At 68.7% G+C, this 57671-nt stretch carries 45 protein-coding genes and 1 rRNA gene (2 of these 46 running past the window's edge); 24 read left to right on the top strand and 22 right to left on the bottom strand.

Translation table 11 applies throughout. From position 1 onward, the window contains the following. A protein-coding gene (locus C1930_RS20020; protein ID WP_108772496.1) for a zinc-binding alcohol dehydrogenase family protein crosses the window boundary here: on the top strand, positions 1-6 show its 3' portion. The gene continues 1002 nt to the left of window position 1, outside the view; the window shows 6 of its 1008 coding nt (coding positions 1003-1008); its start codon lies off the left edge, out of view; it ends in the stop codon at positions 4-6. A gap of 492 nt (positions 7-498) precedes the next feature. Here C1930_RS20020 and C1930_RS20015 read toward each other — a convergent pair whose 3' ends face one another. Further along, positions 499-1101 (bottom strand): glutathione S-transferase N-terminal domain-containing protein, encoded by a 603-nt coding sequence (locus tag C1930_RS20015; RefSeq protein WP_108772495.1) that lies wholly within the window; start codon positions 1099-1101, stop codon positions 499-501. Between the two features lie 44 nt (positions 1102-1145). Between C1930_RS20015 and rmuC the strand changes: the two genes are divergently transcribed. The 3 genes from rmuC to C1930_RS20000 all read left to right on the top strand — a co-directional run bounded on the left by rmuC (position 1146) and on the right by C1930_RS20000 (position 3762). Further along, positions 1146-2690, top strand: a complete 1545-nt coding sequence (gene rmuC, locus C1930_RS20010) for a DNA recombination protein RmuC (protein ID WP_108754660.1) — start codon at positions 1146-1148, stop codon at positions 2688-2690. A 63-nt stretch (positions 2691-2753) separates the two neighbouring features. Continuing rightward, positions 2754-3152, top strand: a complete 399-nt coding sequence (locus C1930_RS20005; RefSeq protein WP_108754659.1) for a hypothetical protein — start codon at positions 2754-2756, stop codon at positions 3150-3152. A 64-nt stretch (positions 3153-3216) separates the two neighbouring features. Next, entirely contained in the window at positions 3217-3762 is a 546-nt protein-coding gene (locus C1930_RS20000; RefSeq protein WP_108772494.1) for a glutathione peroxidase, read from the top strand. Between the two features lie 108 nt (positions 3763-3870). Here the strand turns inward: C1930_RS20000 and C1930_RS19995 are convergent, their stop codons facing one another. The 6 genes from C1930_RS19995 to C1930_RS19970 are packed head-to-tail and all read right to left on the bottom strand — an operon-like array spanning position 3871 to position 7961. Beyond that, positions 3871-4875, bottom strand: a complete 1005-nt coding sequence (locus C1930_RS19995; protein WP_108772493.1) for a VacJ family lipoprotein — start codon at positions 4873-4875, stop codon at positions 3871-3873. 1 nt (position 4876) lies between these two features. After that, complete coding sequence (locus C1930_RS19990) at positions 4877-5188, bottom strand: STAS domain-containing protein (protein ID WP_108751409.1); 312 nt, start codon at positions 5186-5188, stop codon at positions 4877-4879. After that, a complete protein-coding gene (locus C1930_RS19985; RefSeq protein ID WP_108754656.1) occupies positions 5178-5843 on the bottom strand; it encodes an ABC transporter substrate-binding protein in 666 nt (221 codons plus the stop codon). Before C1930_RS19985 ends, C1930_RS19990 begins: the two co-directional genes overlap by 11 nt. Continuing rightward, the gene (gene mlaD / locus C1930_RS19980) at positions 5840-6364 is read right to left on the bottom strand and encodes an outer membrane lipid asymmetry maintenance protein MlaD (RefSeq protein WP_108757579.1); all 525 of its coding nucleotides are present in this window, start codon (positions 6362-6364) and stop codon (positions 5840-5842) included. The genes C1930_RS19985 and mlaD overlap by 4 nt, the downstream gene beginning before the upstream one ends. A 59-nt stretch (positions 6365-6423) precedes the next feature. After that, entirely contained in the window at positions 6424-7173 is a 750-nt protein-coding gene (locus C1930_RS19975; protein ID WP_108751406.1) for an MlaE family lipid ABC transporter permease subunit, read from the bottom strand. Continuing rightward, entirely contained in the window at positions 7173-7961 is a 789-nt protein-coding gene (locus C1930_RS19970; RefSeq protein ID WP_108757826.1) for an ABC transporter ATP-binding protein, read from the bottom strand. The genes C1930_RS19975 and C1930_RS19970 overlap by 1 nt, the downstream gene beginning before the upstream one ends. 194 nt (positions 7962-8155) lie before the next feature. On the opposite strand from C1930_RS19970, the gene recC reads away from it, so the two are divergent. The 3 genes from recC to recD are packed head-to-tail and all read left to right on the top strand — an operon-like array spanning position 8156 to position 16994. Then, positions 8156-11497, top strand: a complete 3342-nt coding sequence (recC, locus tag C1930_RS19965) for an exodeoxyribonuclease V subunit gamma (RefSeq protein ID WP_108757578.1) — start codon at positions 8156-8158, stop codon at positions 11495-11497. After that, positions 11494-15132, top strand: coding sequence for an exodeoxyribonuclease V subunit beta (gene recB / locus C1930_RS19960; protein WP_108772492.1), 3639 nt, complete (start codon positions 11494-11496; stop codon positions 15130-15132). Before recC ends, recB begins: the two co-directional genes overlap by 4 nt. Then, positions 15129-16994, top strand: coding sequence for an exodeoxyribonuclease V subunit alpha (gene recD / locus C1930_RS19955; protein ID WP_108772491.1), 1866 nt, complete (start codon positions 15129-15131; stop codon positions 16992-16994). The genes recB and recD overlap by 4 nt, the downstream gene beginning before the upstream one ends. A gap of 76 nt (positions 16995-17070) precedes the next feature. Here the strand turns inward: recD and C1930_RS19950 are convergent, their stop codons facing one another. From C1930_RS19950 to C1930_RS19925, 6 genes are all read right to left on the bottom strand, one after another. Beyond that, the gene (locus C1930_RS19950; RefSeq protein WP_108772490.1) at positions 17071-17469 is read right to left on the bottom strand and encodes a hypothetical protein; all 399 of its coding nucleotides are present in this window, start codon (positions 17467-17469) and stop codon (positions 17071-17073) included. A 94-nt stretch (positions 17470-17563) separates the two neighbouring features. After that, entirely contained in the window at positions 17564-19603 is a 2040-nt protein-coding gene (locus tag C1930_RS19945; protein ID WP_108772489.1) for an FUSC family protein, read from the bottom strand. Between the two features lie 3 nt (positions 19604-19606). After that, complete coding sequence (locus C1930_RS19940) at positions 19607-21067, bottom strand: efflux transporter outer membrane subunit (RefSeq protein ID WP_108772488.1); 1461 nt, start codon at positions 21065-21067, stop codon at positions 19607-19609. Continuing rightward, positions 21064-21978: an HlyD family secretion protein gene (locus C1930_RS19935; protein ID WP_199912388.1), complete on the bottom strand. Its 915-nt coding sequence runs from the start codon at positions 21976-21978 to the stop codon at positions 21064-21066. The genes C1930_RS19940 and C1930_RS19935 overlap by 4 nt, the downstream gene beginning before the upstream one ends. Further along, entirely contained in the window at positions 21975-22184 is a 210-nt protein-coding gene (locus C1930_RS19930) for a DUF1656 domain-containing protein (RefSeq protein ID WP_108772487.1), read from the bottom strand. Before C1930_RS19930 ends, C1930_RS19935 begins: the two co-directional genes overlap by 4 nt. Positions 22185-22287: 103 nt before the next feature. Further along, positions 22288-22743 (bottom strand): MarR family transcriptional regulator, encoded by a 456-nt coding sequence (locus C1930_RS19925; protein WP_108751397.1) that lies wholly within the window; start codon positions 22741-22743, stop codon positions 22288-22290. Between the two features lie 598 nt (positions 22744-23341). Here C1930_RS19925 and folE point away from each other — a divergent pair. The 4 genes from folE to C1930_RS19900 all read left to right on the top strand — a co-directional run bounded on the left by folE (position 23342) and on the right by C1930_RS19900 (position 29623). Then, positions 23342-23953: a GTP cyclohydrolase I FolE gene (gene folE / locus C1930_RS19915; RefSeq protein ID WP_108751396.1), complete on the top strand. Its 612-nt coding sequence runs from the start codon at positions 23342-23344 to the stop codon at positions 23951-23953. 115 nt (positions 23954-24068) lie between these two features. Continuing rightward, positions 24069-25538, top strand: coding sequence for a DUF3375 domain-containing protein (locus C1930_RS19910; protein ID WP_108757572.1), 1470 nt, complete (start codon positions 24069-24071; stop codon positions 25536-25538). Further along, positions 25525-26226, top strand: coding sequence for a DUF4194 domain-containing protein (locus tag C1930_RS19905; protein ID WP_108757571.1), 702 nt, complete (start codon positions 25525-25527; stop codon positions 26224-26226). Before C1930_RS19910 ends, C1930_RS19905 begins: the two co-directional genes overlap by 14 nt. Before the next feature lie 16 nt (positions 26227-26242). Continuing rightward, entirely contained in the window at positions 26243-29623 is a 3381-nt protein-coding gene (locus C1930_RS19900; protein ID WP_108754644.1) for an SbcC/MukB-like Walker B domain-containing protein, read from the top strand. 88 nt (positions 29624-29711) lie between these two features. On the opposite strand, the gene C1930_RS19895 is transcribed toward C1930_RS19900, so the two are convergent. Beyond that, the gene (locus tag C1930_RS19895) at positions 29712-30491 is read right to left on the bottom strand and encodes a TSUP family transporter (protein ID WP_108772634.1); all 780 of its coding nucleotides are present in this window, start codon (positions 30489-30491) and stop codon (positions 29712-29714) included. An 83-nt stretch (positions 30492-30574) separates the two neighbouring features. Here C1930_RS19895 and C1930_RS19890 point away from each other — a divergent pair, with 83 nt between their 5' ends. Further along, entirely contained in the window at positions 30575-30967 is a 393-nt protein-coding gene (locus C1930_RS19890) for a YchJ family metal-binding protein (RefSeq protein WP_108772633.1), read from the top strand. 3 nt (positions 30968-30970) lie between these two features. On the opposite strand, the gene C1930_RS19885 is transcribed toward C1930_RS19890, so the two are convergent. Beyond that, positions 30971-32251, bottom strand: coding sequence for a GGDEF domain-containing protein (locus C1930_RS19885; protein WP_108772485.1), 1281 nt, complete (start codon positions 32249-32251; stop codon positions 30971-30973). 141 nt (positions 32252-32392) lie between these two features. On the opposite strand from C1930_RS19885, the gene egtB reads away from it, so the two are divergent. The 3 genes from egtB to C1930_RS19870 all read left to right on the top strand — a co-directional run bounded on the left by egtB (position 32393) and on the right by C1930_RS19870 (position 36876). Further along, positions 32393-33664, top strand: a complete 1272-nt coding sequence (egtB, locus tag C1930_RS19880) for an ergothioneine biosynthesis protein EgtB (protein WP_108757569.1) — start codon at positions 32393-32395, stop codon at positions 33662-33664. Continuing rightward, the gene (egtD, locus tag C1930_RS19875; RefSeq protein WP_108757568.1) at positions 33661-34641 is read left to right on the top strand and encodes an L-histidine N(alpha)-methyltransferase; all 981 of its coding nucleotides are present in this window, start codon (positions 33661-33663) and stop codon (positions 34639-34641) included. The genes egtB and egtD overlap by 4 nt, the downstream gene beginning before the upstream one ends. A gap of 78 nt (positions 34642-34719) precedes the next feature. Next, entirely contained in the window at positions 34720-36876 is a 2157-nt protein-coding gene (locus C1930_RS19870; protein WP_108772632.1) for a lytic murein transglycosylase, read from the top strand. A gap of 51 nt (positions 36877-36927) precedes the next feature. Here C1930_RS19870 and C1930_RS19865 read toward each other — a convergent pair whose 3' ends face one another. Next, complete coding sequence (locus tag C1930_RS19865) at positions 36928-38136, bottom strand: benzoate/H(+) symporter BenE family transporter (protein ID WP_108772484.1); 1209 nt, start codon at positions 38134-38136, stop codon at positions 36928-36930. Between the two features lie 540 nt (positions 38137-38676). On the opposite strand from C1930_RS19865, the gene rrf reads away from it, so the two are divergent. Then, positions 38677-38791, top strand: a 5S ribosomal RNA gene (gene rrf / locus C1930_RS19860). Between the two features lie 555 nt (positions 38792-39346). Here rrf and C1930_RS19855 read toward each other — a convergent pair. From C1930_RS19855 to hemH, 3 genes are all read right to left on the bottom strand, one after another. Continuing rightward, on the bottom strand, positions 39347-41449 hold the full coding sequence (locus C1930_RS19855; RefSeq protein WP_108772483.1) for a methyl-accepting chemotaxis protein: 2103 nt from the start codon (positions 41447-41449) through the stop codon (positions 39347-39349). Between the two features lie 286 nt (positions 41450-41735). Continuing rightward, entirely contained in the window at positions 41736-42590 is an 855-nt protein-coding gene (locus tag C1930_RS19850) for an alpha/beta hydrolase (protein ID WP_108772482.1), read from the bottom strand. After that, positions 42587-43549 carry a ferrochelatase gene (gene hemH / locus C1930_RS19845; RefSeq protein ID WP_108772631.1) on the bottom strand — a complete coding sequence of 321 codons (963 nt, stop codon included), beginning with the start codon at positions 43547-43549 and terminating at the stop codon, positions 42587-42589. The genes C1930_RS19850 and hemH overlap by 4 nt, the downstream gene beginning before the upstream one ends. A gap of 162 nt (positions 43550-43711) precedes the next feature. Between hemH and C1930_RS19840 the strand changes: the two genes are divergently transcribed. The 4 genes from C1930_RS19840 to tatC all read left to right on the top strand — a co-directional run bounded on the left by C1930_RS19840 (position 43712) and on the right by tatC (position 46106). Then, positions 43712-44599, top strand: coding sequence for a YSC84-related protein (locus C1930_RS19840; protein ID WP_108757563.1), 888 nt, complete (start codon positions 43712-43714; stop codon positions 44597-44599). A 74-nt stretch (positions 44600-44673) separates the two neighbouring features. Continuing rightward, complete coding sequence (gene tatA / locus C1930_RS19835) at positions 44674-44901, top strand: Sec-independent protein translocase subunit TatA (RefSeq protein WP_108751385.1); 228 nt, start codon at positions 44674-44676, stop codon at positions 44899-44901. Positions 44902-44916: 15 nt separating this feature from the next. Further along, complete coding sequence (gene tatB, locus C1930_RS19830; protein ID WP_108757562.1) at positions 44917-45360, top strand: Sec-independent protein translocase protein TatB; 444 nt, start codon at positions 44917-44919, stop codon at positions 45358-45360. Next, positions 45357-46106, top strand: coding sequence for a twin-arginine translocase subunit TatC (gene tatC / locus C1930_RS19825; protein WP_108751383.1), 750 nt, complete (start codon positions 45357-45359; stop codon positions 46104-46106). Before tatB ends, tatC begins: the two co-directional genes overlap by 4 nt. An 80-nt stretch (positions 46107-46186) precedes the next feature. Here the strand turns inward: tatC and C1930_RS19820 are convergent, their stop codons facing one another. The 3 genes from C1930_RS19820 to C1930_RS19810 are packed head-to-tail and all read right to left on the bottom strand — an operon-like array spanning position 46187 to position 49703. Continuing rightward, the gene (locus C1930_RS19820; RefSeq protein ID WP_108754902.1) at positions 46187-47098 is read right to left on the bottom strand and encodes a BPSS1780 family membrane protein; all 912 of its coding nucleotides are present in this window, start codon (positions 47096-47098) and stop codon (positions 46187-46189) included. Between the two features lie 51 nt (positions 47099-47149). Continuing rightward, complete coding sequence (locus C1930_RS19815; protein WP_108763257.1) at positions 47150-47896, bottom strand: glutamine amidotransferase; 747 nt, start codon at positions 47894-47896, stop codon at positions 47150-47152. Further along, the gene (locus C1930_RS19810) at positions 47868-49703 is read right to left on the bottom strand and encodes a GspE/PulE family protein (protein ID WP_108772481.1); all 1836 of its coding nucleotides are present in this window, start codon (positions 49701-49703) and stop codon (positions 47868-47870) included. Before C1930_RS19810 ends, C1930_RS19815 begins: the two co-directional genes overlap by 29 nt. 83 nt (positions 49704-49786) lie before the next feature. Here C1930_RS19810 and glyQ point away from each other — a divergent pair, with 83 nt between their 5' ends. The 4 genes from glyQ to C1930_RS19790 all read left to right on the top strand — a co-directional run. Continuing rightward, on the top strand, positions 49787-50698 hold the full coding sequence (gene glyQ, locus C1930_RS19805; RefSeq protein WP_049430272.1) for a glycine--tRNA ligase subunit alpha: 912 nt from the start codon (positions 49787-49789) through the stop codon (positions 50696-50698). A 71-nt stretch (positions 50699-50769) separates the two neighbouring features. Next, positions 50770-52845, top strand: a complete 2076-nt coding sequence (gene glyS, locus C1930_RS19800; protein WP_108772480.1) for a glycine--tRNA ligase subunit beta — start codon at positions 50770-50772, stop codon at positions 52843-52845. Positions 52846-53028: 183 nt separating this feature from the next. Beyond that, positions 53029-54825 (top strand): autotransporter assembly complex family protein, encoded by a 1797-nt coding sequence (locus C1930_RS19795; RefSeq protein ID WP_108772479.1) that lies wholly within the window; start codon positions 53029-53031, stop codon positions 54823-54825. Then, a protein-coding gene (locus C1930_RS19790; RefSeq protein WP_108772478.1) for a translocation/assembly module TamB domain-containing protein crosses the window boundary here: on the top strand, positions 54822-57671 show its 5' portion. The gene runs 1020 nt beyond the window's last position; 2850 of the gene's 3870 nt are visible here — the first part of the coding sequence; its start codon is at positions 54822-54824; its stop codon lies beyond the right edge, outside the window. The genes C1930_RS19795 and C1930_RS19790 overlap by 4 nt, the downstream gene beginning before the upstream one ends.

The following is a 57671-nucleotide window of genomic DNA, read 5'->3' as shown; positions in this document are numbered from 1 at the left end:
TGGTGAGGGTTCCGGCCAACGGCTGAGCCCCTCGTGGCGGTGGGTTGGTCGCGGAAAGCGGGTCATGCGCTTGGTCGGGCGGGTTGGGTTCGCGGGACACGCCGCAAGTACGTCCTTGTAGGCTCGTAGGCGCCATCCATGGCGCCTGCGGTCCCGCGAACCCAACCCGCCCGGCCTCTGACAGTTGCCGTGCGCGGTCAGCCACGGAAAAGAAAAAAGAAAATCAAGATCAAGAGCAGAACCGGGGTCAGAGCCCGTTGCGATGCAACGGGATCCGACCCCGTGCCGTTCCGACAGATCGCGGAAGTCTGTCGAAGGCGGGGTGGGTCCGGTTGCGGGGGTATCCGCGCCATGGATGGCGCGGCTAAGCCCCCAGGGATGGGTTTACGGCGTCCCCCGCAACCGGACCCACCCCGCCATCCCACGGAATGCCCGCTGTTGCTGTTGCTTCTTCTGCAGCAGGTGCAGGGCTGCAAGCCCTGCAAAAACACCCACCTCTCAGGCCACGCCGTTGTCGACGTGCTGGGCAAACCCCGGCTGCTGCCGCAGGCGCTCGAACCAGGCGGCGACATTCGCCAGCGCTGGCTTGTCGCCCGGCGTGCAACGCCAGCGCTGGGTCGACAACCCCAGCACGATGTCGGCCAGGGTGAAGGCATCTCCGGCCACGTGGGCATGCTGCGCCAGTTGCGCATCCAGCATCGCCATCAGCCCGTTCCACTGCACCAGGCTGGCCTCCGCCCGCGCATCGTCCGGGTAGTCGGCATGGCCACGCACGCGGGCCATGAACACCGCGCGCCACGCCGTGTTCAGATCGGTGGCCTGCCAATCCATCCACTGTTCCACCCGCGCCCGCGCCTGCGGTTGCATCGGCAGCAGATCATCGCGCCCGGCACGTACGGCCAGGTAGCGGCAGATGCTGTTGGATTCCCACAGCACGAAGTCACCCTCGCGCAGCACCGGCACCTGCACGTTGGGGTTCAGCCCGCGCAGCAGCTCGGCCGCCGGGGCCACGTGGTGCCGCAGCGGCTGGCCCAGCACGGCCGCCAGCCACAGCACCTTGCGCACGTTGATCGAGGTCGGCTTTCCGTACAGTTCCAGCATGGTCAGGCGCAGCGTTTGAGACGGGGCCAGCCTACACTGGTGGCATGCAAACTGAATTCCTCATCGTTGGCAGCCTCCTGCTGGCCATCCTTGTCCTGCAGCTGGTCGCCCTGCTGCGCCGGCCCCCCCATGACCGCCTGGAACAGGCCGTGCGCGAAGAGGCCCGCAGTGGCCGCAGCGAACTGCGTGAGCAGCTCGATGGCTTCGCCCGCGCGCTGACCGATCTCTCGACCCGCACCGACCAGCGCCTGGACCTGCTGCGCGAAGCGCTGGGCGAAGACGCCCGCAAGGCGCGCGCCGAAGCGGCCGACAGTCAGCAGCGCAGCGGCGCGCTGCTCGGCCAGCGCCTGCAGGAGCTGCGCGCGCAGCTGGAGGTGTTCGGCCAGCAACAGGAAGCGCGCATCCATGCCTTCGGCCAGCAGCTGCAGGAACTGACCACGCGCACCGATACCCAGCTGGGCGCGCTGCGCCAGACCCTGGTGGACGATGCGCGCAAGGGCCGCGAAGAAGGTGCGCAGTCGCAGCAGCGGCTGACCGAAAGCCTGGGCCTGCGCCTGCAGGAACTGACCCAGCGCAACGAGCAGCGCATTGCCGAAATGCGCGCCACCCTGGAAGAGCAGCTGCGCGCGCTGCAGACCGACAACGCGCAGAAGCTGGAACAGATGCGGGTGACGGTGGACGAGAAGCTGCAGTCCACCCTAGAAACCCGCCTGGGGCAGTCGTTCAAGCTGGTGTCGGAGCGCCTGGAACAGGTGCAGCGCGGCCTGGGCGAGATGCAGCAGCTGGCCACCGGCGTGGGCGACCTGAAGCGTGTGCTGACCAACGTGAAGACGCGCGGCAGCTGGGGCGAAGTGCAGCTGGAGAACATCCTGGAACAGACGCTGATCCAGGAGCAGTACGCACGCGCAGTGAAGGTGCGTCCGGACAGTGGCGAGATGGTCGATATCGCGGTGCGCCTGCCCGGCCGCGCCGCCGACGATGCACCAGTGTGGCTGCCGATCGATTCCAAGTTCCCGCGCGAGGATTACGAACGCCTGCTGGATGCACAGGAGCAGGGCGACGCCGAACTGGTGCGCGTGCAGGGCGCACAGTTGGAACGGGCGGTGAAGATCCAGGCCAAGTCCATCTGCGAGAAATACATCGTGCCGCCGCACACCACCGATTTCGCGGTGATGTTCCTGCCCACCGAAGGCCTGTACGCCGAAGTGATCCGCCGCCCCGGGCTGGTGGACCTGCTGCAGCGCGACCATCGCGTGGTGGTGGCGGGGCCGACCACGGTCACCGCGCTGCTCAACAGTCTGCAGATGGGCTTCCGCACCCTGGCCATCGAAAAGCGCTCCAGCGAGGTGTGGAGCCTGCTGGGCGCGGTGAAGACCGAGTTCGGCAAGTTCGGTGATGTGCTGGACAACGTGAAGGCCAAGCTGGACCAAGCCAGCAAGCAGATCGACCAGACCGGCGTGCGCACGCGGGCGATCGCGCGCAAGCTGCGCGAGGTGGAATCGCTGCCGGCCGAACAGAGCCGACAGCTGTTGCCCGATGGCCTGGCCGCAGACGAAGCACCCGAAGCCGACGACGCCGGGCAGGGCTGACACACCGTTTGCACCGCGTGGTGCGTATGCTGGCGGCCTCGATTACCGCCAGCAGGTCCGACCATGCGCCTTCGTTTCCTTGCCAGCCTTGTCCTGGGCGTGCTGCTGGCCGCCTGCAGCAGTACGCCGCCGGCGACCGATGCGGCGGCACAGCCGGCCGCGGCCGACACCGCTGAAGCCAGCCAGGCCTACCAGGAAGCGCGCGATGTTGACTGCCGCGCTGCCGGCGGCACCCTGCAGCCGCTGGGCCGCCTGCAGCGCGTGCAGTGCGTGATTCCCTATGCCGATGCGGGCAAGACCTGCAGCGGCAAGCAGGACTGCAGCGGCCAGTGCCTGGCCACCGGCGAAACCGAGGCAGGCGTGGTCGCCACGGGTACCTGCCAGCGCGATGTCAGCCAGAACTTCGGTTGCCGCCAGCGCATCGAAGCGGGCAAGGCACAGGGCACGATCTGCGTGGATTGAGCGCCCGCAGCACGCGCGCGGCGCTATGCTGGCACACCTTTCCCGCCATTGCCGGAGCACCCGCGTGAGCACCCCGATCCAGGACATTTCCCTCACCACCATCGACGGCCAGCCGTCCTCGCTGGCCGACTACAACGGCAAGGTACTGCTGCTGGTGAACGTGGCCTCCAAGTGCGGCCTGACCAAGCAGTACGAAGGCCTGCAGGCGCTGTACGCCGACAAGCAGGCGCAGGGTCTGGAAGTGCTGGGCTTCCCGGCCAACAACTTCCTCGGCCAGGAGCCGGGCAGTGAAGCCGAGATCCAGCAGTTCTGCCAGCTGACCTACAACGTCAGCTTCCCGATGTTCGCCAAGATCAGCGTGGCCGGCGAGGACATCCACCCGCTGTACCAGCAGCTGACCTCCGTCCAGCCGCAGGCCATCGGCGAAGGTCCGCTGCGCGAGCTGCTGACCGGCAAGGACATTCCCACCCTGCCGGCGCCGGCGGTGCTGTGGAACTTCGAGAAGTTCCTGATCGGCCGCGACGGCAAGGTCATCGCCCGCTTCGCACCGGACGTGGCTGCCGATGATGCGCGCCTGCGCGAAGCGGTCGAGGCCGCCCTGGCCGCCTGACCCCGCCGGGGTCGGATCCCTTTCCACCGGAAAGGGCTCTGACCCCAGTGCAGCAGCCAGAAAAAAACCCCGCCAAGGCGGGGTTTTTTCATGCGCCGGTCGCAGCGATCAGTTGCTCCACTGCGGCATCGGCATGGCATCGACCGGAATGGGCGAATTGGCATCGTCGCTGCCACGCTCGCGCTTGCCTCGCAGATCGTTCTCGATCTGGTAGTTGCGGCGCTGCAGCCAGGCATCGCGGGTCAGCGCGTACTCGTCCACCGCGCTGTCGCGGATATCGTCCAGCGCCATCAGCTGTGCGCGGGTGTCCACCAGCTGCAGGCCCTGCAGGCCGATGCGCACCTTGTCTTCCTCGATGGTGCGGATGGGCGACAGCGGAATGTCACCGGCCAGGCCGAACACATCGCGCACGGTGCGCGGGCCGAAGAACGGCAGTTCCACGTAACGCGAACGGCGCCAGCCCCAGGCGCCCAGAGTCTGCCCGAAGTCTTCATTGCGACGCGGGACCATGGCCTTGCTGGCCGGATCGAACAGGCCACCGATACCCAGCGTGCTGTTCATCAGGAAGCGGCCCAGGGTGTCCCAGGCATCACCCGGTCGGCCCTGCAGCAGCTGGTTGGTGATGGTCAGCGGCGAACGCAGGTTGCTGAAGAAGTTGCTGACGCCGGTACGGGCGAAGCGCGGCACCACGTGGGTGTAGGCGGTGGCCAGCGGGCGCGCGACGCCACGATCAACCGCATTGTTGAACGCGTGCACCTTGCGGTTCAGCGGCTCCCACGGGTCGTAGGCCGAGGCATCGGCGGTGGCGGCATTGCTGCCATACAGCGCATCGAAGTCGTCATCGTCGCCGGCCGCGGCGGTGGTGTTGCCAGTGCTGCCCGCCTGGTCGGCCGGCGGCGTGGCTGCGGTCGCGGCGGTCGCGGTCGCGGCGGTCGTACCGTCAGTGGTCGGTGCCACGTCGGTCGCCGGCACGGCATCGCTGGCCACCGGTTCGCTGGCGGCGGCCGGCACCACGGTGTCGGCCACGGGCGCGTCGCTGCGCGCGGGCTTGCCGGCGCACGCGCTCAGCGCGGCGGCAACAAGAAGAAGGGAGATGGCGCGTACGACGTTCATGTCAGCTCGCAGCAGAAGGTGCGGTGAAATCCAGGGTGGGCGACAGCCGGTAGGCCGCGCTCAGTTCGTTGTAGCCGGCCGGGGCGCCGGCGATGGCCAGGGTATGGCCCTGTGCGCGTGCACGTGCGGCCAGTTCGGCCAGCAGCGCCAGACCGGCGCTGTCCACGCGTTCCACGTCGCCCAGTTCCAGCCGTGCCAGCTTGGCCGGCAGCGCCTGCAGCTGCGGCCAGAGGGCAATGACCGCGGCGCGGTCCAACACCCCGCGCAGGCGCAGGGTGTCGCCTTCCAGCAGCGCCAGCGGCTTACTTGCCATTGCCCGCCGGCCCGGCCTGCATGCTGCCGCTGCGCAGTTCGCTGGCCACCTGCTTGATGCCCTTCTGGCGCAGCGGCGCGTCGAACTGGTTACGGAAGGTCTGCACGTAGGAGATGCCTTCGATGTTCACGTCGAAGATCTTCCACTGGCCGCCCACATTGCGCATCCAGTACTCCACCGGGGTGCCCTCGGCACCGGCGCGCACCAGTTCGGTGGCCACGCGCACGCCGCGGTTGCCCGGCAGCGGGCTTTCGCCCTTCAGGCGGAAGCTGGGCTTGCCCTGGATGTTCAGCAGGGTCGAGCCGTAGCGCTGCATCAGGCTGTCGGCCATGGCATCGGCGAACAGCTTGATGTCGGCGTCCGAGGCGCCGCGGGCGTGCGTGCCCAGCACCAGGCGCGCGGCGTAGTCGCGGTCGAAGGTGCGGTTGAGCTCGCTGTCGATGTAGCTGCGCAGGCTGGCCGGGTTGCTGCTGAACTCGCTGCGGCGCTGCTGCAGGGTGTTCAGGATGCGGGTGCTGGCATCAATGACCACCTTGCCGGCCTGGCCCTGCGGCGCGGCCACGGCCGGTGCGGTGGACTGCTGTGCCTGGGCGAGCAGCGGGCTGGCCAGCAGCAGCGAGGAAGCGAGCAGGGCCGGGATCAGTTTCGTCTTCATGGTTGCGGTTCCGTTGCAGGCGCGGGGGCGCTCTCGTTGGATTTCGGGTCGGCGCCGCCACCGGCGCCGCCACTGAACATGTACTTGCCCACCAGCTGGATCAGATCGACCGCCGGCTGGGTGAAGACAATCTCGTCACCGGCCTTGAGCACGTCCGGATCGCCGCCCGGCTGCAGGCCGATGTAGCTTTCGCCCAGCAGGCCGCTGGTGAAGATGCCGGCCGAGGTGTCCGCCGGCAGGTCCTTGATCTTGCTGTCCATGCGCAGGGTCACGATCGACTCGAACTTCACCGGGTCTAGATCGATGGCGGCCACCTGGCCGACGGTTACGCCGCCGATCTTCACCGGTGCCTGCTTGCGCAGCTGGCCGACCTGCGAGAAGCGTGCCTTCAGCTCGTAGCCCTGGCTGCCCCAGCTCCAACGCTGGTTGGTGGAGGCAACGGCCAGCACCATGAGCGAAGCCAGGGCCAGCAGCAGGAATGCGCCGACGGAGAATTCAAGTCTGGGACCGCGGATGGCCATGTGGAATACCTGATCGTCTCTGGGTGGCAGCGCGCCCTGCGCACCGCCGGTGGAAAGGGTTACGTGAACAGCATTGCCGACAGCACGAAGTTGAACATCAGCACCAGCAGCGAGGCGTTCACCACCGCACGGGTGGTCGCCACCGAGGTGCCTTCGATGGTCGGTTCGGCGTGGAAGCCCACATACGAGGCCACCAGCGCGGCGGTACCACCGAAGATGGCCGACTTCAGCATTGCCACGCCGAAGTCGTCCCAGAAGTCCACGCTGTTGCGCAGCGCCGACCAGAACACGCCGTTGTCCAGGCCCAGCACATGCACGGCCTCGAAGTAGCTGGCGCTGATGGCCAGCGAACAGAACACGCCGGTCAGCAACGGCACGGTCAGCACCGCCGCCCAGAAGCGCGGGGCCACGGCCTTGGCCACCGGGTCGATGGCCATCAGTTCCAGCGCCTTGATCTGGTCGGTGGCGCGCATCAGGCCCAGCTCGGCGGCGATGGAACTGCCGGCGCGGCCGATGAACAGCAGCGCGGTCAGCACCGGCGCCAGCTCGCGGTACAGCGACAGGCCCAGCAGGGTGGACAGCGCGTCGGCTGCACCGAAGGTGGTCAGCGTGCGGTAGCCCTGCAGGGTCAGCACCAGGCCGACGAAGGCACCGCCGACGGCGATGATCGGCAGCGAGCGCGCGCCGATCTTGTAGATCTCGCGGGTCAGCTCGGCCAGGAAATCACGGGTGGGCAGCGAACCGCGCAGCACGGTAAGCGAGAACAGACCGGCGCGGCCCAGCGAACGGGTGGCTTGCACGAACGGCATCAGGCGACCCTCGCCCGCGGCGCAGCGTCAAAGGGAATGGGGCCGTCGGGCTGGCCGTGCAGGAACTGCCGCAGCAGCGGGTCCTGGCTGGTCTGCAGCGCTTCGGGGCTGCCCTGGAACACCACCCCGCCATTGGCGATGGCGATGACCTGGTCGCAGATCGGCAGGGTCTCGTGCACGTGGTGGCTGACGATGATGCTGGTCAGCCCCAGGCTATGGTTCAGGCGCTGGATCAGGCTCATGATCACCCCCGAGGCGATCGGGTCCAGCCCGGTCAGCGGCTCGTCGTAGATCATCAGCGGCGGGTCCAGAGCCAGTGCGCGGGCCAGCGCCACGCGCCGCGCCATGCCGCCGGACAGCTCGCGCGGCCAGGCATCGGCGGCGGCCAGCAGGCCCACCGCGTGCAGCTTCATCTGCACCAGCCGGCGCAGCACCGGCGCCGGCAGGCGGGTGTGGGCGCGCAGGGGCAGGGCGACGTTCTCGGCAACGGTCAGGTCGGTCAGCAGGCCATTGCCCTGCAACAGCACGCCCACGCTGCGGCGCATCTCCAGCAGTTCGGCGCTGCCCTGCGGAATGGGCTTGCCGAACAAGGTGACCTGCCCGGACACCGGGCGCAGTTCACCGGTAAGCGCGGCCAGCAGGGTGGACTTGCCGCTGCCGGACGGGCCGAGCACGGCGGTGATGCTGCCCTGCGGAACCTGCAGCGATACATCGCGCAGGATCGTGCGCCCGCTCCGGTCGATGCGGACGTTGGACAACTGCACCAAGCTGGAGGCGGAAGCCGACATGGGCACCATTAACGTTTTTTCGACAGGGCAGAATCGGGCCAGCCGGCTGAACATAAGCGGACTGGACGGTGCAGTATTGTGGCACGCCATGCCACCCGCGCGGCCGGGACAATGCCGCGGTACCCCGGAACAATCCGTACCGGTCCTGCCGGTACACCATTGAATAGCGGCGGTCGTGCGGCACACTGTGCACGATGAGTGACCCCGGCAACGATTTCCGTCTCTACCATTCCAACTCCCTGGATGTGCTGGCCGCGCTGCTGGCGCGCAACGTCCGTGCGCCGGTTCCCGGCCAGCCGCTGCTGGCCCCGGAGGTGGTGCTGATTCCCCAGGTGGCCATGCGCCGCTGGCTGCAGGCCACTCTGGCGGCCGAGTATGGCGTAGCGGCGAACCTGGAGTTCCTCACCCCGGGCGAGTTCGTTGCCCGCGCCCTCAACGCGAACGTGCCCGGTGAAGCCGACGACCTGGACGCGGCCGGGCTGCACTGGAAACTGTACCGCGCCCTGCGCGATCCGTCGCTGTTGGCCCAGCCGGCGATGCGCGCGCTGCAGTCCTACCTGGCCGGTGGCGACACCCTGAAGCCCTGGGCGCTGGCCGGCGAACTGGCCGCGGTCTTCGAGAAGTACCAGGCCTGGCGCCGCGACTGGCTGCTGCGCTGGGATGCTGGCGCCGACCCGGACGATCCGCAGGCGATCCTGTGGCGGGCCATCGCCCATGGCCAGGGCTACCGCGCGCGGCGCATCCAGGACTACCTGGATCGCTACGAAGGCGCGGGCAAGCCGCTGCCGCAGGGCCTGCCGCCGCGCCTGTCGGCCTTCGCCACGTTGAACATCTCGCCAGATGTGCTGCGGGTCATGGCCACCCAGTCGCGCGTGGGCGAGATGCACTTCTATATGCCGACCCCGGTGCAGTCGTACTGGGGCGATCTGCAGACGCTGGCCGAGCGCCTGCGCAGCGGTGCACCGGACCCGTTCGGCGAAGCCGCCGGCGAAAACCGCCTGCTGGAAGCCTGGGGCGCCGCCGGCCGCGACTTCATGGCGGTGCTGGGCAGTTACGAAGTGGTGCACCCGGCCGGCGAGATCGCCGCCTATTCCGACCCGGAAGAAGACACCCGGCCCACGTTGGCCGACGGCGGCCTGGCCGACAGCCTGCTGCACCGCCTGCAGCGCGATCTGTTCCACCGCCGCGCGTTGCCGTCGGGGGAACTGCGCGACGGCCTGCACAGCGATGACCCGAGCCTGCAGGTGCACGCCTGCCACACCCGGCTGCGCGAACTGCAGGTGCTGCACGACCAGCTGCGCGCGCTGCTGCAGGACCCGCGCTTCGATCCCCCGCTGCAGCCGCGCGACATCGCGGTGCTGGCGCCGGACATCGACCCTTACGTGCCGTACCTGGAAGCGGTGTTCGGCGGCCGCAGCGGCGAAGAAGACCACATTCCCTATGCATTGGCCGACAGCAGCCCGCTGGCCGGTGAGCCGCTGGCCGATGTGTTCGTGCACCTGCTGGGCCTGCCGGTATCGCGTTTCGGCCTGAACGAGATCCTGGATCTGCTGGCCAGCGCGCCGTTGGCAGAGGCTGCGGGCCTGGAGGCGGTGGATTTCGACCGCCTGCACGGCTGGCTGCAGCAGGCCGGCGCGCGCTGGGGTATCGACGCCAACCACCGCGGGCAGATGCAGGCGCCGCGCGATGACGCCTATACCTGGCAGTTCGCGCTGGACCGGCTGCTGCTGGGCCACGCCACCGGCAGCGACGTCGATCTGGCCGGTGTGGCGCCCTGGACCGAACTGGAAGGCGGTGCGCTGGACGCGCTGGACCGGCTGCTGCGCCTGTTGCGTGTGCTGGCGGTGTACCAGCGCCGACTGGGTGACACGCTCACCCCGGCACAGTGGCGCCAGCGCCTGCTGGCCCTGCTCGATGCGCTGCTGCCCGAAGCGCCCACCTCACCCAACAGCCAGCGCGCACTGGAGCGACTGCGCAAGCTGCTGAACCAGTTTGCCGACGATGCCACCCGCGCTGGCTTCGAAGAGGGTGTGCCACCGGAGGTGGTGCGTGCGCACTTCGCCGGTGCGCTGTCCGAAGCCGATACCCGCGCGCCGCTGCTGACCGGTGGCATCAGCTTTGGCCGCATGGTGCCAATGCGCCTGCTGCCGTTCCGGGTGATCTGCGTGCTGGGCCTGAACGATGGCGACTTCCCGCGCCGCGACCCGGCTGCCGGCCTGAACCAGCTCACCGCCGAACTGGATACGCCGCGCCGTCGCCCGGGTGACCGTTCCACCCGCGAGGATGACCGCTTCCTGTTCCTGCAGTTGTTCGCCGCCGCCCAGGACGTGTTCTATCTGAGCTACCTGGGGGCGGACCCGCGCGATGGCAGCGTGCGTGAACCTTCGGTGCTGGTCAGTGAACTGATCGACGCCGCGGCCGCCTACCACCAGGACCCCGCCACGGCCACGCGTGACTTCACCGTGCGCCACGCGCTGCAGCCGTTCTCGCCGGCCGCGTTCGGCGAAGGCGATGGGCGCCGCTTCAGTTACCGCCGGCAGTGGTACCCGGCGGCCGGGCGCCTGTCCGGCCAGCGCAGTGGACTGCCCGCGTGGTTCGACGCGCCGCTGCCACCGCCGCTGGACGATGCGGTGGAAGCGGAGGTGGCACTGGATGCGCTGCGCCGCTTCCTGTGCGACCCGGCCGGACAGTTCCTGGCCCAGGCACTGGGCCTGCGCCTGGCCGACGAGGTCGAGGAGGTGGATGACCTGGAACCGCTGGTGCTGTCCTCGCGCGGGCCGGACAAGCGCAGCGTGCAAGCCGCCGTCGTGCGCGCCACCCTCAGCGGCGATGCCGAGCCGCTGTACCCGCGCCTGCGCGCGCGTGGCCTGCTGCCGTCCGGTGCGCTGGGTGAACGCCAGTTCGACGCCGAACAGCTCAAGACCCGCCCCTATGCCAGCGCGATGCTGGGCTGGATGCGTGGGCAGCCGCTGGAAAGCCGCCGCTACGACGTGGATATCGACGGCGTGCGCCTGCATGGCCGGGTGGCCGACCGCCATCCCGAGGGACTGGTGCGCCTGCGTGCCGGCACGCTCAACGGCAATGCGGTCATCCGCCAGGGGCTGGATTGGCTGCTGGCCAATGCCGCCGGCGATGCGCTGCCGCTGGTGCAGTTCCACGATGGCGGCGACGCCGGCCCCGGCCCGCACCTGCTGCCTGCGCTGAGCGTGTCCTCGGCGCGCGCCGCCCTGCGTGCGCTGCTGCAGCTGCGCCAGCGCGGCCTGCGCGAGCCGCTGCGCTTCGCCCCGTACACCGGCTGGGTGCTGTTCACCGCGCCCGTGGAAAAACAGCGCAGCGAAGGCTGGAAGCAATGGCACGGCAGCGACCGCAGTTGGGGCGAAGCGAACAGTGATGCCTGGCAACTGCTGTTGCGGGGTGCCGATCCCTTTGCCGATGACGACAGCTATGCCGATCTGCTGCGCAACAGCCAGATCGTGTTCGGTGCGGTACGTGACGGGCGCGGTCCCGCTGGCACCGGCAAGGAGGCCGACGCATGAATACACCCGTTGATCCCTACCTGCTGCTGCCGCTGCACGGTATCGGCCTGATCGAGGCCAGCGCCGGCACCGGCAAGACCTTCACCCTGGCCACCCTGTTCACCCGCCTGGTGGTGGAACAGCGCCTGCGCATCGGCCAGATCCTGGCGGTGACCTTCACCGATGCGGCCACCCAGGAACTGCGCAAGCGCATCCGCGAGCGCCTGGCGTTGGCCGCGCGGCTGGTGGACCTGCCGCCGGCCGCCGACGAGGCCCCCGACGCGCTGCTGACCCGGCAGGTGCTGCAGCGGCATCTTGATGGCGGCAGCGAAAGTGCGGCCGCCCTGCAACGCCGCCTGCAGGTCGCCGCCGACGAGATCGACCTGGCCTCGATCTTCACCATCCATGGCTTCTGCACGCGCGTACTGCGCGAATACGCACTGGAAAGCGGGCATACCTTCGATCCGCCGGAACTGCTGGCCAGCGACCGCGAACTGCTGGAGGAACTGGCCGCGGACCTGTGGCGCGTGCACGCCAACGACCCGGCCACGCTGGAACCGCTGACCTGGCTGTGGTCACACCCCGATGCGCTGGCCTCGGACCTGCGTGCGCTGCTGGCCTCGCCACCGCTGTACCCGCGCCCGCAGGCGGTGGCGGTGGACGACCCGCGCCCGGCGCTGCAGAGCGCGGCGGCAGAACTGTCGCTTGCCGTGCGCGAGCATGGCGAACAGTTCTTCCTGGAACTGTGCGAAGCGGTCGACAACAAGTGGATCAACGGCGTGTCCTACAAGCTGGGCTGGCTGCACCCGCTGGGCCGGCAGCTGCTGGCCTGGGGCGAGCGCGGCGATGCGACTGAACTGCTGTCCAGCGAGCGTCTGCCGGCCCTGCTGCCCGATGCGCTGGCGGCCAAGACCAACAAGAAGTTCGTCGATCGCACGCCGTCCTCGCCGTTGCAGGCACCACTGCAGCGCTACGTGGCGCTGCTGGACCAGCGGGAGCAATGGCTACGCGGCACCGCGCTGAACTTCCTGCATGCCCTGCGCGAGGAGGCCGCCCAGCGCCTGGCCGCACTCAAGCGCACGCGCCGGGTACAGACCTACGACGACCTGATCGACGGCGTGGCCCAGGCGCTGGAGGGGCCGCAGCGGCTGGACCTGGTGCGCAAGCTGCGCCAGCAGTACCGCATTGCCCTGGTCGATGAATTCCAGGACACCGACGATCGCCAGTGGGGCATCTTCCACACGGTGTTCGGTGATTCGGCCGAGGTGCACACCCTGGGCCTGGCACCGGCGCTGTTCCTGATCGGCGACCCGAAGCAGGCCATCTACGGTTTCCGCGGCGGTGACATCCACACCTACCTGAAGGCCAAGCAGGCCGCGCAGCCGGCGCCGCCGTTGGACCAGAACTTCCGTTCGCGGCCGTCGGTGCTGCGCGCGCTGCAGGCGCTGTATGACAACGGTGGCGACGAGGCCTTCCTGGAGGCGGGTATCGGCTTTGAGCCGGTGCGCCCCGGTGGCGTGCGCAGCGATGACGATTACCTGCGTGATGGTGCAGCGGCACCGGCACTGACCCTGCGCGTGCTGCGCAGTGACGGCGACAAGGCGCTGGGCGCCGACGCCTCGCGCGCGGCAGCGACCCAGGCCTGCGTGGCCGCCATCCACCAGACCCTGGTCGACGCCCGCGCCGGCGCGGCGGTGCTGCGTGGCCGGCCGGTGCAGCCCGGTGATATCGCCGTGCTGGTGCGTTCGCACCGCGAGGCAACGCTGGTGCAGCGCGCGCTGGCCGCGGTGGGCATTCCCGCCGTGGCCGCCGGCAAGCAGAGCCTGTTCGCCACCCGCGAGGCCCGCGATCTACGCGCGTTGCTGCTGGCCTTGCTGCAGCCGGCCGACGAAGGGCGGCTGCGCGCCGCGCTGGCGACCGTGCTGCTGGGCCAGCCCGCCAGCGCGATCGCCAGCATGGAGCGCGAAGGGGACCTGCAGCGTGGCTTCCAGACCCAGCTGCTGCATTGGCGCGAGCGTTGGCAACGCGGCGGCCCCTTCGCCGTGGTGGCCGATGTCTGTGCCGCGCAGGGCGAACGCCTGCTGGCCCTGATCGATGGCGAGCGCCGGCTGACCAACTACCTGCAGCTGGGCGAACTGCTGCAGGAAGCCTCGGCGCAGGCACTGGGCATGCATGGCCTGCTGGACTGGCTGCAGGGGCAGATGGTCCATGCCGACCAGAACGACGAACAGCAGCTGCTGCGCCTGGAATCGGATGCGCGGCGGGTGCAGATCATCACCCTGCACAAGAGCAAGGGCCTGGAATACCCGCTGGTGTACCTGCCGTTCGTTGGCATCGACGGCGGCGCGTCCAACAACGCAGCGCACTGCACCGTGCACGTGGACGGCCAGCGCCAGCTGCACTGGAAGCTGGACAAGGACGAGGCCTGGGAGGCCGCCAGCGGCCAGCGCGAACGCGAACAGCGTGCCGAGGACGCCCGCCTGCTGTACGTGGGCCTGACCCGCGCCGAGCACGCGCTGTGGATCGCCATCGGCGACCTTGCCGGGTTGGGCAAGACCCGCCTGGCGCCGCTGCTGGGCGATCTGCAGACCCTGCGCACGCATGCCGACGTCTGCATCGACGACAGCGCGCCGGTGCTGCGCCTGCCGCAGTTGCCGACCGAACAGGAAGGCGACCTGCCGGCCGTGCGCAGCCTGACCCGGCGCGTACCGCACGACTGGTGGGTGTACAGCTTCACCCAGCTCGCGCACGCCGACGCCGGCAACGATGTCGAAGCGGCCGCCACCGAACTGCCGGCACCGGCCGCCGATGAACCCGCCGGCGCCGAGCTGCCACTGGAACCGGCCTTGCCCGAAGCGGCCGCCGCCGATGCAGAGCCGCCGGACCCGCGCTTCATGGGCAGTCGTTTCGGCAACGTGCTGCATGAGGCGCTGGAAAACGTCGACTTCGCTGCGTGGGGTAGCTGGACGCCCGAGCAGCCCGCGCCCGAAGGGCAGGCCGCGCTGCTGCGCAAGGCCCTGCACGATGAAGGCTATGCCGACCAGGATCTGGACGATGGCGTGGCCGTGCTGGTGCCGCTGGTGGGCCACACGCTCACCGTTGGCCTTCCCGAGGGCGGTGCCCTGCACAGCCTGGGCGAGGGCGAGCGCCGCGCAGAAATCGAGTTCCACTTCGCCATCGAACCGACCAGTGTGCCGGCGCTGCTGCAGCTGCTGCACGCCCATGGCATTGCCAGCGCCCGCCGTGGCTTCGGCCTGCGCCGCCGGCTGGAAGGGCTGATGACCGGCAAGATCGACCTGACCTATGTGCGCGATGGGCGCTGGTACGTGCTCGACTACAAATCCAACCGCTTGCCGGGCTACAGCCCGGACCTGCTGCAGATCGCCATGCGCCACAGCGAATATGACCTGCAGGCGCTGATCTACACCGTGGCCCTGCACCGCTGGCTGCGCTTCCGCCTGGGCCGCGCCTACGACTACGCGCGTGACATGGGCGGCATCCGCTATCTGTTCTGCCGCGGCCTGGACGGCAATGGCAACGGGGTCCATGTCGACCGCTTCGCACCCGAGCTGGTGGATGGGTTGGACGCGCTGTTTGCCGGTGGCGACGCTGCCCATGCCGCACTGGCCGCGCGTGCGATCGGAGCCAGCGCATGAGCACCAGCCTGCTGAAACAGCTGTACGTGGGCCGCCACCTGCGCACGCTCGACCATGCCCTGGCCACCAGCCTGCTGCGGTTGCGCGACGATACGCCCGATGCAGTGGCGGTGGCTGCCGCGCTGGCCTCGCTGGCGGTATCGCAGGGCCATGCCGGTTTCGATCCGGCGCAGCCCGGTCGCCTGATCGAGGGTGTGACCGCGTGGCCGCCGCCGCCGCAGTGGCTGGCCCAGCTGCGGGCCTCGCCCTGGGTGGCACAGCCCGATGACCCGGACGCCGCTGCCGATGAGGCACCGCTGGTGCTGGAAAACGGCCTGGTGTACCTGCGCCGCTACCGCGAATACGAGCGGCAGCTGGCCGCCGGGCTGCAGCGCATCGGCCGGCACCCGCTGCCGGCGCCGGACATGGCCGCGCTGGCGCCCTTGTTCGCGCGTCTGTTCCCCGCCGCCGCCACGCAGGAAGACCACCAGGCACGTGCGGCCGGGGTGACCCTGCGCCACCCGCTGGCGCTGGTCACCGGCGGCCCCGGTACCGGCAAGACCACCACCATCGCCCGCCTGTTGCTGCTGCTGGCCGCGCAGGCCCTGCAGGCGGGGCAACCGGCACCGCAGGTGGCCCTGGCCGCACCCACCGGGCGTGCCGCCGAGCGCATGGCCGAGAGCCTGCGTCTGGCCGTGCAGCGGCTGCAGGAAGCAGGGCTGGACCCGGCGCTGTGTGCGGCATTGCCGAGCACCGGCACGACCCTGCATCGCCTGCTCGGCGTCATTCCCGATTCGCCGCGCTTCCGCCACCACGCCGACAATCCACTGCCGGTGGATGTGGTGGTGGTGGACGAAGCATCGATGATCGATCTGCCACTGATGGCCAAGCTGGTCGATGCCATTGCCAGCGGTACGAGGTTGATCCTGCTGGGCGATCCGGACCAGTTGCCGTCGGTGGAAGCCGGCGATGTGCTCAGCGCGATCCTGCGTGCCAGTGGCGATGGCAGCGGCACCCGTGCCGACGACGCGCAGGCCCTGCACGGTTTGCTGGCCGCGCCCACCCTGCAGCCGCAGGCACCGCCACGCGCCTTCGCTGGCCGCCGCGTGCAGTTGCAGCGTGGCTATCGGCAGAGTGATGCGCTGCAGCTGGCACCGCTGGCCCAGGCCGTGCGCGACGGTGACAGCGGCGCCGCCCTGGCCCTGCTGCGCGACGGCGGCCTGTCCGGGGTCAGCTTCCACGAACACGATGCCGATCCGCTGCGCGGCCGGCGCGACCACCTGCTCGCGCACTGGCGCGCGCTGGCCGAGGCCGACGACCCCGGCCGCGCGCTGCAGCAGGCCGGCCGCCTGCGCGTGCTCACCGCACTGCGCGAAGGCCCGCAGGGCGCGCGCGGTCTCAACAGCCGCATTGAGCAGCTGCTGGCCGGCAACACGCCCGGTTACTTCCAGGGCCGTCTGCTGCTGATCACCGAAAACAGCTATCGGCACCGGCTGTTCAACGGTGATATCGGCATCTGCCTGCGCGACCCGCAGGGTGCGATGGCCGCCTGGTTCCCCGGCGACACGCTCGACCAGCCCCGCGCCTTCCATCCGGCCGCACTGCCCGCGCACGAAAGCGCCTTCGCGATGACCGTGCACAAGGCACAGGGTTCGGAATTCGATGAGGTCTGGCTGCAGTTGCCGCGGCAGGACAGCCGCGTGCTGTCGCGCGAACTGGTCTACACCGGCCTGACCCGCGCCCGCCAGCGCCTGCACCTGGCCGGCAGCGAAGACGTGCTGGTGGCGGCGCTGAAGCGCCACGCCAGCCGCCTGGGCGGCCTGGCCTGGCGGCTGGGCGCAGAAGCGGGGTCGGATCCCGTTCCCGACGGGAACGGGCTCTGACCCCATCGCGCCGAAGACGTTGACGTTGACGTCGCTGTTGATTCGGCAGGTGCAGGGCGCCGCCCTGCCGCCACGTTCATTCCGCGATCAACACCAGGCCATCGGGGAAGACGATCGCGGCTTCATCGGCGCTGAGATCGAAGAAGCCCACGCCGTGCTGTTCGGCCAGGTCCTGCACGCGGCCATGCGCGCGCTCGGCCACCGAGTAGGCGAAGGCACCGTAGATCACCTGGCGGCCGATGCTGTAATCGGTCACTTCGGCGCGTTCGTCATCATCGTTGCTCAGCGGACCATTCATCGGCGGGAACTCCCGCGCCATGTCCGCAAACCAGGCCTGCAGCGCCGGGCTGCTGACCGCCGGGTCGTCGTACTCGTGGTTCTCGCCCCATTGCACCTGCTTCTCGAACCAGGCGATGAAGGCCGCCGCCTCGCGTGGCGCCGCGCTGGCCTCGAAGACCATCATGTCGTAACTCATTGAACCGTCCTGTTGCAGCGCCGGGGTCGGATCCCTCTCCGCAGGAGAGGGCTCTGACCCCATCGCAGGGTCTGTGGCTGCACAGGGTATCGCGCTACGGCTGTCCGGCCGCACTGATCGCCACGCCCGGTGCCAGCGCCTTGGCTTCGGGGAACAATGCAAAGCGCACGCCGATCAGGCCCATCAGCGCTTCATCGCGCGCCTTGCAGGCGGCCACGTTGCCCACGCGCCCCAGCGAGGCATCCAACCGTTCGCGCAGCGCTTCGCTGGCGGCGATCGGTCGACGTGCCGCCACCTGGCGGCGGTAGTGCGCGGCCAGTTCTTCCAGGATGTGTTCCACTGCTTCGCGGCTGCGCTCCGGCAGTTCCAGCCGGGCCCGGCGCAGCTGCAGGATGTTCAGACCGATGCGCGCCTCGTTGAGCATGTCCACCGACGCAATATCGCTGCCTTCCGGCGTTGCTGCCAGGCGCGGCGCCAGCAGGCCCAGCAGATCCAGCATGCGCGCGGCGAAGCGCTGGCGATCCTGCTGGCCGCGCCCTTCGGCGGCCTCGGCCAGCGTGGTCCAGCCTTGCCGTACCAGCCGGCGCGCGGTCCATTCGGCACCCACCGAACGGAACAGGCGGGTCATCACCACGGCAAAGCCAATACCGATGAACATCGCAATGGACGAGTTGAGGAAGCTCTGGATGTTGGCGCTGTAGGTGTTCTGCAGGCTCAGCAGCGCGGCCAGGTTCACCGTCAGCGGCAGCGCGAACAGCGCGCTCTTGGGGTGGTGCAGCAGCAGGCCCAGCGGCAGGAACGCCACCGCCAGCACCAGCGCCAGCAGGCCGAAGTCATGCACGGCCGGGAATACGCCGAACAGATACACGCCGGCCACCAGCGATGCGACGATGGCCCAGACCAGGAACGAGACCATGCTCGGCGCCGGATCATCCTGTGCGGCGAAGAAGGCCGCCGTCACCGCCGCCATCATCGCGCCGTTGCCACCGCCCTCCCAGCCCAGGCCAATCCACAGCACGCAGTAGCTCATCAGGGCCACGCCGGCGCTGAGCGCGGAGAACAGCGCCATGCCGTAGTCCACGTGCTTGTCGGTGGCCACGCGCTCGGTGCGGATGCGGTAGTGCGCGCGGTCCAGCGGTGCGGTGCCGTGGTCGATGGCGTGCTGCAGGGTGCGGCAGTCCTGCCACAGGTCCACCAGCTCCTCCAGGCGCAGCAGCAGGCTGGCCAGCTGCAGGTGCTGCAGGTCGCGGTCCACCTGCGGCTTCAGGGCGCTGATGCGGGCGTGCAGGCGCGCGTAGTCGCTGGCGCTGGCAGGGGTGTCGATCCACGCGCGGATATCGTCCACCAGTTCCGGCAGGCCCTGCGGCAGTACCTGGCCGTGGCTGCGCAACGCGCTCAAGCGGTCGGCAATGGACGACAGCACCGGCAGCAACAGCAGCATGCGCTCACGCAGCCGTTCCATCGAAACGGCGGAGCCGGCATGGCGTGGATCGTCGCGGCGCAGGAACTCGATCAGGGCCTCGAACTGCACCAGATCGGCGGCCAGCCGGTTGCGCGGCGCATGCGCGCGGCCGCGCTCCAGGATCTGCCGGCACCACTGCGCGGCGTCCTCCATCCAGTTGTTGATGCGCCCGCGCAGCATCGGCCGCACCGAGGCGGGGAACAGCAGCGAAGCGAACAACACCGCCACCACCGTGCCGAGGATGATCTCCTCACTGCGCGCCACCACCGTGTCGAAGATCGTTTCCGGTGAGGTGACGGCCGGGAAGCCGATGAAGGCGGTGGTGTAGCCGGCCAGCAGGAACGCATAGCCGCGTGGGCCGCGGTTGAGCAGGGCCAGGAACAGGCAGGCGGCCAGCCAGATCGACATGGCCGCGCTCAGCACCATCGGCGTTTCCACCAGCGCCGGCAGTACCAGCAGGGTGGCCAGGCCGGCCACCAGGGTGCCAACAATGCGGTACACGCCCTTGGCCCGGGTCGGGCCCAGCAGCGGCTGGCTGACGATGTACACCGTGCCCATCGCCCAGTACGGGCGGGACAGGTTGCCGGCCATGGCGATGTACAGCGCCGCGATCGCGGCCAGGTAGGTCTTGATCGAAAACAGCCACGCCTGGCGGTCGGTCAGTCCGTCCATCGCTTACTTCGCCGGGGCCTGTGCGGTGGCGGGGGCAACCGTGGTCTGCCAGCCGCCGCCCAGCACCAGGAACAGATGGATCTGGTCGCGCGACACCTGCGCTTCGGCGGCGGCCAGGGTGGCATCGCTGGTGGCCAGGCTGCGGTCGGCATCCAGGCTGGACAGGTACGGCGTGCGCCCACCCTGGTACAGCCGGCGGTTCTGCTCGGCGGCCAGCGCGGCCTGCTGTTGCGCTTCGCGCAGTGACTGCAGGCGGCGCAGGTCCTGTGCATAGCGGTCCAGTGCGGTCTGGGTCTCGCGCAGGGCCTGCAGCACCGCATGGTCGAACTCGGCCAGGGCGGCATCGGCACCGGCTTCGGCGGCGTGGATGCGCGCATGCGTACCCGAAGACGGCAGCGTCCAGGAGATCAGCGGGCCGATCGACCACTGCTGGGTCATCGGCGTGCCGAAGTCCTCCAGCAGGCCGGCCGCGCCCAGCGAGGCGCCCAGGCGGATGTCCGGGTACAGCTCGGCCGTGGCCACGCCGATACGCGCGGTGGCCGAGGCCAGCTTGCGTTCGGCCTGGCGGATATCGGGGCGGCGCTGCAGCAGGGCGCGGCCATCACCCACCGGCAGCGGCTGCGCCAGGCGTGGCGCATCGGCGCAGTCGATCACCCCGGCAGGCAGCTGGCCAGGGGTCTGGCCCAGCAGGGCGGCCAGCGAATAGGCCGCGGCCGATCGCTGTGCGCGCAACGGCGGCAGCGCGGCCTCCAGCAGGGCGACCTGAGCGTTGGCGCGGGCCAGCTCCGGCGGCGTGCCACGGCCGGCATTGATCAGCCGCTGGGTGACCGAACGGCTGCGCTGCTGCAGCTGCAGTGAATGCTCGGCCACGTGCAGTTCGTGGTTGGCGTGGCAGATTTCCAGGTAGCTGTCGGCCACTTCGGCCACCACGCTCACCTGGGCCAGGTCGCGCGCGGCGGCCACCGATTGTTCGTCGGCGTGTGCCGCCTCGGCACCGCGCTTGAGCTTGCCGAACAGATCGAACTGGTAGCTGACGGCGAACTTGCCGTCGGCCAGGTTGATCACCGGCAGTTCGTGTTCCTGCAGGAACGACTCGGCTGACAACTGTGCGCGGCTGATGCCGGCCTCGGCTTCGTACTCGAAGCCACCGGCATCCATCGCCTGCTCGTACACGGCGGCGGCACGGCGCAGGTGCGCATCGGCCGCCTTCAGCTCGACGTTGTCACGCAGCGCCTGGGTGATCAGCCCGTCCAGCACCGGGTCGTTGTACAGCGACCACCAGCGGTCGGGCAGCGCCTGGTTGGCGGCCACGTCCGGGTTCTGGGTGTCGATGAAGACCGCATTGGCCTGCGGGCGCTTGAACGCCGAGCCTTCCGGCAGGGCGTAATCCGGGCCCACGGTCTTGCAGGCCGCCAGGCTGGCCAGGGCGACGATAAGGCCGAGACGGGGCAGGGTGGTGTTCACAGGCCCGCCTGTGTCGGCGTGGCGCCGGCCTTGTCTGCGTGCTTGCTGTGGGTGTCGACGGTCACCGTTGCGGTACGGCCGGAGATCAGCTGCACGCCTTCGGGGACCTCGTCGATGGCGATGCGCACCGGGATGCGCTGCGCCAGCCGCACCCAGTCGAAGGCCGGGGTCACGTTCGGCAGCAGGCTGCTGCCGTTGCTGCGGTAGCGGTCTTCGATGCCGGCGGCGATGCTTTCCACGTGGCCGGTCAGCGCGATGTCCTCGCCCATCAGGCGGATGTCCACGCGCTGGCCCGGGGCCACGCCACGCAGGCGGGTTTCCTCGAAGTAGCCATCGATGCGGAACGAGCCGGTATCCAGCAGCGCCAGCACCGGCTTGCCGGCCACCACATAGTCGCCCACGCGCATGGTGCGGTCGTTCACCCGGCCATCGGCCGGCGCGCGCACTTCGGTGCGGGCCAGGTTCAACTCGGCCAGATCCACGGCGGCCTGTGCGGTGGCCAATGCGGCCTGCGCGGCCTGCAGCTTGGCCCGGCGCACTTCGGCGTCCTCGGCGGCCACCAGGTCCTGCAGGCTGCGGTCGCGGCCGATCTCGCGGCGCAGCTGGGCCACCGAGGCCTGGCGTTCGGCCAGGCTGGCGCGGGCCTGTTCCAGGGCGATGCGGTAGCGCGCGCGGTCGACCACGAACAGCAGATCGCCCTTCTTCACGGCTTGGTTGTCGGCCACGTCCACGGCCTCCACCAGCCCAGAGACATCCGGCGCCACCTGCACCACGTCGGCACCGACGTGGGCATCGCGGGTCCACGGCTCATCCATGTAATAGACCCAGAGCTGGCGCAGCACCAGCAGGGCAACGATCACGGCGGCACCGGTGAGCAGCACCGGCAGGGTCTTTTTCACGATCTTGTTCACGATTGCATCCAAAGCAGAAGGTGGAACAGCGCACCCAGCACGATGCCGTACAGGGCCAGGTTGAACAGTGGCGGGTGCCAGACATGGCGATAGGCGCCGGCACGCTGCAGCAGCGCGTGCAGGCCGCTGTTGACCAGGTAGGCCAGCAGCATCAGCCCGAGCAGGGTCGGGACGAACACTCCGTGGAGACTGAATTCACCGGGCATCGGTAGGGGGGGCGGTAGTAGGGAAGGGGGAGGAGCAACAACAACAACGCGACAACGCCGCTGGCGCGTCCACGGCAGCGGCGCACGCAGGGGCAGTGCGGGCTTACGTGATGCGGTCGGCGGCCTCGCCCAGCAGGCGCCATGCCTTCAGCACGGCGTGCAGTTCATCCATGGTCAGTTCGCCGAACACGTCCTGGCGCAGGCCGATCAACTGTTCTTCCAGCTCGCGCACCAGGGTCTGGCCTTCATCGGTCAGCCACAGCAGGTTGGCGCGGCGGTCGCTGGCATCGCTTTCGCGACGGACCAGATCGCTGGCGCACAGCTTGTCCAGCAGGCGCACCAGCGAGGGACCTTCCATGCCCAGTTGCTGGGCCAGCGCCACCTGGCGGATGCCACCGCCGGAGCGGCCGATCATCAGCAGGGGCATGGTGCAGGCGGTGGAGATGCCGTAGCTGCCCAACCGGCTGTCAGCCAGGCGCTGCCACTGCCGCCCTGCGTACAGCAGGCCGGAGCTGAGCTGCATCTGCAGCCGGGTGCGCTCGTCGAGGGGTCGGTCCATAAGAGATAGATAGGATACTACTAATTTCATTCCTATCAATAGGTTTTGCTGAATGGGTCGGTGTGTTGAGGAAAGCGTTGCGCCTGCCTTGCGTCGGGTGGGGCAGCGGGGGCCGGACGGTGCAGGACACGCCGCAAGTACGTCCCTGTAGGCTCGGCCGCGGCATCCATGCCGCGGACGGTCCTGCCCCGCCCGGCCCCCGCTGCCCTCCCATCACCCCGCGAGCGCGGTGGGTTGGCTCTTTAAAGGCAAAAGCAGAAGCAGTGCGGACCAACGGTCCGCACCCACCACAGCAGCGGCGCGCGGTGCGTCCGAAGCCATGAACCCCAGCTTTTGACCCCGCTTTCGGGCGGTCCGGCCGCGTCCGCAGGAAACCGTCAGGGAGCTGCGGGGGAGGGCAGGCAGGACCGCAGGCGCCATGGATGGCGCCTACGAGCCTACAGGGACGTACTTGCGGCGTGTCCTGCCTGCCCTCCCCCGTAACTCCAGACCGATAACAAGAAGGCGCAGCAAGAACCCCCCGATGAACCCGACCCACAGGACGACCCACCCCCCGGTCGGGTACGATGCTCGCCCCCCGTTCGGGACGCTGTACGCAATGAGCAAGAACAACGAAAAGGCCGCCCCGCAGGGCGATGTGACCCAGGACCAGGCCGAGGATGCGGTGCGCACCCTGCTGCGCTGGGCCGGCGAGGACCCGTCCCGTGAAGGCCTGCTGGATACCCCGCGCCGCGTGGCCGAGGCCTATGGCGACTGGTTCAGCGGCTACCGCGACGACCCGCGTGCGTACATGGAACGCACCTTCGAGGAAGTGGCCGGCTACGACGAACTGATCGTGCTGCGCGACATCGAATACGAAAGCCACTGCGAACACCACATGGCGCCGATCATCGGCCGCGTGCACGTCGGCTACCTGCCGGCCGGCAAGGTGGTGGGCATCAGCAAGCTGGCCCGCGTGGTCGAAGCCTACGCCCGTCGCTTCCAGGTGCAGGAAAAGATGACCGCGCAGATCGCCCAGTGCATCCAGGACGTGCTGCAGCCGATCGGCGTGGGCGTGGTCGTCGAAGGCGCCCATGAATGCATGACCACCCGCGGCATCCACAAGCGTGGCGTCAGCATGGTCACCTCCAAGATGCTGGGCAGCTTCCGCGACGACGCGCGTACCCGCGCCGAGTTCCTGCGCTTCATCGAAGTGGGCACCAAGCGCTGAGCCGCTTGCCTGCGCCCCGCCGGCCCGCCGTGGCCGGCCGCGCCCGCGCGGCCGCATTGCATGCGGCCGCCTGCGGCTGCCTTCCGCACCCCGCCAACCTGATCACTGTCGCTGCATGAAGCACCGCGAACGCATCTCCCGTTACCGCACCCTGCGCGAACAGCCGCAGTGGAAGCTGCTGGCTGCCGACCATGCTCCGGAAATCATCGGCCTGTTGCAGGGCCTGCTGATGGACGGCGAGCGCACGCTGCCCTCGGCGGTGCTGCACGAACGCCTGCAGCGCGCCCTGGACCAGCTCAACAGCGATGAACTGTCGCGCGACCTGCCGCGTACCGCGCAGGCCTACATCGCGCACTGGCTCGCCCAGGGCTGGCTGGAGCGCCGCCTGCCCGACGGCGCCGACCAGGAACAGTACGAACTGTCCACCCCCGCGCTGCAGGCCATCCGTTTCGCCGACAGCCTGGAACAGGCCCGCGTGGCCGCCACCGAAAGCCGTCTGGCGCTGGTGATCGAACAGCTCTCGCAGCTGGCCGCACAGACCGAATCGGACCCGGACGCGCGCCTGTCCGCGCTGCGCGACGAGCGCGACCGCATCGATGCGGAAATCGCCCGCGTCAGCGCTGGCCGGGTGATTGCCCTGGACGGCAAGCGCGCGCTGGAACGCACCCGTCAGATCATCGGCCTGGCCGACGAGCTGACCGAAGACTTCCGCCGCGTGCGTGATGACTTCGAGCAGCTCAACCGCGATTTCCGCGAGCGCATCATCGACGACGAAGGCGAGCGCGGCGACGTGCTGTCGCAGCTGTTCGAAGGCGTGGACGTGATCGGCGAGAGCGATGCCGGCCGCAGCTTCCAGGCGTTCTGGCGGCTGCTCAACGATGCCGAACAGAGCGCCCAGCTCGATGCCGCGCTGGAAGCGGTGCTGGCGCGTGGCTTTGCCCGCCGCCTGGACCGCAACGAACGCAACTTCCTGCGCAGCTTCACCAGCACCATGCTCGAGCGTGGCGGCCAGGTGCACGACGTACTGCAGAACTTCGCGCGCAGCCTGCGCGGTTTCGTGCAGAGCCGTGGCTACCTGGAACAGCGCCGCTTGAACCAGCTGCTGAAGCAGGCCCAGTCCGAAGCGCTGGCGCTGCGCGACGAATTCCCGGCCCAGCGCGGGATCGGTCGCGACCTGCAGCTGACCACCAGCCGCCTGCGTTCGTGGTCGCAGTGGAAGCTGCACGATCCGCGCAGCGCGCAGGTCGATGGCAACGTTGAATACAACGATGCGGCCAGCATCAGCCTGGAAAGCGTGGGCGACCTGGTGGCCTCGTCGGAAATCGATTTCCGCACCCTGCGCCGTGACCTGCACGATCTGCTGGACGCGCAGCCGCGCCTGAGCATTGCCCAGGCACTTTCGCAGCGCGAAGCCCCGCAGGGCCTGGGCAGTGTCATCGGCTACCTGTCGCTGGGCACGCGTTTTGGCAACGTGGTGGCTGGCGAGCAGGAGCTTGCGCAATGGCGCGGCGGCGACGGCCAGGTACGCCGCGCACGTATTCCGCTGGTTTGGTTCACCCAGGAGAGACGCCATGAGCTGGCATGAAGACCCCATCGAAGCAGCGGCGGACGACCTGGTCGAAGACGCCTACGAAGCCGAACCGGCACCGGCGGCCTCGCAGCCGCGCCGCGGCAACGATGTCTATTACATGGGCGACACCGGTCGCCTGCCGCTGGATGCGCGCCGCGCGCTGTGCCAGCTGCTGATCGGCCCCAGCATCGACCAGCTGCGCCACGCCAAGCTGTGGCCGGCGCTGATCCGCAGCGAAGCCGGCATCCGCTCGGCGCTGGCCGATCTGTTCCTGGAACTGGTGCTGGACCGCGACAGCGGCGTGGCGTTCACCCGCCAGGCCGACACCGAAGACGTGGATGCGCCGGTGCTGCTGCGTACCTCGCCGCTGACCTTCATCGACTCGGTGCTGCTGCTGTTCCTGCGCCAGCAGTTGGCCGAGGCAGACGCGCGTGGCAACCGTGCCGTGGTCGCCGATGCCGAGATGGCCGAAGCACTGGCCATCTATGAAAAGAACCTGTCCACCGACCGCGCCGGCTTCAACCGCCGCGTGGCGTCGGCCGTGCAGAAGATGAAGGACAACCACATCCTGACCCGCCTGAGCGGCCAGGAAGACCGCCACGAAGTCTCGCCGGCGCTGAAGCTGCTGTTCTCCGCCGAAGACGTGTCCCAGCTTTCGGCGGTCTACCGCCAGCTGCGCGAAACCCCGGCCGCCGAGGCCTGAGAGACCCGACCACCGCATGGCCATTTCCAAGCACACTCCCGCCCTGTTCAACGACGGCCTGCCCGACCCGCGCCTGCAGCAGTTCCGCATGCGCCGCCTGCAGGTGCACAACTGGGGCACCTTCAACGGCCTGACCGAAGTGCCGATCGCCGAGCGTGGCTTCCTGTTCGTCGGCCGCTCCGGCTCGGGCAAGTCCACCCTGCTCGATGCGATGTCTGCGCTGCTTACGCCGCCGGCCATCGTCGACTTCAACGCCGCCGCCCGCGAAGCCGAGCGCAGTGGCCGCGACCGCAACCTGGTGTCGTATGTGCGCGGCGCCTGGGCCGACCAGCAGGACAGTGGCACCGGCGAAATCGCCACCCAGTACCTGCGCAAGGGCGCCACCTGGACCGCCCTGGTGCTGGAGTACCGCGCCGGTGACGGCCGCGTGGTCAGCCTGGTGCGCCTGCTGTGGATCTCCGGCAACGGCACCTCGGCCGGCGATGTGCGCAAGCACTACATGATCGCCGAGCGTCCGTTCGACATCGCCAAGGACCTGGGCGGCTTCGACCTGGACCTGCGCAAGCTGAAGCAGAAGCTGGCCGACGTCCACCATTTCGACACGTTCTCTGGCTATGCAGAGCGCTTCCGCGACCTGCTGGGCATCGACAACGAGATGGCGCTGCGCCTGCTGCACAAGACCCAGTCTGCCAAGAACCTGGGCGACCTGAACGTCTTCCTGCGCGACTTCATGCTCGATACGCCGCGCACCTTCGATGCGGCCGAGCGCCTGGTCAGCGATTTCGCCGAACTGGATGGCGCGCACCAGGCCGTGGTGACCGCGCGTCGCCAGGTGGAAACTCTGCTGCCGGCGCGCGCCCACTACAACGACCTGAAGGAAATGTCGCGCCAGCGCGGCGACGACGAAGCCCTCAAGCTGGGCATCGACAGTTTCCGCGAAAGCCGCCGCCAGCTGCTGATCGAAGCGCGCCTGCGCGAGATGGACGTGCGCGACCGCGGCCTGCTGGGCGAGGAATCGCAGCGGCGTGCCGCGCTGGACAACCACACCGAGCGCCTGGCCGAACTGGAACTGCAGCGCCGCCAGCAGGGCGGCGAACGCATCGAGGAACTGGAACGCGAGCAGGGCCGCGCCGAAGCCGAGCGCGACCGTCGCCTGGCCAAGTACAACCAGGCCCGCGAGGCCGCGCAGAAGCTGCAGGCCGAACTGCCCGACGATGCACACGGCTTTGCCGAGCTGGTCGCGCAGGCGCAGACCGAACTGCAGGACCGCCAGCGTGCCTCCAGCGCCCTGGACGATGCGATCAGCGACCGCCTGGGCGGCAAGCGCGATGACGAGCGCCGCTTCAGCGAAGTGCGTGGCGAGCTGGAGGCGATGCAGCGCACGCCTTCCAACATTCCCGCGCCCATGCAGAAGCTGCGCGCGCGCCTGGCCGAAGAGACCGGCATTTCCGAAGCGGCACTGCCGTTCGTCGGCGAGCTGATCCAGGTACGTTCGGACGAACAGGCCTGGCAGGGTGCCATCGAGCGTGTGCTGGGCGGCTTCGCGCTGTCGCTGCTGGTCGATGACAAGCACTACAACGACGTGGCCGAGTGGGTGAACCGCACCCACCTGGGCATGCGTTTCACCTACTACCGCGTGCGCCGCAACGATGAGGCCTTTGCCCGTGAGCCGTCGGGCCGTTCGCTGCTGCACAAGCTGGAACTGCGCGACCACGTGTTCGAAAGCTGGCTGCGCCGCGAGCTGGGCAAGCGCTTCGACTACGAATGCGTGGATGCCAAGCAGCTGCGCAACGTCGATCGCGGCATCACCCGCGAAGGCCAGGTCAAGCACCCGGGCGACCGTTTCGAGAAGGATGACCGCAGCGCAGTCGGTGACCGCCGCCGCTGGATCCTGGGCTTCAACAACCACGACAAGGTCGGTGCGTTCGAGAAGGAAGCGCAGGAACTGGCCAAGCGCATCGCTGGCTGCGAGACCGACATCGCGCGCCTGCGTGGCCAGCGTGACCGTGACAACGAACGCCGCCTGGCCTGCCATGAACTGGTGGGCATCAGCTGGAACGAGATCGACATCGCCGCCCCGCAGCAGCGCGTGGCCGATATCGAAGCCAGCCTGCGCGACCTGCGCGAAGGCAATGCCGACTTGGCCCGCCTTGCGCAGCAGATCGATGCGGTACGCGCCGATATCGAACAGGCCCGCCGCACCTACGAAGACACCCGCGTGGAGCGTGGCCAGCTGGTGCGCGAACGCGACCGCCTGGACCGTGCACGGCAGCAGAGCCGTGCGCTGGTGCTGCCGGCGCTGGCCCAGGAGCAGGAAGCCGGGCTGGCCGAGCGCCTGCAGGAGCAGGGCCCGCTCAGCCTGGAAACTCTGGAAGCGCACATGCGCCAGGTCAGCAACGCGCTGAACGAGCAGTTGTCGTCCTCGCAACAGGACGTCAACCGCGTCGAAAACCTGCTGCTGGGCTGCTTCCGCCGCTTCATCCAACAGTGGCCGGAAGAATCGGGCGACTTCACCGTCTCGGTGGCGTCGGCCGATGATTTCCTGGCCCGTCTGGAACGCCTGGAGCGCGACGGCCTGCCGCAGCACGAAGAGCGCTTCTTCGACCTGCTGCAGAACCAGAGCAAGAACAACCTGCTGGCCCTGCAGCGCCACAGCGCCGAGGCCCGCAAGTCGATCGGCCAGCGCCTGGACGAAGTGAACGCCAGCCTGGAACAGGTGCCGTTCAACCGCGGCACCCTGTTGACCATCGAGCTGAGCGATCGCCGTCTGCCGGAAGTGGGCGAGTTCCACCAGCAGCTGCGTGAAGTCCTGTCGCAGCAGCAGACCGAACAGCGCGAAGTGGCCGAATCGCAGTTCACCGTGCTGCGCCAGCTGGTGAACCGGCTGGGTTCGCAGGAAGGCGAGGACAAGCGCTGGCGCGAACTGGTGCTGGACGTGCGCATGCACGTGGAGTTCATCGGCGTGGAACTGGATGCCGAAACGCGCCAGCAGGTGGAAATCTACCGCAGCGGCGCCGGCAAATCCGGCGGCCAGCGGCAGAAGCTGGCCACCACCTGCCTGGCCGCAGCGCTGCGCTACCAGTTGGGCGGCGCCGACAGCCAGCTGCCCAGCTATGCCGCCGTGGTGCTCGACGAAGCCTTCGACAAGGCCGACAACGAGTTCACCGCGTTGGCCATGAACATCTTCGACAACTTCGGTTTCCAGATGGTGGTGGCCACCCCGCTGAAATCGGTGATGACGCTGGAGCCGTTCATTGGCGGCGCCTGCTTCGTCGAAATCAGCGGCCGCCACGATTCAGGCGTGCTGCTGATCGAGTACGACGAAGAAGGCAAGCGCCTGAAGCTGCCCGAGCGCAGCCGCCAGCAGGCCAGCGAGCCGGAAGAAGCCGACGCCTGATGGGTACGCCGGGCCACGCCCGGCGGCTCTCTACCGCAGAAACAGCGTGCCAACCAAGGTTGGCACCTACCGGGTCATGGCGTCGCGCTCACGCGCCGCGGAACGTGTCCCACGCCATCCGCGCGATCAACACCACCACCAGGCCCACGAACAGCTTGCGGATGAAGGGCGTGCCGCCCTTCAATGCCAGCCGCGTGCCCACCACCGAACCGATGATGTTCGCCGCCGCCATCGGCAGCGCGAACAGCCACAGGATGTTGCCGGTGGGAATGAAGAACGAGATCGCGGCCACGTTGGTGGCCAGGTTCACCACCTTCGATGCGGCCGAGGCGCGCAGGAAGTCCAGGCCGAAGAAGCGAACGAACAGGAAGATCAGGAAGCTGCCCGTGCCCGGCCCGAAGAAGCCGTCGTAGAAGCCGATGGCCGCGCCGATCGCCAGCGCGATCACCAGCTCGCGGCGGCCGATCTCCTGCGGCCGGTGCAGGGCGCCGAAGTCCTTCTTCCACAGCGTGTAGCCCAGCATCGCCACCAGCAGTACCAGCACCAGCGGGCGCACCGCGTCCTTGGGCAACAGGCTGACCGCCGTGGCACCGGCAAAGGAAAACACGAAGGCCGTGGCGGCCGCGAACAGCACCGGCTTCCACGGGAAACGCACGTTGCGCGCATAGCGCCACGCGGCCGCACCGGTGCCGAACATCGAGCTGAACTTGTTGGTGCCAAACAGCATGGCCGGTGTCTGCTGCGGCAGCACCGTGAACAGGCCGGGCAGCTGCACCAGGCCGCCGCCGCCCACGGCCGCATCGACCAGGCCGGCAATGAAGGCGATCAGCACCAGCCACCACAGTTCGGGGGGAATCAGCTCCAGCACGGCCATCAACCACAGCAGCAGGGCGCGACAGCATACGCCCATTGCCGATGGAAGCCCGCGGCGGCCCGCGCGACAATACCGGCATGAAACCCAGCCCTGCCGAAACCTGCCCCTGCGGCCTGGCCGCGCCCTACGCCGCGTGCTGCGGCCGCTACCATGCCGGTGAAGCGGCGCCCGATGCCGAGCGCCTGATGCGGTCGCGCTACAGCGCCTACGTACGCCAGCAGGCCGAGTACCTGCGCCAGACCTGGCACCCCGATACCCGTCCGGCCGAACTGTCGCTGGACGATGCGCCCGGCCAGCGTACCCATTGGCTGGGCCTGACCGTGCACGAACACACCGTCACCGGCGCCGACACCGCCGAGGTCCGCTTCACCGCCCGCTACCGCATCGGCGGCGGCAGCGCGATGAAAATGACCGAGCACAGCCGTTTCCAGCGCATCGACGGCCGCTGGTACTACCTCGACGCGGTCTGAGGCTCAGCCCGCGCGGACGGCCAGCACGCGCTGGCCGCCATGCGCGCAGACCCGGTTGCGGCCTTCTTCCTTGGCGGCATACAGGGCCTGGTCGGCTGCCTTCACCACGCCGGCCGGGCGCGGGTCCACCCGGCTGTCGGCCAGGCCGATGCTCACCGTTACCTGCACCACGGCGCCGGCGCCACCACGGCCGCGCTGCTGCTGCCCGGCGGTGTCGTCACGGCTGCGGGTGCGGCGGTCGCGCAACTGCATGCGGCTGTCCTGGATGCTCTGTCGCAGTGCTTCCACCGCTTCGACACAGGCCTGGGCGGGCCGGTCCAGGAACACCACCGCGAATTCCTCGCCGCCGTAGCGGAAGGCCCGGCCGCCATCGCCCACCCGGGCCAGCCGCGAAGCCACCAGCTTCAGCACGTCATCGCCGGTGTCGTGGCCATGGGTGTCGTTGAACTTCTTGAAGTGGTCCACATCGACCATGGCGATGCTGTAGGTGCCGGCCGCGCGCCGCAGCGTTTCGTTGAAGGCACGGCGCCCGGGCAACCCGGTCAGCTCATCGCGGAACGCCATGTGGAAGGATTCCTGCAGCGTTGCGCCCAGCAACAGCAGCAATGCCGCCACGCTCAGCGCCGGCAGCAGTGCCGGTTGCAGGTAGATGCGCGGCAGCATCCACCACAGGCACAGCAGCGCCAGCAGCATGGCCGTGTGCAGTGGCCGCGGCCGCCGCCACGCCTGCCAGCCCAGCGCCAGCGTGGCCAGCAGGAACAGCAGCGCCGGCAGCTGCGCCAGCGCGTTCCAATCGCGCGGCACCCATTCGAAATGGCGGTTGGACAGCAGGTCGTGCATGCCCTGCGGCTGTTGCGCGGCCAGCAGGATGAAGATGGCCAGCACGGTGCCGCTGGCGATCGCGCGCAGCAGCAGGTCCTGGCGGCGTCGCCCGCGCTCGGGCCACAGCGCGTGGGTGGCGAACAGCAGCGGCAGCCAGGCAGAAATGGCGTGGAAGCGCAGCGGTGTCAGCGCACTCACACGACCCTGCCGCAGGTAGTGCGCCACATCGGGGTGCAGCACGCTGAATACCGCCGCCGCCACCAGCAACAGGCACAGGGTGCGCACCTGGTTGTACATCAGCGCCAGTCCGGCGCCCAGGCAGGCCAGCAACCACGGCAGCACGCGCTGCCCGGCACGGGCCACGTCCTCGTTGCCCAAAGTGGCCCACAGCACCAGCGCAACCAGCAGGGCGGGCAGCACGAACAGGTAATGCGCAGGCTGGCGGAGCGGATGATCGGACAAGCGTGGTTCCCGCGCGGTCACGAAGCGGCCGCGGCAAAGCCGTTAGCGGCGTTGCCGCGCGCTTCTTGAATACGCAGCCTGTGAAAGCGGTGCTGGTACGCCATGACGTGGCGCTCACCCACGACGGTCGAAGCTGGCCCCATGCACAGCGCACCTGCCGCCGTCGCTGCCGCGCAGCGTGACCTTGCCCGCCAGTTCGCCCGTATCCGCGGGAGAAGCCTGCAGCTGGCCGCGCCGCTCAGCGCCGAAGACGCAATGCTGCAGAGCATGGACGATGCAAGCCCCAGCAAATGGCACCTGGCCCACACCACCTGGTTCTTCGAACGTTTCGTGCTGGCCAGCCTGCCGGGCCATGCGTGCTGGGATCCCGCCTGGGACTTCCTGTTCAACAGTTACTACAAGTCCCTGGGGCCGGCCCATGCGCGCCCCCGTCGCGGCCTGTTGTCACGGCCCTCGCTGCAGCAGGTCCGGGACTATCGCCAGCACGTGGACGAACAGGTGCTGGCACGCCTGCTCGATGGCGATCTCGGCGAGCACGCCCTGCAGCACCTGCAGCTGGGCCTGCAGCACGAACAGCAGCACCAGGAACTGCTGCTGACCGACATCAAGCACGCGTTCTGGTGCAATCCACTGCAGCCGCCCTACGATGCGTCGCTGGCGGCCGTGGCCAGCGTGCAGACGGCACAGGCCTGGATCGCACGCGAGGAAAGCATCGTGGGCATCGGCGCAGCGCCCTGGCCACGGCAGGCCGCGTTTGCCTACGACAACGAATCGCCGCCGCATCGGGTGCTGCTGCCCGCCCATGCGCTGGCCGACCGTCCCGTCAGCAACGCCGAATACCGCGCCTTCATCGAGGCCGGCGGCTATCGCGAGCCGCAGTTGTGGCTGAGCGAAGGCTGGGCGCTGTGCGAAAGCGAGGGCTGGCAGCACCCGCTGTACTGGCACGACGATCTGCAGCAGGAGTACACGCTTGGCGGCTGGCGCGCGCTCGACCCGCATGCACCGGTCTGCCATCTCAGCTATTACGAAGCCGATGCCTGTGCCCGCTGGCATGGCGCACGCCTGCCCACCGAATTCGAATGGGAAGCTGCGGCGGCGTCGCAGCCAGCGGTCGGTCACTTCGCCGACGATGACCGCCTGCATCCGTACGCGGGGCAGGGCAGCGGCCTGCGCCAGCTGTTCGGCGATGTGTGGGAATGGACCAGCAGCGCCTACGGCGCCTATCCCGGCTTCCGTCCCTTCGCCGGAAACCTGGGCGAATACAACGGCAAGTTCATGTGCGGGCAGTGGGTACTGCGCGGCGGCAGCTGCGCCACCCCGCGCGGCCATGTGCGTGCCAGCTACCGCAACTTCTTCATGCCACCGGCGCGTTGGCAGTTTTCCGGCCTGCGCCTAGCCAAGGATCTTCCATGAGTACCGTACAGGACGCGCTGCAGGCGCTGACCGATCTCACCCCCGGCCGCCAGCAGCTGCTTGCCGATGCCGTGGCCGGCCTCTCGCGGGCGCAGCGACAGCTGCCGTCCAAGTACTTCTACGATGCGCACGGCTCGCGTCTGTTCGAACGCATCACCCACACCCCCGAGTACTACCCCACGCGCACCGAACTGGCGCTGCTGGACCAGGTGCTGCCCGACATCGCGCGGCGGGTGGGCCCGCACGCGCACGTGGTCGAACTGGGCAGTGGCAGTGGCCGCAAGACCGCACGCCTGCTGGATGCACTGCACCAGCCGGTGGCCTATACCCCCATCGAGATCTCGCGCGCAGCCCTGCTGTCCAGCATCGAGCTGCTCGCCCCGGCATTGCCGCACGTGGAAATGTTGCCGGTCTGCGCCGATTTCACCCGCCCGGTGCAGGTGCCGCTGCCGACCTGCCCGGCGGCGCGGCGGCTGGTGTTCTTCCCCGGCTCGACCCTGGGCAACTTTGCCGGCGATGATGCGATCGCCCTGCTGCGTGCCATGCGCCAGACCATGGGCGCGGACGGCCTGGCACTGATCGGCATCGATCTGCACAAGGACCCGGCATTGATCGAAGCCGCCTACAACGACGCCGACGGCATCACCGCCGCCTTCACCCTGAACCTGCTGACCCGCCTGAACCGCGAAGTCGGCAGTGACTTCGATCTGCAGGGTTTCCGCCACCAGGCGCGCTACAGCACCGCCCGCCTGCGCATCGAGACCGATCTGGTCAGCCAGTGCGAGCAGGACGTGCATCTGGATGGCCGCACGTTCCACTTCCAGGCAGGTGAACCCATCCGGGTCGAGTACAGCCACAAGTACACCGATGCCAGTTTCGACCACCTGCTGCAGCAGGCCGGCCTGGAGGCCGTTGCCCACTGGAATGCATCCGACCCGGCGTACGGCCTGCGCCTGCTGCGCGCCAGCGCCCAGTGACGGCAGCGCCGGGCGCTGTCCGCCGGCGGCGCGTTACCATGGCCAAGTAACGGCAACACGGAGGACGCCATGCCCTTGATGACCACGCTCGGCCTGGCCGCCGCCCTGGCCACACCTGCGCCGCTGCCCGCTGCGCCCGCCACCGATCCGGCGTTTGCCGCCTGCATGCAGCAGCTGCAGGTCAGCGCGGGCCGCCAGGGCATCGCCGCCGACCGCTTCAGCGCGCTCACCGCGGGCCTGCAGCCCGACCCCAGCGTGCTGCCACTGCTGGACGCGCAACCGGAATTCACCACGCCCATCTGGGATTACCTGGCGGCCCTGGTCGATCGCCAGCGGGTGGACGACGGCCGCGCGCGCCTGCAGCAGCACCGTGATCTGCTGCAGAAGATTTCGGCGCAGTACGGGGTGGATGCCGCCACGATCGTCGCGGTCTGGGGCGTGGAAAGTGACTACGGCCGCGTGTTCGGCAAGCGGCCCCTGCTGCAGTCGCTGGCCACGCTGTCCTGTGCGGGCCGCCGCCAGCCGTTCTTCCGTGGTGAACTGCTGGCGCTGCTCAAGCTGATCGACCAGGGCGATCTGCAGGCCCAGGGCCTGACCGGTTCATGGGCAGGCGCCTTCGGCCACACCCAGTTCATGCCCAGTACCTATGCGCGCATCGCCGTGGATGGCGATGGCGACGGTCGCCGCGATCTGGTCGGCAGTATCCCCGATGCGCTGGCGTCCACCGCAAACTATCTGCAGCGCGCAGGCTGGCGCACCGGCGAACCGTGGGGCATCGAGGTCCGCGTCCCCGAGGGCTTCAAGGCCACGCAGGCCGGTCGCACCCAGCGCCGGCCGCTGGCGGACTGGCGCGCGGCAGGCGTCACCGCACTGGATGGCAGCGCACTGGCCCCGGCAGGCCTGCCCGCCGATGCGCGTGCGGCCCTGCTGCTGCCAGCCGGGGTGAAAGGGCCGGCGCTGCTGGTGTTCCGCAACTACGATGCGATCTACAGCTACAACGCGGCCGAGAGCTACGCGCTGGCCATCGCCACCCTGGCCGATCGCCTGCGTGGCGGGGCCGGTCTGGTCACGGCTTGGCCCACCGATGATCCCGGCCTGGGCCGCGATGAACGTCGCCAGCTGCAGACCCTGTTGTTGGCACGCGGGCACGACATCGGCAGCGCCGATGGCATGATCGGTACCGCCAGCCGCCGCGCCATCCAGAGCGAACAGCGCCGGCTGGGCTGGGCCACCGCCGATGGCCGCGCCGGGCAACGTATCCTGCGTGCCCTGCAGGCCGAGCCGCGCACCCCCACGGTGCCCAGCCGCTTCAGTCTTCCCGCCAACTACAGCGCCGCGCAGTCGCCGGCCCTACGGAGTCGTTCCAGCGTGCAACAGATACAGGGTGTCAGCAGTGGCCAGTTCCAGGGACTCGATGCCTGGCTGGTGGAAACCCCCTTCGCGACGGCGGCCATCAGCGTGTTCGGTGGTCAGCTGCTGTCGTTCATACCGAAGGGCCAGACCGACGTGATGTGGCTGTCGCCGCAGCGTGCGGCGCTGCCCACGCCCATCCGTGGCGGCAGCCCGGTCTGCTGGCCGTACTTCGGGCGGCAAGGGCAGGGCAACGACGTGCCCGCGCATGGTTTCGTGCGCACCCTGCCATGGGAACTGCAGCAGGCGCGCCGGCTGGACGATGGCAGCATCGAACTGACCCTGGTGCCGCCGGCGCTGCAGGACCTGGGCCTGCGGCTGTCCATGAGCGTGCGGGTGGGGCGCGAGCTGCGCCAGCAACTGGTTACCGAGAACACCGGAAGCACGCCGGTCAGCTTCACCCAGGCACTGCACAACTACTTCCGCGTGGGCGATGCCACCCGCGTGGAGGCCGATGGCGTGGACGGCGCGGATTACCAGGACAAGTTCGAGAACTATGCCCAGACCCGCCGCCAGCAAGGGCCCTGGTCGCTGCGTGACCCGCGCGACCCCGGCCGTAGCGATCGCATCTACAGCCCGGCCGGCGGGCGTTACGTGCTGCGTGACCCGGTGCTGAAGCGCCGCATCCAGCTGCAGACCGAGGGCAGCCGCTCGCTGGTGGCGTGGAATCCCGGTGCCGAAGCGGCCGCGAAGATGGCCGACGTGGGAGAGGGCTGGCGCGAGTATGTGTGCCTGGAAGCGGCCAACGCCGGCCCCGACGTGGTGACCGTGGCGCCCAAGGGCCGCCACGTACTGGTGCAGACGGTGTCGGTGTCGCCGCTGTAAGCGCCGTCCCCGAGGTCCGTTGCCGGGCGGTCCGGCAACGGCCGATCCCGTTCAAGGGGTGCGGCGCGGCCGCAGCACCAGCAGACACAGCGCACCGGCCACCAGCCCCCAGAACGCCGAACCAATGCCGGCCAGGGTGACGCCCGAGGCGGTGACCAGGAAGGTGACCAGCGCGGCTTCGCGGTCGCGCTCCACCGCCAGCGCACTGGCCAGGCTGTTGCCGATGGTGCCGAACAGGGCGATGCCGGCCACGCAGGCCACCAGCTCGCGCGGGAAGGCGGCAAACAGGGCGGCCACCGTCGCGCCGAACAGCCCGATGACGATGTAGAACGCACCGGCGGCCATGGCCGCGGTATAGCGCCGGGCCGGGTTCTCGTGCGCATCGCGGCCCATGCAGATGGCCGCGGTGATGGCAGCCAGGTTCAGTGCATAGGCACCGAAGGGGGCCAGCAGCGTGTTGACCACCCCGATCCAGCCGATCAGCGGGGACACCGGTGCCTGGTAGCCCGAGGCGCGCATCACCGCCACCCCGGGAATGTTCTGCGATGCCATGGTGACCATGAACAGGGGCAGGGCGATGCCGGCCACCGCCGACCAGGACAGGGAAGGCGTGACCCACTGCGGGGTGGCCAACTGCAGGTGTACCGCCTGCGCATGCAGCAGGCCACGACTGGCAGCCAGCGCGATGCCCACCAGCAGCGTGGCGATCACTGCATAGCGCGGGAACAGCCGGCGCCCGGCCAGCCATGTGGCGAACATGGCCAGGGACAGCACCACCTGGGTGTTCATCGCCACGAACACATCCAACCCGAAGCGCAGCAGCACGCCGGCCAGCATGCCGGCGGCCAGCGCCATCGGCACCCGCTGCATCAACCGGGCGAACACACCGGAGAAGCCCGCCACCATGCCCAGCACGGCGGCCAGCAGGAAGGCGCCGGTGGCTTCAGAGAGCGAAGCCCCACCTGCACCCACCACCAGCATCGCTGCACCGGGGGTCGACCATGCGGTCACCACGGGCACCCGGTAGCGCAGCGACAGGCCGATGCAGGTCACGCCCATGCCCAGACCCAGTGCCCACATCCACGAGGCGATCTGCGCCTGGTCGGCACCGACCGCCTGCGCGGCCTGGAACACGATCACCGCAGAGCTGGCAAATCCCACCAGCACCGTAATGAAGCCTGCCACCACGGCAGGGAAGGAGAGATCGCGCCACCAGGGCGAGTGCGGCGATGCAGCCGGTGCGGTGTGTTCGGTATCCATCCCTGCATACATAGCGCCAGTAGCGCGGTGTGCGCAACGCGAGCGCACGGCTGTCATCAGGATGAAAGAAAAGGGTTGACGAATCCTGCAGGATCTCTAGAATTCGCTCCCCTGCTGCAGCGCGCCACTTCTTCGGAAACGGCACGCGACCAGCAACGCCACCACCGCCGGACGAGATGATCGAACGAAGGTGTTGACGGACTGAAAAAGTCCGGCATAATAGGCGGCTCGCAACGACGAAAGGCCCTCGGGTCCAACGACGAAGCGGCATCGGCAACAACGTCCACTCCGGTGAGGCGGCCTTGAAAAAAGGTGTTGACGAAGCGGAAAAGCCGGCTATAATGGGCGGCTCGCTACGAAGGAAACTTCGCAGCACACGGGAACGGCGCTGAGGCCACTTCCCAAGATCTTTGAAAGTATGCGCAGGTATCTTGTGAAGGCGCCTGCAGGAAGGATGATTGTCCATCTTGCAGACGTTTGATCAAGCAACTATTAATTGTTTTAAAGCAAGCGATACGTTGCCAGCATCAATAAAGCCTCCCTGGTGAAATTAGCGCTGTGGAACCACCCGATCCCATCCCGAACTCGGAAGTGAAACGCAGCTGCGCCGATGGTAGTGTGGCTCAAGCCATGCGAGAGTAGGTCATCGCCAGGGTTTATACCCAAAAACCCCGCTGCTGACGCAGCGGGGTTTTTTCTTTGCGCGAAACCAAGCGCCCGGTAGATCCACGCCACGCGTGGATGGAAAGACCTGCCAACCAAGGTTGGCGCCTACCGTAGAGTCGAGCTTGCTCGACTGATCGTGGATGGGTAGCACCGGGCCATGCCCGGCGGATAGACGTGCCAACCAAGGTTGGCACCCACCAGAGCTGACCCCGGTAGATCCACGCCATGCGTGGATGGAAAGCAGTGCCAACCAAGGTTGGCACCCACCAGAGCTGACCCCGGTAGATCCACGCCATGCGTGGATGGAAAGCAGTGCCAACCAAGGTTGGCACCCACCAGAGCTGATCTCGGTAGATCCACGCCATGCGTGGATGGAAAGCATTGCCAACCAAGGTTGGCATCCACCAGAGCTGACCCCGGTAGATCCACGCCATGCGTGGATGGAAAGCAGTGCCAACCAAGGTTGGCACCCACCAGAACAGAGCGAGTGCCAACCAAGGTTGGCACCTACCAGGGGCGCGCGGGGCGCGCCCCCGGCCTTGCCTCAGTCAATCAACGCCGGTTCGCGATCGCGGTGGAACACCGCCACGGCGGCGCTCAACGCGCCGGCCTGGGCCTGCAGTTCCCGGGCCGCCGCCGTAGCCTCTTCCACCAGCGCGGCGTTCTGCTGCGTGGCCTGGTCCATCTGCACCACCGTCTGGTTGATCTGCTCGATGCCGCTGGACTGCTCCTGCGATGCACCGGAGATCTCCTGCATCAACTGGCTGACATCCTGCACGCCACTGACAATGCCCTGCATGCGCCGCCCGGCGTCGGCAACCAGTTGCGCGCCTTCGCCCACCTCGCGGCCGGCTTCATCGATCAATGCCTTGATCTCGTGGGCGGCCGAGGCCGAGCGCTGGGCCAGCACGCGGACCTCGCTGGCGACAACGGCGAAGCCACGCCCCTGCTCGCCGGCGCGTGCGGCCTCCACGGCCGCGTTCAAGGCCAGGATGTTGGTCTGGAAGGCAATGCCGTCGATCACCCCGGTAATGTCGCCGATCCGCCGCGAAGCCGCTTCGATCGCCTGCATCGTGTCGACCACGCGTTGCATGGCGCGGTCCCCTTCGCTGGCAACGCCCTGGGTGGACGAGGCCAGTTCGCTGGCCTGCCGCGCGTGGCTGGCGTTCTGTCGCACCGTGGCGGTGAGTTCTTCCATGGACGCCGCCGTTTCCTGCAGATGCGCCGCCTGCCGCTCGCTGCGCTCGGACAGTGCGCCGTTGCCGGCGGCAATCTCGCTGGCCGCGCTGCTGATGGCCGCGGCGCACTGCTGGATGTGGCCGACCATGGAGGAAAGCTGCTGCGCGGTTGCGTTGGCGTCACGGGCGATGGCGGCAAACGCGCCCTGGTAGTCGCCCTGCATGCGCCGGTCCAGATCACCCTGGGCCAGCGCCGCCAGCATCTGCCGCACCTCTTCCACCGTGCTGCCGACGGTTTCCAGCAACTGGTTGATGCCACCGGTCAGCCCGTCCAGGAAGCTGGCGCCTTCGGCAGGGCGCAGGCGCTGGTCGAGATCGCCGGCGGCCGCGGCGCTGACGATGTCGGCCACCGCGTTCTCAAGCAGCAGCTCATGGGTGCGGTCGTGCCATTCCACCGCGAAGCCCAGGCGCGTGCCCTGCGCATCGAAGACGGGGGTGACGACCTGGGCGAAGTGCACGGGTCCGATGCGGACCTTGCCGTTGTGCGCCACCTGCAGGCCATCGAGGATGGCGCGGATGCGATCGGGGTTGGCATGGAAGCGGTGGATGCTGGTGCCTACCAGTCGTTCGGCGTCGAAATCCGGGAAGGCTTCGCGCAGCGTGGCCTGCTGGTTGCGCAGCAGGGCCACCACCGAGCGGTTCACGTAGCGGATCACGTGATCGTTGTCGGCGATCATCATCGACGTGCGCGAGGCGTCCAGCGCCTGGCGGATCTGCGCGTTCTCGGCGTGCAGGGCCGTGTCGCGGCTGCGCTGCGCCTGCACGTGGCGCGCGGTATCGGCCAGCGCATGGGCCAGGGTGCCGGGCAGGTAGTCCTGCGTGTTGGCATGCGCGGCAAGGTCGGCGCCGGTGGCGATATCACGCGCCAGCGCGGCCAGGCGGCGTGGACCGTGCCCCAGTGCCTCGGTCTGCTGGCGCAGGCGCTGTGCGGCCTGGCCCATCATTACGGCCGCTGCGGCGACCAGCACGGCCTGCGGCAGTGCCGGCAACCATGCACCTGCCTGCAGGGCAGGCACCATCGCGCAAAGCGCGCCCGCCACGCCGGCCGACCACAGCGGGCCACGGTCGCGGTAGGCCAACAGGCACGCCAGCAGCACGCACTGCGGCAACGCCGGGGCCACACTGATGGACGCACATACGGCAGCGACCTGCAGCGACAACAGCACCGCCAGCCCGTTGCGCGCGACCGGTTGGCCCGCAAAGCGCGTGGCCAGCAGCAGCGACGGCAGCCACGCCGCCGCGATGATCGCCGCCAGCAGCGGTGAACCGCGCCACGCCAGGGCCACACCGGTCACCGCCAGGGCGGCACTGAGCAGCAGCAGGCGATGATCGGCGCGGCGCGCCAGCGCGTGCAGATACGGGGGGCGGGCAGGTTTCTGCGCGCGCGGGGGTGGGGGTACGGCAGACATCGGCAACTCCTGGTTCAACGAACAGCAACGGCCCGGCCGAGCGGCACGCGTACATGCGTGGTCACGGCAGGGCAGGAAAGGGGGAGGTGGCGCCTCGGATGGCGCGGAACAGGAACACCGTGGCCACATCCTGTGGATGACGGTGCAGCAGTGCAGACATGCGTGCTTCCTTGCAGAACCGGACAGGCCGCCGGCCCGGGTGGGCAGGCGGAGTGCGGGCGAGAAGGCCCGCAACTGTTCTATCGGCTGCCGCTACGCGCAGTGAAGCGCAACGGCATGCACCGGGTCAGCCGGCGTTGGGCTCGCCGAGGAAGGCGTTGATGACCGCGGCGATCTGCGCGGGGTGTTCCATGTGCAGGTGATGGTTGCCGGCGAACACGGCCAGGCGCCCGTCGCGCAGGTGCTGCAGGCGCTCGCTGCGCATCGGCTCGGGGTAGTACGACTGCGCCGGCGTGGCGTAGATCACCTGGGTGGGGCAGGCAATGGCCTGCAGCAGGTTGTCGATCTGCCCTTCGCTGAGACGGATGGCGGTGGGCAGCATCAGGCGCGGATCGCTGCACCAGCGATAACCGCCTTCCACGGCTTCCACGCCACGCTCCACCAGCAGGCGCGCGCAGCCCTCGCTGAGCTGGTTGGCCATCATGCGTGCGCGCACCGGTGCGGCCAGGTCGGCGAACACCCGCAACTGCTTGCGCGCCAGCGCACGGCTGGCCCGCACATGGTCGCGCAGGCGTTCGGCGGTTTCTTCTTCTGGTCCGCGTAGTCCGCCCAAGGCCTCGATGGCCACCAAGCGCTGCACGCGTTCGCTCACGGCTGCGGTCAGGCTGGCGATGCCGGCACCCATGGAGTGGCCGATCAGGGTGAACCGATCCCAGCCCAGCGCATCGGCCACGTCCAGCACATGAGTGATGGCGGCCGGGGTGGTGTAGGGCGCGCCGGGCGGCAGGTGTGCACTGTGGCCGTGACCTGGCAGATCGATGGCCACCAGATCCAGCTGCTGCAGGTGTGCGGCCAGCGGGACGAAGCTGGCCGCATTGTCCAGCCAGCCATGCAGGGCCAGCACGCGGGGGCCGGGGCCTGCCTGGCGCAGGCCGGCCACGCGCGCGCCGGCCACGCTCAGTTCAAACGGCTGCAGACTCATGCCAGCGCAGCCGTGGCCAGCCGGGCCAAGGCGCGGGCGTGGTCGACGCTGGCGTTCAGGCAGGGGATGTAGCGCATCTGCGCGCCGCGCTCGGCCAGGGTTTCGGTGAAGCCCATCGCCACCTCTTCCAGGGTTTCCAGGCAATCGGTGGCGAAGCCCGGGCAGACCACATCGATCGTCTTCACCCCGGCCTCGGCCAGCTCCCACAGGCGCGGTTCGGCGTAGGGCTGCAGCCAGCGTTCGCGGCCGAAGCGCGACTGGTAGCCCAGCTGCCATTCGTCCGCGCCCAGGCCCAGGGCGGCGGCAATGGCGGCGGCGCTGGCTTCGCAGCGCTGCGGATACGGGTCGCCGGCGTCGGCCAGGCGCTGCGGAATGCCGTGGAAGGAAAACATCAGCGTCTGCCCGCGGCCATGCGTGTCCCAGTAGGCGCGGATGGACGCGGCGACCGCGGCCACCCACTGCGGGTCGATGGCGTAGTCCTGCACCAGGCTGATGTGCACGCCGGGGTTGCGGCGCTGCCAGTCGGTCACCCGGTCTTCCACCGAGGCGGTGGTGGTGGTCGAGTACTGCGGATACAGCGGCAGCACCGCGATGCGGCGCACGCCCTCGCTGACCAGCCGGTCCAGTTCGCGGGCCAGCGCCGGCTCACCGTAGCGCATGGCATGGCGCACGCGCAGCTGCGGCAGCTCGGCCTGCATGGCCTGCGCCAGCTGGCGGGTGTAGACCATCAGCGGGGAGCCCTCGGGCAGCCACACCTGGGCGTACTTGGCGGCCGAACGGCTGCTGCGCAGCGGCAGGATGAGCCCGCGCAGCAGCGGCTGCCACAGCAGCGCCGGAATGGAGACCACGCGGGGGTCGGACAGGAATTCAGCCAGGTAACGGCGTACGGCGGGGGCCGTCGGCGTCTCGGGCGTGCCTAGGTTGACCGCCAGCACGGCGGTATCGGGTGCGTCGAGCATGGGCACCATTGTCGCCGATCCGATGTGCTGCCGGCATCGCTTCTGCGCATCGTGCCGATTGCGACTGCCGATCACGGCGCGCGCTCATTGGCGATTCATCGCAACACTACTAATTTCAGTCACTTGCTATATCTTCCTATGGACTGACTTCTGGAGCCTGCCATGCGTCGCCCGATCCAAGCCCTGCTGATCGCCGCCAGCCTGCTTTCCAGCCAGGCCATGGCCGGACCGCAGGAAGACCAGCGCGCCCGCAACGCGGTGCGTGTGCTGGCTGAAATCCAGGAAATCCCCGAGCAGGGAATTCCGGACAAACTGCTGGACGAAGGCCGCGCGGTCATCGTCATTCCCGACACGATCAAGGCTGGTCTGGTCATCGGTGGCCGCCGCGGCCACGGCCTGATGTCGGTGCGCATGCCCAACGGTGCCTGGTCGAACCCGGTATTCATCAAGCTGACCGGCGGCAGCATCGGCTTCCAGGCCGGTGTGCAGTCGTCCGACGTGGTGCTGGTGTTCCGCAATGACCGCAGCCTGGACAATCTGGTCAACGGCAAGTTCACCCTGGGCGCCGACGCCGGCGTGGCTGCGGGCCCGGTGGGGCGCAACGCTGCCGCCGCCACCGACGGCCAGCTGAAGGCGGAAATCTGGTCGTGGTCGCGCGCGCGTGGCCTGTTCGCCGGCGTGGCCCTGGATGGTGCGGTGCTGCAGATCGACGATGCCGCCAACCTGGATGCCTACGGCAGCAACACCACCCCGCGCATGATCTTCGAAGGCCGTGCCGTGGGCGCGCCGTCGATGGACGTGGTGGCCTTCCGCGACCGTCTGGAAGAGGCGACCTACGCCGCGCGCAACAACCGCAACGGCAATGGCGCCACTGCCAGCGCACCGCCGCCGCCGCCGCAGGGCAGCCAGCCTGCGCCTGTTCAGGCGCCGCCGGCCGAGGCGACCACCGCGCCGCTGCAGAACGTGCCGCAGAACCCGCCGCCGCAGCAGCAGGGCTTCCAGCCGGTGGGCGACGGTGAAATCCGCACCGAGACGCTGGGCGGCAACTGACTTTCGTCACGCGCGCCGGCTTACGGCCGGTGCGCTATGCTCGACAGCCTGATCACTAACGTAACGAGCGACTTATGGGCAGTTTCAGCATCTGGCATTGGTTGGTCGTGCTGGCCATCGTACTGCTGGTGTTCGGCACCAAGCGCCTGACCAGCGGCGCCAAGGATCTCGGCTCGGCGGTGAAGGAATTCAAGAAGGGCATGCGTGACGAGGACAAGCCCGCCGCGCAGCTGGGCGACGAATCGCGCAGCCAGGACGCCTCGCGCACCGCGCAGGACGAGCACGACCGCACCCCGCGTTGATCCGGAGCGGTCACGGTGTTTGATATTGGCTTCAGCGAACTGCTGGTGATTGCCGTGGTCGCCCTGGTGGTGCTCGGTCCCGAGCGCCTGCCCAAGGCGGCCCGCTTCGCCGGCCTGTGGGTGCGCCGTGCGCGCAATCAGTGGGATTCGGTGAAGCAGGAGCTGGAACGCGAACTGCACGCCGAGGAGATCAAGCGGCAGATGCAGGACGTGCGGCAGAGCATGCAGGACACCGAAAGCCAGTTGCGCGCCAGTGGTGAAGCGGTGCGCCGCGAAGCCACGCAGGCGCAGCAGCACGGCGACGCGCTGGCCGACGAAGTGCGGGCGCCGACACCGGCCGCGGCGCAGACCCCGCCGCATCTGTTGGATACGCCGGCACCCCCGGCAACCCGGGCCGATGCCACGCCCGCGACAGATGCCGCCTCGACGCCGGCCACACCGCCGGAGCGCCAGCCATGAGCGACCAGGACTTCGGCGAAAGCTCGCTGGTCGAGCATCTGGTTGAACTGCGCGCGCGCCTGGTGCGTGCGCTGCTGGGCCTGGGCGTGGTGCTGCTGGGCTTGTTGCCGTTCACCCAGAAGCTGTACACCGCGCTGGCGCATCCGCTGGTATCGCAGCTGCCGAACGGGCAGACGATGATCGCCACCAATCCGGCCGGTGCGTTCTTCGCGCCGTTGAAGCTGACCTTCTTCGTGGCCCTGTTCGTGGCCGTGCCCTGGCTGCTGTACCAGCTGTGGGCGTTCGTGGCGCCGGGCCTGTATGCCCGCGAAAAGCGCCTGGCGGTGCCGCTGCTGGTGTCGTCGGTGCTGCTGTTCTACACCGGCTGCGCGTTCGCCTACTTCCTGGTGCTGCCGGCGGTGTTCCACTTCCTGACCACCTTCAGCCCGGAAGTGATCGCGCTCACCCCCGATGCGAATGCCTACCTGGATTTCGTGCTGGCGATCTTCTTCGCCTTCGGCGGCAGCTTCGAACTGCCGGTGGCGATGGTGATCCTGGTGCTGCTGGGCTGGGTGACGCCGCAGCAGTTCAAGGAAGGCCGCGGCTACGCGATCGTCGGCATCTTCGTGGTGGCCGCCGTGCTGACCCCGCCGGACGTGGTGTCACAGCTGATGCTGGCCATTCCCATGTGCCTGCTGTACGAACTGGGCATCCACGCCGCACGCTGGCTGGTGCCGTCGTCGGTGGCGAAGAAACCCGCCGCCTGATGCGGGAACGCCGGGCATTGCCCGGCGTTGTTCATTGATCCGCTTCATCCACGCATGGCGTGCATCTACTGCGGTGCAGGTCAGGCGTGGAAGACGTCGTTGGCCGGCGGCGTGGCCGGGATCGGCGGTACCGCGCGGCTGCCACGGTGAACGAACATCTGCTTCCAGGCCGCGTACACCGCGCCTACGTACAGCGGCATCAGCACGGTGGTCAGCACCAGCTGGGCGATGAACGCAGCCGCCAACGGGCCGCCGATCAGCATGGCCAGCTGGATGACGATGACGAAGGCGATGTAGCCGCAGAACAGTGCGATCACGCCCAGCAGCGCGAACACCACCATCGCCCCCAGGTTTTCCACGCAGCCCTGCAGGCTCAGGCGCAGCGCGTGCATGCCGCTCTGCTTGTCGAACACCACCAGCGCCGGCTGGGTGAACATGGCCAGGGTCAGGCCGATGGCGGTGATGAACACCAGCAGCAGCCACAGCGCGATGCGCTTGGCCGGCAGGTTGGCCACCAGGGCGGCGGCATCGTCGGGGCTGATCTGCTGCCCGCTCTGGCCGATCTCTTCCATCCGCTTCATGACCTCGCTGAAGGCGGCAAAGCCCTCGCGGCCGATCATCAGGTACAGCAGCACGCCCAGCAGCAGCACCGCCAGCACCTGGATGGCCAGCGGCACCAGCAGGTGGCTGACACGGTGGTCGCGGATCGGCTGCAGCAGGTGCGTGGCCAGGCCCGGGCGGCCTTCGTCGATCTCGCCCACGGCATACAGCATGCCGCCGAACATGATGGGCGAGATGGCCAGGGTCATCAGCTGCACCGCCAGCCCCGCCGCGCCCGGAATGAGCGTGGACAGCAGGGTGACCACCCAGCTGACCAGCATCCAGGTCAGGCCGATCCGGGCCAGCTGCAACGGCGCACGCCGGTACAGGGAGAACGTATCCAGCAACCACTGGGCGCCCGCCGAAGCCGGCAGCTTGCGAATCTCTTTCATGGACATCCGGGAAGGACAGTAAGGGGGCCGGGCCGGGGCCCGTGCCGCCGATTATCCCTGTTTTGCCACCGGCTGGGCTGAAGACAGCCGGGCCTGGCGCACGAAACGGCGCAGCAGCTGGCGTGCCAGCGGTGCCGCGCTGACCGCCCGTTCCACGCTGCGTGCGCAGCCGCCGTGGCGGCCGATGCAGTCGGCGCGGGCGCGCACGTAGCCACGCATGTGGTGGGTGGCGAATTCGGGATGGAACTGCACGCCCCAGGCCTGCCGGCCCCAGCGGAAGGCATGGCAGCCGTCCAGCGGCGAGCGCGCCAGCACGGCGGCGCCTTCCGGCGCACGCAGCACGGTCTGCAGGTGGGTGGCGTGGGCGGCGAAATGGCGCGGCAGCCCACTGAACAACGGGTCCTCGGCGGCGGCCGGGTCCAGTTCCAGTTCGATCGTGCCCGACTCGCGCCCGGCCGGGTTGTAGGCCACTTCCCCGCCCAGCGCATGGGCCAGCAGCTGGTGGCCGTAGCAGATGCCGAACACCGGCACGCCATCATGGGCGGCCGCACGCAGCCAGGCCGCGCTGCGCTCGCTCCATTCGGCGCGGTCGGTCACGTAGGCGGCCGAACCACTGACCAGCACGCCGGCGAAGCCACGGGCATCGGGCAGGGCGGCACCGTGTTCGACATCGACCACCACGGTCTGCCGTTCGTCCAGGCCGGCGGCCACGCGGATCCAGTGCGGAAAGCGCCCGTAACGGCGCAGGGTCGGCACCGGGCGGCCGGTTTCAAGGATCAGGAAGGGCGCTGGATTCATCCGGGGGCGGCAGGACTGACAGGACTTCCTCGATTGTAGTCAGCCCCTGCGCCACCTTTTCAAGCCCGGCCTGGCGCAGGGTTCGCAATCCTTCAGCACGCGCGGCCCGGCTGAAACCGGCCAGATCCATGTCCGCGCGGATCAGCCCGCGCAGCCGCGAACCCAATGGCAGCAACTCATACAGCCCGATGCGGCCGAGGAAACCGGTGCGCCGGCACTCCAGGCAACCGACCGGCCGACAGGGCGTGGCGGCATCTGGATATGCTGCATGGCTATCAGCCAGCACCGCCCAATCGGCCGGTCCCAGCGTGTGCGGCTGCTTGCAGTGCGGGCACAGCGTGCGTACCAGGCGCTGGGCCAGGATGCCGTTCACGGTGGAGGCCAGCAGGTAGTGCGGCACGCCGATGTCGAGCAGCCGGGTGATGGCCGAGGGCGCATCGTTGGTGTGCAGGGTGGACAGCACCAGATGGCCGGTGAGCGAGGCCTGCACCGCCATCTGCGCGGTTTCCAGGTCGCGGATCTCGCCGATCATGATGATGTCCGGGTCCTGCCGCAGCAGGGTGCGCACGCCCGCGGCGAAATCCAGGTCGATGTTGGTCTGCACCTGCATCTGGTTGAACTCGGCGGCGATCATCTCGATCGGGTCTTCCACCGTGCAGACGTTCACGTCGGGCGTGGCCAGCCGCTTCAGGGTGGAATACAGGGTGGTGGTCTTGCCCGAACCGGTCGGCCCGGTGACCAGCACGATGCCGTGCGGGCGCTCCACCAGCGCGTTCCAGCCGGCCGCTTCCTGCGGGCTGAAGCCGAGCTGGTCGATGCTCTTGAAGGCCGCATCGGGGTCGAAGATGCGCATCACGCACTTCTCGCCGAAGGCGGTGGGCATGGTCGACAGGCGCATTTCGACTTCGCGCCCGCCCGGCGATCGGGTCTTGATGCGGCCGTCCTGCGGGCGCCGGCGCTCGGCCAGGTCCATGCGCCCCAGCACCTTGATGCGGCTGACCACGGCGGTCATCACCGCCGGTGGCACCTCGAACACCTTGTGCAGCACGCCGTCGATGCGGAAGCGCATGCGCCCCATCTCGCGGCGCGGTTCCAGGTGGATGTCCGAGGCACGTTGTTCGTAGGCGTACTGCAGCAGCCAATCGACAATGTGCACGATGTGCTGGTCGTCGGCGTTGACGTCGCCGGTGCGGCCCAGCTCCACCAGCTGTTCGAAGCTGGGCAGGGTGGCGTTGGCTTCGCCGCGCACGTCGCCGCGGGCCCCGCGCACCGAGCGGGTCACGCCGAAGAACTCCATGGTGTAGCGGTGCAGGTCCAGCGGGTTGACCACCGCCAGTTCGATCTGGCGCCGGGTCAGGTGCTGCAGGTCGCGGCGCCATTCCTGCGCCAGCGGTTCGCTGGTGGCCACCAGCACCCGCTCGCTGTCCACCGCCAGTGGCAGGAAGCGATGGCGGCGCGCATAGGCGTGCGAGGCCACCGCGGTCACGCTGGCCACGTCCACCCGGGTCGGGTCGATGCGCAGGTAGCGGCAGCCGCTACGCTGGGCCAGCCACTCGGTCAGTCGTTCCAGGCTCAGTTCACCGCCGCTGCTGGCTGCCAGTTTCAGGTTGGACAGCAGCACCAGCGGATGCACTTCGCTGGCATTGCGCGCGCCCTGTGCGGAAAAGCGCACGCGCTCGCGGTCCTGTGGCGCGACCAGGCCATCGGCCAGCACGGCGGCGGCCACCTGCTCGAACTGCAGCCGCCCTGGCGGCAGCGGTACCGCGGCCGAATCACCCGAACTCCCCACCGGCAGCCGGTGATCCATCTGCCTGCTCCTCCCGGGTACGGAATGCCCCGCAGGTCGGCCGTTATACTAGCGCACCCCTCAGCCGGCCAAGAATCGTCCGCATGTCCGCGACCCCGACCGTACCGATCACCTTCCAGGGCCTGATCCAGACCCTGAACCAGTTCTGGGCCCAGCAGGGCTGCGTGCTCATCCAGCCGCTCGACCTGGAGGTGGGCGCCGGTACGTTCCACCCGGCCACCTTCCTGCGTGCGATCGGCCCGGAAGGCTGGAACGCGGCCTACGTGCAGCCCTCGCGCCGCCCCACCGACGGCCGCTACGGCGAGAACCCCAACCGCCTGCAGCGCTACTACCAGTACCAGGTGGCGATGAAGCCGGCACCGGACAACATCCAGCAGCTGTACCTGGATTCGCTGAAGGCGCTGGGCATCGACCCGCTGGTGCACGACCTGCGCTTCGTGGAAGACAACTGGGAATCGCCGACCCTGGGGGCCTGGGGCCTGGGCTGGGAAGTCTGGCTCAACGGCATGGAGGTGACCCAGTTCACTTACTTCCAGCAGGCCGGTGGCCTGGAATGCCGCCCGGTGCTGGGCGAGATCACCTACGGTCTCGAGCGCCTGTGCATGTACCTGCAGAACTGCGACAACGTCTACGACCTGGTCTGGACCTACGGCCCGGACGGCCAGCCGGTGACCTACGGCGACGTCTACCACCAGAACGAGGTGGAGCAGAGCACCTACAACTTCGAATACGCCGACGTGGAAGAACTGTTCCACCGCTTCGATGCGTGCGAGCGCGAGGCGCAGAAGCTGGTGGAAGTGAACCTGCCGCTGCCGGCCTACGAGCAGGTGATGAAGGCCAGCCACACCTTCAACCTGCTGGATGCGCGCCGCGCGATCAGCGTGACCGAACGCCAGCGCTACATCCTGCGCGTGCGCGCGCTGGCCCAGGCGGTGGCCAAGGCCTACTACGAGCAGCGCGAGAAGCTGGGCTTCCCGGGCGCGAAGAAGGCCTGAGGGCCGCGCTTTCCACTACTTCCGGGCGCCGGACGCGTTGCGCGCTGCGCCCCCACCACAGGATTGAAACGATGAGCCAACTGTCCCCCCTGCTGATCGAACTGGGCACCGAAGAGCTGCCCGTGAAGGCGCTGCCGGGCCTGGCCCAGGCCTTCTTCGATGGCGTTGTCGATGGCCTGCGCAAGCGCGGTGTCGAACTGGAGCTGGGCGATGCACGCCCGTTGTCCACCCCGCGCCGCCTGGCCGTGCTGCTGCCCGGCGTGGGCCTGGAACAGCCGGAACAGCGCAGTGAAGTGCTGGGCCCGTACCTGAACATCGCGCTGGATGCCGAAGGTCAGCCGACCAAGGCCCTGCAGGGCTTCGCGGCCAAGGCCGGTATCGACTGGACCGCGCTGGAAAAGACCACCGACAACAAGGGCGAACGCTTCGTGCACCGCGCCGTGAGCCCGGGCGCACGCACTGCCGCGCTGCTGCCGGAGGTGCTGCGCGAGGCGATTGCGGCCATGCCCATTCCCAAGCCGATGCGCTGGGGTGACCACGAGTGGGGCTTCGCCCGCCCGGCACACTGGCTGGTGCTGCTGCACGGCACCGATGTGGTCGAAGCCGAACTGTTCGGCCTGAAGGCCGACCGCATGAGCCGCGGCCATCGCTTCCACCACGACAAGACCGTGTGGCTGAGCCAGCCGCAGGATTACGTGGAATCGCTGCGCGCGGCCAAGGTGCTGGTCGACCCGAGCGAGCGCCGCGAGCGCATCGTGGCCGAGGTCGAGACCGCTGCGGGTACTGCCGGCGGCAGTGCACGCATCACCGAGGACAACCTGGAGCAGGTGGTGAACCTGGTCGAGTGGCCGTCGGCCGTGCTGTGCAGCTTCGAGCGCGCGTTCCTGGCGGTGCCGCAGGAAGCGCTGATCGAGACCATGGAGATCAACCAGAAGTTCTTCCCGGTGCTGGATGACAGCGGCAAGCTGACCGAGAAATTCATCGGCATCGCCAACATCGAATCGAAGGACGTGGCCGAAGTGGCCAAGGGCTACGAGCGCGTGATCCGCCCGCGTTTCGCCGATGCCAAGTTCTTCCTCGACGAAGACCTGAAGCAGGGCCTGGAAGCGATGGGCGAGGGCCTGAAGACGGTGACCTACCAGGCCAAGCTGGGCAGCGTGGCCGACAAGGTGGCACGCGTGGTGGCCCTGGCCGAGGTGATTGCGCCGCAGGTGGGCGCCGAGGCGCTGCTGGCCAAGCGCGCCGCGCAGCTGGCCAAGAACGATCTGCAGTCGCGCATGGTCAATGAATTCCCGGAACTGCAGGGCATCGCCGGCCGCCACTACGCCGTGGCCGGTGGCGAATCACCGGAGGTGGCGCTGGCCATCGACGAGGCCTACCAGCCGCGCTTCGGTGGCGATGACATCGCGCTGTCGCCGCTGGGCAAGGTGCTGGCCATTGCCGAGCGCGTGGATACCCTGGCCGGTGGTTTCGCCGCGGGCCTGAAGCCGACCGGCAACAAGGACCCGTTCGCCCTGCGCCGCAACGCGCTGGGCCTGGCCCGCACCATCATCGAAAGCGGTTTCGAGCTGGACCTGCGCGCGCTGCTGGCCAGCGCCAACGCAGGCCTGGCCGCGCGCAACGTGCAGGCCGACGTGGGTGAGCTGTACGACTTCATCCTGGACCGCCTGAAGGGCTATTACAGCGACAAGGGCGTGCCGGCCACCCACTTCAACGCCGTGGCCGAACTGAAGCCGGCCTCGCTGTATGACTTCGACCGTCGCCTTGACGCAATCGGCACGTTTGCCGCGCTGCCGGAAGCCGAGGCGCTGGCCGCAGCCAACAAGCGCATCCGCAACATCCTCCGCAAGGCCGAAGGCGACATCCCGGGCCAGATCGATGCCTCGCTGCTGCAGGAAGACGCCGAGCGCGCGCTGGCCGAGGCCGTGACCGCGGCCATCGACGACACCGGCGCCAGCCTGCACCACAAGGATTACGTGGCCGTGCTGGCGCGCCTGGCCCGCCTGCGCCCGCAGGTCGATGCCTTCTTCGATGGCGTGATGGTCAATGCCGAAGACCCGGCCCTGCGTGGCAACCGCCTGGCGCTGCTGACCCTGCTGGGCGAGCGCTTGGGCAAGGTGGCGGCGATCGAGCATCTGTCGAGCTGACGGGGCCGCCCCCCATCCACGCATGGCGTGGATCTACCGGGGATGATGCACAGGTAGCGCCGGGCCATGCCCGGCGTTGTCGTTTTCGTGCCGATGATGCGCACAAAGGCGCGCATTTTGACTGCCACTTAACAACCGATCCCGATTCGCGCGCTGCATTTCGCATCGTCACGCGCGGTCGGTATGCTGTGCCGCATGCAGCCAAAGAACTACGCCCTGCCCCTGGTGCTCCTGTCCTTCGCCGTGGCCTCGTCCGCCCACGCGCGCGGCACCATCGACAAGGTGGAAATCAAGGGATTGGACAAGGGCGACGACGCCGAGATGATCGAGAACATCGAGGTCTCGCTGTCGCTCTATGAAACCATCGGCAAGGAACAGGGCGAATCGCGCCTGGAATACCTGCTGTCGCAGGCCGAGCGGCAGACCCGCCAGGCACTGGAACCCTTTGGTTACTACAACCCGGTGATCACCGTGGAGGCGCCACGCCAGGACGAACACCTGCGGGTGGTGATCCACGTGGAAAAGGGCCCGCCGGTGACCGTGCGCCGCGAGCACATCGACATCACCGGCCCGGCCACCTACGACCAGTACCTGCAGGATGACCTGGCCGCGTTCAAGCCGCGCAAGGGCCAGCGCTTCGAACATACCCAGTACGAAGCCAGCAAGATCACCGTGACCCGGCGCCTGGCCGAGCGCGGCTATTTCGATGCCGACTACACCCAGCGCCAGGTGCAGATCACCCGCGCCGAGAACGCCGCCGACATCGACCTGACCTGGGACAGCGGCCGCCGCTACAACATGGGCCCGGTGCGCTTCGAGCAGGATTACTTCGTCGACAAGCTGTTCGACCCGCTGGTGTACTGGGAACAGGGCAGCTACTTCCACGAAGGGAAGCTGGACCGCCTGCGCGAATCGCTGACCAAGCTGGACTACTTCAGCGTGATCGACATCCAGCCGCGGCCGGACCAGGCCGACGACAACGGCGAAGTGCCGATCGACGTGAAGCTGACCCGTGCCAAGCGCACCATCTACACCGCTGGTCTGAGCTACGGCAGTGAAAGTGGCGCCGGTGTGCGCGGCGGCGTGGAGCGGCGGTTCCTGAACAGCCGCGGCCACAAGATGAACACCCAGCTGGACTATGCGCAGAAGCGCAAGAGCCTGGTCAGCACCTACCGCGTACCGGCGTTCAAGTGGCTGGATGGCTGGTATGGGCTGACCGCCAGCGCGTATGACGAGCAGACCGACTACATTGATCTGCGCAACTTCAAGCTGATCGCCAGCCGCAGTGGTGAGATCAACGAACACTGGACGGCCATCGCCTCGATCAACGCGCTGCGCGAGCGCTGGCGCTACGCCTCAAGCACCGAGTTCACCGACGCGGTGTACAACACCTCCACGCTGGTCTATCCGCAGCTGGTGGCCGACTACGTGAACGTGGACGATGAACTGTTCCCGCGCAGCGGCGTGAGTGGCAGCGCCACCCTGCGCGGCGGCGTGGAGGGTGCGGGCTCGGACACCAGTTTCGTGCAGGCCAACCTGCTGCTGCGCTGGTACATCCCCATCGGTGAAAGCAACCGCCTGATCCTGCGCGGCGAAGGTGGCACCACCTGGACCAGCGACCTGGTGGCCATGCCGCCCAGCCTGCGCTTCTTCGCCGGTGGCGACCGCAGCATCCGTGGCTATGCGTTCCGCGAAGTCGGCCCCCGCACGCCGGCGCCGGACAAATACGCGCTGGGTGCGAAGAACCTGGTGATCGGCTCGGCCGAGTACGAGCACTATTTCAACGGCGGCCCGTGGGGTGCGGCGGTATTTGTCGACACCGGCAGTGCGTTCGACAACACCATTGACCTGCACACCGGCGTCGGCTTCGGCGTGCGCTGGAAATCGCCGGTGGGCCCGGTGCGCGTGGATATCGCGCACGGCCTGAACAATCCGGATTCACAGTTCCAGCTGTACCTGAACATCGGAGCGGACCTGTGAGCGCGCCCACGCCGAATCCGCCTGCGGGCAGCCCGCCGCCGCGCGTGCGTTTCTACCGTCGCCGCCGTTTCTGGGCGTGGTCGGGGGTGGGCGTGCTGGGCCTGGTGCTGCTGGCCCTGCTGGCGGTCTACTGGCTGCTGCAGACCGTGGCCGGCCGCGACGTGCTGCTGGCACAGGTGGTGGCGCGGCTGCCGGTCGGCGCCAGCTTCACCTGGGACAAGGTGGATGGCCCGGTCGCCGGCCCACTGACCCTGTACAACGTCGATTTCCGCTACGACGACATCCATTTCCACGCCGAGCGTGCGCACCTGGAACCGGACCTGCGCCCGCTGCTGGGCCGCAAGCTGCTGCTGGACCGGCTGGAGCTGACCAACGCGACCTTGAACCTGGCCAAGAGCGATGAGCCGTTCGAGATGCCGTCGTGGCCCGATTCGCTGCCGCAGATCGAGATGCCGCTGGCCATCCAGGCCGATGTGATCGCCATCGACGGCTTCCGCATCACCCAGGCCAACGAGCCGCTGATCGACATCGCCCGCGTGCGCGGCGGCATCGAGATCGCCAATGGCGAATTCCAGGCCCGGCAGCTGGTGGTGGACAGCGACATGGGCGATTTCACTGCCCAGGGGCGCTACATTCCGGCCAAGGATTACGACACCGACGTGACCGTGACCGCCGTGCTGCCGGCCCCGCGCGGTCGCACCGCCGCCACCCTGGGCCTGGTCGCGCGCGGCAACCTGGCGCACATGGAAGTGGGCGTGGCCGGCCGCGCGCCCAAGCCGTTGCGGGCCATGCTGGTGTTCGATGGCCGCACCGATCCGACCTGGAGCGCCAGCGTGCGCAGCGATGAGCTTGATCTGGCGCTGCTGTCGCCGGCGCTGGCCGCATCGGCCATCGCACCGCTGTCGCTGGATTTCACCGCCGCCGGCAAGGGCGGCCAGGCCAACCTGCACGGGAAACTGAAGCAGGGGGCGCAGGAAGTGGAGCTGGCGCCGTCGGTGGTGTCGCTGCAAAACCAGGTGCTGAAGGTGTCGCCGCTGGTGGTGAAGGGCCTGGGCGGTGAAGCGCGCCTGCAGGGCACCGCCGATTTCAGCAACCCGGATCAGCAGACCCTGAATTTCTCGGTGATCGCGCGGAACCTGACCTGGGTGCCCGAGCCCGACCCGAACACCGCCGGCAGTGCGCCGGTGCCGGTCACCCTGCAGGAAGCGCGCTTCGGCCTGGCCGGCACGCTGAAGGCATGGGCGGCCATTGGCCGTGCGCAGATCGAGCGCGAGCAGAAGCGTGCCGACCTGCGCTTCGATGTGCGCGGCAACGACCAGTCCGCTTCGATCCGCGAACTGGTGGCGCAGACCCCCGGTGGCCAGTTGCAGGTGGAAGGCCAGGTGGCCTGGGCACCGCAGTTGGACTGGGATGCCAAGGCCAGCCTGAAGGACTTCGATCCGGGCTACTTCCTGCCGGGCTGGGACGGTCGGCTGTCGGGCAACCTTGCCTCGAAGGGCCGCCAGGTGCCGCCGCCGGCCAGCGCTGCCGCGGGTACGGCGCCCACCCTGGAAGCCACCGTCGATCTGCCTGCACTGAAGGGCACCCTGCGCCAGCGCAATGTGGATGCCAAGGGCAAGTTCGCGCTGCAGGGCGCACAGGGCCAGGGCGAACTGGCCCTGGCGATCGGCAGCAGCCGGGTCACCGCCAAGGGCAAGGTGGGCGACCGCCTGGATATCGATGCGCGCTTCGAGCCGCTGCAGTTGAGCGATCTGCTGCCCGGCGCCGATGGCGGCCTGCGCGGCCAGGTGCAGGTGACCGGCCCGCGCGATGCGCCGGACATCCGTGCCGATCTGGTGGGCAACAACATCAACTGGGACGGCTACGGCGCGCAGAGCCTGAGCATCCAGGGCAACCTGCCGTGGCGCGGCGACGCCGGCCGCCTGTCGATCCAGGGCCAGCAGGTCAACGCCGGCATGCTGCTGGAACGCCTGGCCGTCGACGCGCAGGGCAGCGTGTCCAACCTGCGCCTGAGCGCGCAGACCCACAACGAACTGGGCGCGATCGACCTGCAGGGCAGCGTGCGCCAGCAGGGCGAGCAATGGCGCGGTGAACTGTCCACCCTGCGCATCGCGCCGGTGAAGGGCGATGCCTGGGCGTTGCGTGCACCGGCCGCCTTCGCGGTGAACGGCGGCACCTACACGCTGGCCGATACCTGCCTGGCCGCGGCCACCGGCGGCGCCCTGTGCGCGCAGGCCAACTGGCCGCGCGAAGGGCTGGTGGTGCGCGGTGATGCCTTGCCGCTGTCGCTGGTGCAGCCGTGGTTGCCCCCGCAGTCGGGGCGCCGCATCTACCTGCGTGGCGAACTGACCCTGGATGCGCAGATCCGCCCACGCGGCAATGCCTGGGAGGGCCACGTGGAAGTGCGCTCGCCGGAAGGTGGCGTGCGCCTGGGCGAGAACCGCAACACCGGCACCGGCGCCAATGCCAACCGCGGTGAGCTGGCGCGCTACGACCAGTTCTCGGTGAAGCTGGACATGACCCCGGCCAGCATCAAGGGCTACCTGGGCCTGGGCTTCCAGGGCAACGGCTTCGTCGATGCGAAGTTCCAGACCGGCTGGGAGGCCAGCGCGCCGTTGAACGGCGAGCTGTACCTGAACATGTCGCGGCTGTACTGGCTGGAGCTGTTCTCGCCGGACATCGTGCGCCCCACCGGCCTGATCGAAGGCCACGTGAGCCTGCGCGGCACGCGTGGCCAGCCGTCGCTGGGCGGCGACGCGCAGCTGAGCAACTTCAAGGGTGAATTCCCGGCGCTGGGCCTGACCCTCGACCAGGGCAAGGGCAGCTTCATCGCCCAGCCCGATGGC

Source organism: Stenotrophomonas sp. SAU14A_NAIMI4_8 (assembly GCF_003086695.1).
Taxonomy (GTDB): domain Bacteria; phylum Pseudomonadota; class Gammaproteobacteria; order Xanthomonadales; family Xanthomonadaceae; genus Stenotrophomonas.
Note: the sequence above shows the minus strand (reverse complement) of the source record. Positions and strands in the feature narration are given on the sequence as shown.

What these genes read in the sequence shown, in the direction of transcription:
- C1930_RS19975 (WP_108751406.1), bottom strand. Translation starts at nt 7,173, where the DNA reads ATGCCGTTCGTGCAAGCCACCCGTTCGCTGGGCCGCGCCGGTCTGTTC.
- C1930_RS19865 (WP_108772484.1), bottom strand. Translation starts at nt 38,136, where the DNA reads ATGGATACCGAACACACCGCACCGGCTGCATCGCCGCACTCGCCCTGG.
- tatA (WP_108751385.1), top strand. Translation starts at nt 44,674, where the DNA reads ATGGGCAGTTTCAGCATCTGGCATTGGTTGGTCGTGCTGGCCATCGTA.
- C1930_RS20015 (WP_108772495.1), bottom strand. Translation starts at nt 1,101, where the DNA reads ATGCTGGAACTGTACGGAAAGCCGACCTCGATCAACGTGCGCAAGGTG.
- C1930_RS19985 (WP_108754656.1), bottom strand. Translation starts at nt 5,843, where the DNA reads ATGAAGACGAAACTGATCCCGGCCCTGCTCGCTTCCTCGCTGCTGCTG.
- C1930_RS19930 (WP_108772487.1), bottom strand. Translation starts at nt 22,184, where the DNA reads ATGCCCGGTGAATTCAGTCTCCACGGAGTGTTCGTCCCGACCCTGCTC.
- C1930_RS19795 (WP_108772479.1), top strand. Translation starts at nt 53,029, where the DNA reads ATGCTGTGCCGCATGCAGCCAAAGAACTACGCCCTGCCCCTGGTGCTC.
- recD (WP_108772491.1), top strand. Translation starts at nt 15,129, where the DNA reads ATGAGCACCAGCCTGCTGAAACAGCTGTACGTGGGCCGCCACCTGCGC.
- recB (WP_108772492.1), top strand. Translation starts at nt 11,494, where the DNA reads ATGAATACACCCGTTGATCCCTACCTGCTGCTGCCGCTGCACGGTATC.
- C1930_RS19810 (WP_108772481.1), bottom strand. Translation starts at nt 49,703, where the DNA reads ATGGATCACCGGCTGCCGGTGGGGAGTTCGGGTGATTCGGCCGCGGTA.
- hemH (WP_108772631.1), bottom strand. Translation starts at nt 43,549, where the DNA reads ATGCTCGACGCACCCGATACCGCCGTGCTGGCGGTCAACCTAGGCACG.
- C1930_RS19900 (WP_108754644.1), top strand. Translation starts at nt 26,243, where the DNA reads ATGGCCATTTCCAAGCACACTCCCGCCCTGTTCAACGACGGCCTGCCC.
- C1930_RS19950 (WP_108772490.1), bottom strand. Translation starts at nt 17,469, where the DNA reads ATGAGTTACGACATGATGGTCTTCGAGGCCAGCGCGGCGCCACGCGAG.
- C1930_RS19925 (WP_108751397.1), bottom strand. Translation starts at nt 22,743, where the DNA reads ATGGACCGACCCCTCGACGAGCGCACCCGGCTGCAGATGCAGCTCAGC.
- C1930_RS19945 (WP_108772489.1), bottom strand. Translation starts at nt 19,603, where the DNA reads ATGGACGGACTGACCGACCGCCAGGCGTGGCTGTTTTCGATCAAGACC.
- tatC (WP_108751383.1), top strand. Translation starts at nt 45,357, where the DNA reads ATGAGCGACCAGGACTTCGGCGAAAGCTCGCTGGTCGAGCATCTGGTT.
- C1930_RS19890 (WP_108772633.1), top strand. Translation starts at nt 30,575, where the DNA reads ATGAAACCCAGCCCTGCCGAAACCTGCCCCTGCGGCCTGGCCGCGCCC.
- C1930_RS19995 (WP_108772493.1), bottom strand. Translation starts at nt 4,875, where the DNA reads ATGAACGTCGTACGCGCCATCTCCCTTCTTCTTGTTGCCGCCGCGCTG.
- egtB (WP_108757569.1), top strand. Translation starts at nt 32,393, where the DNA reads ATGCACAGCGCACCTGCCGCCGTCGCTGCCGCGCAGCGTGACCTTGCC.
- recC (WP_108757578.1), top strand. Translation starts at nt 8,156, where the DNA reads ATGAGTGACCCCGGCAACGATTTCCGTCTCTACCATTCCAACTCCCTG.
- C1930_RS19870 (WP_108772632.1), top strand. Translation starts at nt 34,720, where the DNA reads ATGACCACGCTCGGCCTGGCCGCCGCCCTGGCCACACCTGCGCCGCTG.
- C1930_RS19815 (WP_108763257.1), bottom strand. Translation starts at nt 47,896, where the DNA reads ATGAATCCAGCGCCCTTCCTGATCCTTGAAACCGGCCGCCCGGTGCCG.
- C1930_RS19840 (WP_108757563.1), top strand. Translation starts at nt 43,712, where the DNA reads ATGCGTCGCCCGATCCAAGCCCTGCTGATCGCCGCCAGCCTGCTTTCC.
- mlaD (WP_108757579.1), bottom strand. Translation starts at nt 6,364, where the DNA reads ATGGCCATCCGCGGTCCCAGACTTGAATTCTCCGTCGGCGCATTCCTG.
- C1930_RS19970 (WP_108757826.1), bottom strand. Translation starts at nt 7,961, where the DNA reads ATGTCGGCTTCCGCCTCCAGCTTGGTGCAGTTGTCCAACGTCCGCATC.
- rmuC (WP_108754660.1), top strand. Translation starts at nt 1,146, where the DNA reads ATGCAAACTGAATTCCTCATCGTTGGCAGCCTCCTGCTGGCCATCCTT.
- C1930_RS20005 (WP_108754659.1), top strand. Translation starts at nt 2,754, where the DNA reads ATGCGCCTTCGTTTCCTTGCCAGCCTTGTCCTGGGCGTGCTGCTGGCC.
- C1930_RS19990 (WP_108751409.1), bottom strand. Translation starts at nt 5,188, where the DNA reads ATGGCAAGTAAGCCGCTGGCGCTGCTGGAAGGCGACACCCTGCGCCTG.
- egtD (WP_108757568.1), top strand. Translation starts at nt 33,661, where the DNA reads ATGAGTACCGTACAGGACGCGCTGCAGGCGCTGACCGATCTCACCCCC.
- C1930_RS19820 (WP_108754902.1), bottom strand. Translation starts at nt 47,098, where the DNA reads ATGAAAGAGATTCGCAAGCTGCCGGCTTCGGCGGGCGCCCAGTGGTTG.
- C1930_RS19855 (WP_108772483.1), bottom strand. Translation starts at nt 41,449, where the DNA reads ATGTCTGCCGTACCCCCACCCCCGCGCGCGCAGAAACCTGCCCGCCCC.
- C1930_RS19850 (WP_108772482.1), bottom strand. Translation starts at nt 42,590, where the DNA reads ATGAGTCTGCAGCCGTTTGAACTGAGCGTGGCCGGCGCGCGCGTGGCC.
- folE (WP_108751396.1), top strand. Translation starts at nt 23,342, where the DNA reads ATGAGCAAGAACAACGAAAAGGCCGCCCCGCAGGGCGATGTGACCCAG.
- C1930_RS19905 (WP_108757571.1), top strand. Translation starts at nt 25,525, where the DNA reads ATGAGCTGGCATGAAGACCCCATCGAAGCAGCGGCGGACGACCTGGTC.
- glyQ (WP_049430272.1), top strand. Translation starts at nt 49,787, where the DNA reads ATGTCCGCGACCCCGACCGTACCGATCACCTTCCAGGGCCTGATCCAG.
- glyS (WP_108772480.1), top strand. Translation starts at nt 50,770, where the DNA reads ATGAGCCAACTGTCCCCCCTGCTGATCGAACTGGGCACCGAAGAGCTG.
- C1930_RS19910 (WP_108757572.1), top strand. Translation starts at nt 24,069, where the DNA reads ATGAAGCACCGCGAACGCATCTCCCGTTACCGCACCCTGCGCGAACAG.